Annotated in this window: 53 protein-coding genes and 1 tRNA gene (1 of these 54 only partly in view); 33 read left to right on the plus strand and 21 right to left on the minus strand. The window is 71.7% G+C overall.

Going from position 1 to position 55,983, the window contains the following annotated elements:
• The 5 genes from HBH26_RS15065 to HBH26_RS15085 form a co-directional block, all read left to right on the plus strand.
• The coding region (locus HBH26_RS15065; protein WP_168135469.1) for a cation:dicarboxylate symporter family transporter at positions 1-250 on the plus strand (250 nt) is incomplete at its 5' end.
• Between the two features lie 6 nt (positions 251-256).
• Complete coding sequence (locus tag HBH26_RS15070; RefSeq protein ID WP_168135470.1) at positions 257-1,741, plus strand: alginate export family protein; 1,485 nt, start codon at positions 257-259, stop codon at positions 1,739-1,741.
• Positions 1,742-1,752: 11 nt separating this feature from the next.
• The gene (locus tag HBH26_RS15075) at positions 1,753-3,369 is read left to right on the plus strand and encodes an NAD-dependent malic enzyme (RefSeq protein ID WP_168135471.1); all 1,617 of its coding nucleotides are present in this window, start codon (positions 1,753-1,755) and stop codon (positions 3,367-3,369) included.
• A gap of 12 nt (positions 3,370-3,381) precedes the next feature.
• Complete coding sequence (locus HBH26_RS15080) at positions 3,382-4,731, plus strand: FAD/NAD(P)-binding protein (RefSeq protein WP_168135472.1); 1,350 nt, start codon at positions 3,382-3,384, stop codon at positions 4,729-4,731.
• A gap of 23 nt (positions 4,732-4,754) precedes the next feature.
• Positions 4,755-5,984 (plus strand): MFS transporter, encoded by a 1,230-nt coding sequence (locus HBH26_RS15085; protein WP_338057415.1) that lies wholly within the window; start codon positions 4,755-4,757, stop codon positions 5,982-5,984.
• A gap of 4 nt (positions 5,985-5,988) precedes the next feature.
• Here HBH26_RS15085 and HBH26_RS15090 read toward each other — a convergent pair whose 3' ends face one another.
• Positions 5,989-8,268, minus strand: coding sequence for a glycoside hydrolase family 3 N-terminal domain-containing protein (locus HBH26_RS15090; RefSeq protein ID WP_168135473.1), 2,280 nt, complete (start codon positions 8,266-8,268; stop codon positions 5,989-5,991).
• A gap of 158 nt (positions 8,269-8,426) precedes the next feature.
• Here HBH26_RS15090 and HBH26_RS15095 point away from each other — a divergent pair, with 158 nt between their 5' ends.
• From HBH26_RS15095 to HBH26_RS15115, 5 genes are all read left to right on the plus strand, one after another.
• A complete protein-coding gene (locus HBH26_RS15095; RefSeq protein WP_168135474.1) occupies positions 8,427-9,437 on the plus strand; it encodes a LacI family DNA-binding transcriptional regulator in 1,011 nt (336 codons plus the stop codon).
• Positions 9,434-10,840, plus strand: coding sequence for a glucoamylase family protein (locus HBH26_RS15100; RefSeq protein ID WP_168135475.1), 1,407 nt, complete (start codon positions 9,434-9,436; stop codon positions 10,838-10,840). Before HBH26_RS15095 ends, HBH26_RS15100 begins: the two co-directional genes overlap by 4 nt.
• Positions 10,841-10,999: 159 nt before the next feature.
• Positions 11,000-14,014 (plus strand): TonB-dependent receptor, encoded by a 3,015-nt coding sequence (locus tag HBH26_RS15105; RefSeq protein ID WP_168135476.1) that lies wholly within the window; start codon positions 11,000-11,002, stop codon positions 14,012-14,014.
• Between the two features lie 64 nt (positions 14,015-14,078).
• A complete protein-coding gene (locus HBH26_RS15110) occupies positions 14,079-16,127 on the plus strand; it encodes a TonB-dependent receptor (protein WP_168135477.1) in 2,049 nt (682 codons plus the stop codon).
• A 100-nt stretch (positions 16,128-16,227) separates the two neighbouring features.
• Complete coding sequence (locus HBH26_RS15115) at positions 16,228-16,707, plus strand: DUF4142 domain-containing protein (protein ID WP_168135478.1); 480 nt, start codon at positions 16,228-16,230, stop codon at positions 16,705-16,707.
• A gap of 51 nt (positions 16,708-16,758) precedes the next feature.
• Here HBH26_RS15115 and HBH26_RS15120 read toward each other — a convergent pair whose 3' ends face one another.
• Together HBH26_RS15120 and HBH26_RS15125 are read right to left on the minus strand one after the other, a co-directional pair.
• The gene (locus HBH26_RS15120) at positions 16,759-17,622 is read right to left on the minus strand and encodes an IclR family transcriptional regulator (protein ID WP_168135479.1); all 864 of its coding nucleotides are present in this window, start codon (positions 17,620-17,622) and stop codon (positions 16,759-16,761) included.
• A gap of 132 nt (positions 17,623-17,754) precedes the next feature.
• Positions 17,755-17,831 (minus strand) — tRNA-Arg (locus HBH26_RS15125).
• Positions 17,832-17,890: 59 nt separating this feature from the next.
• Between HBH26_RS15125 and HBH26_RS15130 the strand changes: the two genes are divergently transcribed.
• On the plus strand, positions 17,891-18,631 hold the full coding sequence (locus HBH26_RS15130; protein ID WP_168135480.1) for a queuosine precursor transporter: 741 nt from the start codon (positions 17,891-17,893) through the stop codon (positions 18,629-18,631).
• A 145-nt stretch (positions 18,632-18,776) separates the two neighbouring features.
• Here HBH26_RS15130 and purQ read toward each other — a convergent pair whose 3' ends face one another.
• The 6 genes from purQ to HBH26_RS15160 all read right to left on the minus strand — a co-directional run bounded on the left by purQ (position 18,777) and on the right by HBH26_RS15160 (position 24,238).
• On the minus strand, positions 18,777-19,445 hold the full coding sequence (gene purQ, locus HBH26_RS15135) for a phosphoribosylformylglycinamidine synthase subunit PurQ (protein ID WP_168135481.1): 669 nt from the start codon (positions 19,443-19,445) through the stop codon (positions 18,777-18,779).
• Positions 19,445-19,675 (minus strand): phosphoribosylformylglycinamidine synthase subunit PurS, encoded by a 231-nt coding sequence (gene purS / locus HBH26_RS15140; protein ID WP_168135482.1) that lies wholly within the window; start codon positions 19,673-19,675, stop codon positions 19,445-19,447. Before purS ends, purQ begins: the two co-directional genes overlap by 1 nt.
• 52 nt (positions 19,676-19,727) lie before the next feature.
• Entirely contained in the window at positions 19,728-21,098 is a 1,371-nt protein-coding gene (locus HBH26_RS15145) for a surface lipoprotein assembly modifier (protein WP_168135483.1), read from the minus strand.
• Positions 21,095-22,324: a transferrin-binding protein-like solute binding protein gene (locus tag HBH26_RS15150; protein ID WP_168135484.1), complete on the minus strand. Its 1,230-nt coding sequence runs from the start codon at positions 22,322-22,324 to the stop codon at positions 21,095-21,097. Before HBH26_RS15150 ends, HBH26_RS15145 begins: the two co-directional genes overlap by 4 nt.
• Before the next feature lie 74 nt (positions 22,325-22,398).
• Positions 22,399-23,178, minus strand: coding sequence for a phosphoribosylaminoimidazolesuccinocarboxamide synthase (gene purC / locus HBH26_RS15155; RefSeq protein WP_168135485.1), 780 nt, complete (start codon positions 23,176-23,178; stop codon positions 22,399-22,401).
• Between the two features lie 127 nt (positions 23,179-23,305).
• Entirely contained in the window at positions 23,306-24,238 is a 933-nt protein-coding gene (locus HBH26_RS15160; RefSeq protein WP_209308606.1) for an alpha/beta hydrolase, read from the minus strand.
• Between the two features lie 108 nt (positions 24,239-24,346).
• Here HBH26_RS15160 and HBH26_RS15165 point away from each other — a divergent pair, with 108 nt between their 5' ends.
• Positions 24,347-26,176: a S8 family serine peptidase gene (locus HBH26_RS15165; RefSeq protein ID WP_168135486.1), complete on the plus strand. Its 1,830-nt coding sequence runs from the start codon at positions 24,347-24,349 to the stop codon at positions 26,174-26,176.
• Positions 26,177-26,316: 140 nt separating this feature from the next.
• Here the strand turns inward: HBH26_RS15165 and HBH26_RS15170 are convergent, their stop codons facing one another.
• Positions 26,317-26,478: a hypothetical protein gene (locus HBH26_RS15170; protein WP_168135487.1), complete on the minus strand. Its 162-nt coding sequence runs from the start codon at positions 26,476-26,478 to the stop codon at positions 26,317-26,319.
• Between the two features lie 101 nt (positions 26,479-26,579).
• On the opposite strand from HBH26_RS15170, the gene HBH26_RS15175 reads away from it, so the two are divergent.
• The 3 genes from HBH26_RS15175 to HBH26_RS15185 all read left to right on the plus strand — a co-directional run bounded on the left by HBH26_RS15175 (position 26,580) and on the right by HBH26_RS15185 (position 31,505).
• On the plus strand, positions 26,580-27,467 hold the full coding sequence (locus HBH26_RS15175; RefSeq protein ID WP_168135488.1) for a LysR substrate-binding domain-containing protein: 888 nt from the start codon (positions 26,580-26,582) through the stop codon (positions 27,465-27,467).
• 47 nt (positions 27,468-27,514) lie between these two features.
• A complete protein-coding gene (gene parC / locus HBH26_RS15180) occupies positions 27,515-29,767 on the plus strand; it encodes a DNA topoisomerase IV subunit A (RefSeq protein WP_168135489.1) in 2,253 nt (750 codons plus the stop codon).
• 178 nt (positions 29,768-29,945) lie between these two features.
• A complete protein-coding gene (locus tag HBH26_RS15185) occupies positions 29,946-31,505 on the plus strand; it encodes a putative bifunctional diguanylate cyclase/phosphodiesterase (protein WP_168135554.1) in 1,560 nt (519 codons plus the stop codon).
• Positions 31,506-31,516: 11 nt separating this feature from the next.
• On the opposite strand, the gene HBH26_RS15190 is transcribed toward HBH26_RS15185, so the two are convergent.
• From HBH26_RS15190 to HBH26_RS15200, 3 genes are read right to left on the minus strand one after another with little or no spacing between them, the layout of a single operon-like run.
• Positions 31,517-32,695, minus strand: a complete 1,179-nt coding sequence (locus tag HBH26_RS15190; protein WP_168135490.1) for a CCA tRNA nucleotidyltransferase — start codon at positions 32,693-32,695, stop codon at positions 31,517-31,519.
• Positions 32,689-33,276, minus strand: a complete 588-nt coding sequence (locus HBH26_RS15195) for a CoA pyrophosphatase (protein ID WP_168135491.1) — start codon at positions 33,274-33,276, stop codon at positions 32,689-32,691. Before HBH26_RS15195 ends, HBH26_RS15190 begins: the two co-directional genes overlap by 7 nt.
• On the minus strand, positions 33,273-33,845 hold the full coding sequence (locus HBH26_RS15200) for a DUF1285 domain-containing protein (protein WP_168135492.1): 573 nt from the start codon (positions 33,843-33,845) through the stop codon (positions 33,273-33,275). Before HBH26_RS15200 ends, HBH26_RS15195 begins: the two co-directional genes overlap by 4 nt.
• A 309-nt stretch (positions 33,846-34,154) precedes the next feature.
• Here HBH26_RS15200 and HBH26_RS15205 point away from each other — a divergent pair, with 309 nt between their 5' ends.
• Together HBH26_RS15205 and HBH26_RS15210 are read left to right on the plus strand one after the other, a co-directional pair.
• A complete protein-coding gene (locus HBH26_RS15205) occupies positions 34,155-34,898 on the plus strand; it encodes a hypothetical protein (protein WP_168135493.1) in 744 nt (247 codons plus the stop codon).
• Between the two features lie 152 nt (positions 34,899-35,050).
• The gene (locus tag HBH26_RS15210; protein ID WP_168135555.1) at positions 35,051-35,491 is read left to right on the plus strand and encodes a DUF983 domain-containing protein; all 441 of its coding nucleotides are present in this window, start codon (positions 35,051-35,053) and stop codon (positions 35,489-35,491) included.
• A 4-nt stretch (positions 35,492-35,495) separates the two neighbouring features.
• Here the strand turns inward: HBH26_RS15210 and HBH26_RS15215 are convergent, their stop codons facing one another.
• A complete protein-coding gene (locus HBH26_RS15215) occupies positions 35,496-35,999 on the minus strand; it encodes a GNAT family N-acetyltransferase (RefSeq protein WP_168135494.1) in 504 nt (167 codons plus the stop codon).
• A 116-nt stretch (positions 36,000-36,115) separates the two neighbouring features.
• Here HBH26_RS15215 and HBH26_RS15220 point away from each other — a divergent pair, with 116 nt between their 5' ends.
• Together HBH26_RS15220 and HBH26_RS15225 are read left to right on the plus strand one after the other, a co-directional pair.
• Positions 36,116-36,748, plus strand: coding sequence for a glutathione S-transferase family protein (locus HBH26_RS15220; RefSeq protein WP_168135495.1), 633 nt, complete (start codon positions 36,116-36,118; stop codon positions 36,746-36,748).
• 14 nt (positions 36,749-36,762) lie between these two features.
• On the plus strand, positions 36,763-37,137 hold the full coding sequence (locus HBH26_RS15225) for a dihydroneopterin aldolase (protein ID WP_168135496.1): 375 nt from the start codon (positions 36,763-36,765) through the stop codon (positions 37,135-37,137).
• Here the strand turns inward: HBH26_RS15225 and HBH26_RS15230 are convergent.
• Positions 37,112-37,990: a hypothetical protein gene (locus tag HBH26_RS15230; RefSeq protein ID WP_168135497.1), complete on the minus strand. Its 879-nt coding sequence runs from the start codon at positions 37,988-37,990 to the stop codon at positions 37,112-37,114. The genes HBH26_RS15225 and HBH26_RS15230 overlap by 26 nt on opposite strands.
• Positions 37,991-38,218: 228 nt before the next feature.
• On the opposite strand from HBH26_RS15230, the gene HBH26_RS15235 reads away from it, so the two are divergent.
• From HBH26_RS15235 to HBH26_RS15270, 8 genes are all read left to right on the plus strand, one after another.
• Complete coding sequence (locus HBH26_RS15235; protein ID WP_168135498.1) at positions 38,219-38,887, plus strand: energy transducer TonB; 669 nt, start codon at positions 38,219-38,221, stop codon at positions 38,885-38,887.
• Between the two features lie 45 nt (positions 38,888-38,932).
• Positions 38,933-39,739, plus strand: a complete 807-nt coding sequence (locus HBH26_RS15240; protein WP_168135499.1) for a MotA/TolQ/ExbB proton channel family protein — start codon at positions 38,933-38,935, stop codon at positions 39,737-39,739.
• Positions 39,740-39,866: 127 nt separating this feature from the next.
• Complete coding sequence (locus tag HBH26_RS15245; protein WP_168135500.1) at positions 39,867-40,352, plus strand: ExbD/TolR family protein; 486 nt, start codon at positions 39,867-39,869, stop codon at positions 40,350-40,352.
• Between the two features lie 37 nt (positions 40,353-40,389).
• Positions 40,390-40,818, plus strand: a complete 429-nt coding sequence (locus HBH26_RS15250) for an ExbD/TolR family protein (RefSeq protein ID WP_168135501.1) — start codon at positions 40,390-40,392, stop codon at positions 40,816-40,818.
• A 1,483-nt stretch (positions 40,819-42,301) separates the two neighbouring features.
• Positions 42,302-42,670 (plus strand): tetratricopeptide repeat protein, encoded by a 369-nt coding sequence (locus HBH26_RS15255; RefSeq protein ID WP_239024840.1) that lies wholly within the window; start codon positions 42,302-42,304, stop codon positions 42,668-42,670.
• 466 nt (positions 42,671-43,136) lie between these two features.
• Positions 43,137-43,469: a PilZ domain-containing protein gene (locus HBH26_RS15260; protein WP_168135502.1), complete on the plus strand. Its 333-nt coding sequence runs from the start codon at positions 43,137-43,139 to the stop codon at positions 43,467-43,469.
• Positions 43,470-43,565: 96 nt separating this feature from the next.
• Complete coding sequence (locus HBH26_RS15265) at positions 43,566-45,065, plus strand: ATPase domain-containing protein (RefSeq protein ID WP_239024841.1); 1,500 nt, start codon at positions 43,566-43,568, stop codon at positions 45,063-45,065.
• Positions 45,055-47,178, plus strand: coding sequence for an ATP-binding protein (locus HBH26_RS15270; RefSeq protein WP_168135503.1), 2,124 nt, complete (start codon positions 45,055-45,057; stop codon positions 47,176-47,178). Before HBH26_RS15265 ends, HBH26_RS15270 begins: the two co-directional genes overlap by 11 nt.
• Here the strand turns inward: HBH26_RS15270 and HBH26_RS15275 are convergent.
• Complete coding sequence (locus tag HBH26_RS15275) at positions 47,129-47,743, minus strand: hypothetical protein (protein ID WP_168135504.1); 615 nt, start codon at positions 47,741-47,743, stop codon at positions 47,129-47,131. The two genes, HBH26_RS15270 and HBH26_RS15275, sit on opposite strands and share 50 nt — an antisense overlap.
• A 133-nt stretch (positions 47,744-47,876) precedes the next feature.
• Between HBH26_RS15275 and HBH26_RS15280 the strand changes: the two genes are divergently transcribed.
• The 3 genes from HBH26_RS15280 (at position 47,877) to HBH26_RS15290 (ending at position 49,779) form a co-directional block, all read left to right on the plus strand.
• On the plus strand, positions 47,877-48,104 hold the full coding sequence (locus tag HBH26_RS15280) for a hypothetical protein (RefSeq protein WP_168135505.1): 228 nt from the start codon (positions 47,877-47,879) through the stop codon (positions 48,102-48,104).
• 44 nt (positions 48,105-48,148) lie between these two features.
• Positions 48,149-49,165 carry a LacI family DNA-binding transcriptional regulator gene (locus tag HBH26_RS15285; RefSeq protein WP_168135506.1) on the plus strand — a complete coding sequence of 339 codons (1,017 nt, stop codon included), beginning with the start codon at positions 48,149-48,151 and terminating at the stop codon, positions 49,163-49,165.
• A 77-nt stretch (positions 49,166-49,242) separates the two neighbouring features.
• Positions 49,243-49,779, plus strand: a complete 537-nt coding sequence (locus HBH26_RS15290) for a YybH family protein (RefSeq protein WP_420824993.1) — start codon at positions 49,243-49,245, stop codon at positions 49,777-49,779.
• On the opposite strand, the gene HBH26_RS15295 is transcribed toward HBH26_RS15290, so the two are convergent.
• Positions 49,724-50,830 (minus strand): alpha/beta fold hydrolase, encoded by a 1,107-nt coding sequence (locus HBH26_RS15295; protein ID WP_168135508.1) that lies wholly within the window; start codon positions 50,828-50,830, stop codon positions 49,724-49,726. The genes HBH26_RS15290 and HBH26_RS15295 overlap by 56 nt on opposite strands.
• Before the next feature lie 119 nt (positions 50,831-50,949).
• Between HBH26_RS15295 and HBH26_RS15300 the strand changes: the two genes are divergently transcribed.
• A complete protein-coding gene (locus HBH26_RS15300) occupies positions 50,950-51,747 on the plus strand; it encodes a glycosyltransferase family 2 protein (protein WP_239024842.1) in 798 nt (265 codons plus the stop codon).
• Here the strand turns inward: HBH26_RS15300 and HBH26_RS15305 are convergent.
• Positions 51,744-51,980: a DUF6894 family protein gene (locus HBH26_RS15305; protein ID WP_168135509.1), complete on the minus strand. Its 237-nt coding sequence runs from the start codon at positions 51,978-51,980 to the stop codon at positions 51,744-51,746. The genes HBH26_RS15300 and HBH26_RS15305 overlap by 4 nt on opposite strands.
• Between HBH26_RS15305 and HBH26_RS15310 the strand changes: the two genes are divergently transcribed.
• On the plus strand, positions 51,967-52,371 hold the full coding sequence (locus HBH26_RS15310; RefSeq protein ID WP_168135510.1) for a hypothetical protein: 405 nt from the start codon (positions 51,967-51,969) through the stop codon (positions 52,369-52,371). The two genes, HBH26_RS15305 and HBH26_RS15310, sit on opposite strands and share 14 nt — an antisense overlap.
• Positions 52,372-52,373: 2 nt before the next feature.
• Entirely contained in the window at positions 52,374-52,523 is a 150-nt protein-coding gene (locus HBH26_RS15315) for a hypothetical protein (RefSeq protein ID WP_168135468.1), read from the plus strand.
• Positions 52,524-52,573: 50 nt separating this feature from the next.
• On the opposite strand, the gene HBH26_RS15320 is transcribed toward HBH26_RS15315, so the two are convergent.
• The 3 genes from HBH26_RS15320 to HBH26_RS15330 all read right to left on the minus strand — a co-directional run.
• Positions 52,574-53,281, minus strand: a complete 708-nt coding sequence (locus HBH26_RS15320) for a FadR/GntR family transcriptional regulator (protein WP_168135511.1) — start codon at positions 53,279-53,281, stop codon at positions 52,574-52,576.
• A 326-nt stretch (positions 53,282-53,607) separates the two neighbouring features.
• A complete protein-coding gene (locus HBH26_RS15325; protein ID WP_209308607.1) occupies positions 53,608-53,937 on the minus strand; it encodes an I78 family peptidase inhibitor in 330 nt (109 codons plus the stop codon).
• 38 nt (positions 53,938-53,975) lie between these two features.
• Positions 53,976-55,983: the final stretch of a S8 family serine peptidase gene (locus tag HBH26_RS15330; protein WP_168135512.1), read on the minus strand. 2,969 nt of this gene lie beyond the right edge of the window; only the last 2,008 of its 4,977 coding nucleotides appear in the window; its start codon lies beyond the right edge, outside the window — the gene reads right to left on this strand; it ends in the stop codon at positions 53,976-53,978.

A 55,983-nucleotide genomic window follows, 5' to 3' on the forward strand; every position in this document is an offset into this window, starting at 1 on the left:
GTTCATCACGCTCGCCGCCACCTTGTCGATCGTGCCGAGCGTGCCGGTCGCCGGCATGGCGCTGATCCTGGGCGTCGACCGCTTCATGTCCGAGTGCCGCAGCCTGACCAACTTCATCGGCAACGCGCTGGCGACGGTGGTCGTCTCGCGCTGGGAAGGCCGGCTCGACAAGGCGCAGTTCGACGCCGCCCTCGCCGGACGCGCCCCGCGCGTCGACCCAATGCCCGCCGGCGCGGTGCCGGCGGAGTAGCGGCACGTGACCTTCGCCTCTCGCGTCCTGCTGGGCGCCACCGCGCTCCTCGCCCTTCCGGCGGCGGCGCAGACCGTCTCGCCGAGCGAGGCGGGCGGCACCCGCAACCCCGCCACGCCCACCGTCGCCTCCTATCCCGCCGCCGCCGCGGGGGACGGCGCCGCGGCGGGCGGATACAATCTGTCGCGCTGGGCGGAGGACTGGCGCGCGCTGTGCGACCCGGCGAAGCGCGACGACCCCGTCGACGCGCTGAAATGCGTGAAGCTGGACGCTGACGGCGACCTCTACGTCACCTTGTCCGGCGAAGCGCGGCTGCGCGTCAACCATACGACGAACCCCGGGCTGCGCGACCGCCGCGCGCAGCGGCAGGACATCCGCCGGCTGGTGGCGGGCGCGGACGTCCACCTGGGCGAGCATCTCCGCCTGTTCGGCGAGGTGGCGCACGGCGGCATCTCCGGGGTGGAGCTGGGCGAGCCCGCCGCCACGCTGCGCAACGACGTCGTGTTCCAGCAGGCCTTCGTCGAGGCGAAGGCGCGGGTCGGCCACGTCGATCTCGGCGCGCGCTACGGGCGGCAGGAGTTCACCGACGGACCCAACCTCCTCGTCTCGCAGCGCGACAACAACACCATCCGCTACACGCTGAACGGATGGCGCGCCTGGGCGCGCACGCCCGCGATGCGGATCGACGCCTTCGACCTGAAGCCGACGCAATATGGCGATCTGGGCACCGACGACGACGTGATCGATCCCGCCCGCCGCTTTTCCGGCGTGACGCTGGGCTTCGTCCTGCCCAAGACGTGGCTGGGCGGATCGAAGCTGTACGTCGACCCCTTCTTCTGGCGGCGGCGCAACAGCGTGGGCACCTGGGGCGGGCGGATCGGCCCGGCGACCCGCTATTATCTCGGCGCGCGGCTGTGGGGCGAGGCGGGGCCGCTGACGATCGACTGGTCGGCGAACCGGCAATGGGGCGAATTCATCGACCAGCGGGTCGACGCCTGGCAGGTGTTCCTGGCGCAGACGTGGCGGCTGGGCGGGGACGCTCAGGCGCCCCGCGTCGGCATCCACGCCGACTATGCGAGCGGTGGCGGCGGCTACGGCGACGGACGGCTGCGCAACGCCTATGCCCCGTTCGGCAACAACATCTACTACAGCTACGCGCTGTTCCTGACGCCGTCGAACCTGATCGCCGTCGCGCCCAACCTCACCGTCTCGCCGACGAAGGCGGTGCGCGTCACCGGCGAGTATCAGCTGGCGTGGCGAGACGCGACCGACGACGCGGTGTACCGCGCCAACGGTCAACCATTCGCCGGTACGCAGAACGTGCGGGCCGCGAAGATCGGCGATGTGGCGCGCCTGCAGCTCCAGTGGACGATCACGCCGCGGCTGTCATTCACCGGCCGCTACGAGCACCTGTTCGCCGGTCCGTCGCTGACCGGCGCGGGCTATGCGGACAGCGACTTTCTGGCCGGCTGGCTGAGCTTCCGTTTCTGAAGAAGGCACCGATGATCCATTCCGCCATCCACGCTGCCGCGCGCGCCTTGCTGGCCGATCCGCTGACGAACAAGGGCACCGCCTTCACCGCGGCGGAGCGCGACCGCTTCGGCCTGCACGGGCTGCTGCCGCCGCACGTCGGCACGCTGGAGGGGCAGATCGCGCGGCGGCGACGCGCGCTGGAGGCGCTGCCCGACGATTTCCACCGCTACGCCTTCCTGCGCGAGTTGCAGGACACCAACGAGGTGCTGTTCCACGCGCTGGTGCAGAGCGACCTGCCGCGGATGCTGCCGCTGGTCTATACACCAACGGTGGGCGAGGGGTGCCGGCGCTTCAGCGAGATCTGGCGTCGCCCCCGCGGGCTGTTCCTGTCCTGGCCCAACCGCGACCGCATCGCCGACATCCTCGCCGATCCCGCGCTCGACCGGGTGAAGGTGATCGTCGTTTCCGACGGGGAGCGGATCCTTGGCCTCGGCGACCAGGGCGCGGGCGGCATGGGCATCCCGATCGGCAAGCTGGCGCTCTACACCGCCTGTGCGGGCATCCACCCGTCGGAGGTGCTGCCGATCCTGCTCGACGTCGGGACGGACAATCCCGCGCTGCGCGACGATCCGCTCTACGTCGGCTGGCGCCACCCGCGCGTGCGCGGGGAGGATTACGACGCCTTTGTCGAGACGTTCGTGGCCGCCGTGGCGGCGCGCTGGCCGAACGTGCTGCTGCAATGGGAGGATTTCGCCGGCGCCAACGCCTGGCGGCTGCTCCACCGCTATCGCGACCGATTGCTCAGCTTCAACGACGACATCCAGGGCACGGCGGCCACCGCGGTCGGCGCGCTGTTGGCGGCGGTGGGGCGCACCGGGCGCGGGCTGGCGGAGCAGCGCGTCGTCATCGTCGGCGCGGGCGCCGCGGGGATGGGCATCGCCGCGCTGCTGGTCGACGCGATGGTGGCGGACGGCATGGACCGCGCGGCGGCGCGGCGCGCGATCGCCGCCTTCGACCGCGACGGTCTGGTCGTGCGCGGTCGCAACGTGCTGGGCGAGGCGCAGCAGGCGCTGGCACGCGATCCGGCCGAGGTGGAAGGCTGGGATACGCGCGACCTGGCCGATGTGGTCGCGCGGATGCGCCCGACGATCCTGATCGGCACCTCGGGCCAGCCCGGGGCCTTCGGCGAGGCGGCGGTGCGCGCGATGGCGGCGGCGTGCGATCGTCCTATCGTCTTCCCGCTGTCCAATCCCGTTTCCCACGCGGAGGCGCATCCCGCCGACCTGCTCGCCTGGACCGAGGGGCGCGCCATCGTCGGCACCGGCAGCCCGTTCGGCGTGGCGGGCGTGGCGCAGGTCAACAACGTCTACGTGTTCCCCGGCATCGGCCTGGGCGCGCTGGCGAGTGGGGCGCGGCGGGTGAGCGACGGCATGTTCCTCGCCGCCGCGCGCGCGCTGGCGGCCGCGGCGCCCGCGACCGGCGCGGACCTGCTGCCCCCGCTCAACCGGCTGCGCGACACTGCGCTGGCGGTGGCGCAAGCGGTCGCCGCGGCGGCGCACGCGGACGGATCGGCACCCGCCGACCCGGACGCGATCGATCCGGCCCCGTCACCGGCGATGTGGGTGCCCGCCTACGAGGAAGCCTGATATCGCGGCGGCATGATCGATCATGTCGCCATCGTCGGCGCGGGCTTTTCCGGCACGCTGCTGGCGATCAACCTGCTGCGCCTGGACGGCCCGCGCGCCACGCTGATCGAGCGGGCGCCCGTCGCCGGGCAGGGCGTGGCCTATGGCACGCCCCACGACGAGCACGTGCTGAACGTGCGCGCCGCGAACATGAGCGCGCTGCCCGACGATCCCGGCCACTTCGTCCGCTGGCTCGCCGAGCGCGGGGAGGCGGACGCCGGCGGCGCCTTCGTGCCGCGCAAGGTGTATGGCGCGTACCTGCGCGATATGCTGGACCGGGCGCGCGCCGACGCACCCGACCGGCTGGCGGTGATCCACGGCGAGGCGGTCGACCTGCGACTCGACGCGGGCGCGCGGCTGACGCTGGCGGACGGCGGGACGATCGCCGCCGACGTGGCGGTGCTGGCGGTGGGCAATCTGCCGCCGCACCTGCCCGCCCCGCTCGCCGCCGTCGCCGGCTTGCCGCGCTACCGCGCCGATCCGTGGGATGGGGCGATCGTCGCGGAGCCGGGTGCGGACGACGTGGTGGTGCTGGTCGGCACCGGGCTGACCATGGTCGACGTGGCGCTCCGGCTCGACGGCGCGGGCTTCCGCGGCCGGATGCTCGCGCTGTCCCGCCGCGGCTTGACGCCGCACCGGCACGCGGCGGGTGCGCCCGCCGCCCCGCCGCTGGCGGAGCGCCCCCGGGGCGAGGCGTCCGCGCTGGTGCGCGAGGTGCGGCGGCGCGGCGCGGCGATCGGCTGGCGCGCCGCGGTGGACGAGTTGCGCCCGTACACGCAGGCGATGTGGGCGTCGGCGGAGCCCGCGCAGCGCGCGCGCTTCCTTCGCCACCTGCGCCCGTGGTGGGACGTGCACCGCCACCGTCTCGCGCCGATCGTGGCGGACCGCCTGGCCGCGCTGGCGGCGTCGGGCCGGTTGCGCGTGGTCGCGGCGAAGCTCGCCGACGCGCACGCGCGGCCCGACGGCATCGACCTCGCCTATCGCCCCCGCGGCGCGGAGGCGGTGCAGCGCGTGACGGCGCAGGCGATCGTCAACTGCACCGGCCCGCTCGGCGACCTGTCGCGCACGCGCGAGCCGCTGCTGGCGGGGCTGGTCGCGCGCGGCACGATCCGGCCCGACGCGGAGCATCTCGGCATCGACGTCGACGCGCAGGCGCGCACGATCGCGCGCGACGGCGCGGCCGACAACCGGCTGTGCGCGATCGGCCCAATGACGCGCGGCGCGTTCTGGGAGATCGTGGCGGTGCCCGACATCCGGCGCCAGGCGTGGGACCTGGCGCGCCGCCTGTCCAACGCGCACTGGGTGGAAGGCGAGGGGCTCTGACCGACGTGGACGAAGGCGGGCGCGTGCCGTTCGCCCGGCTGGCGCTGTTCGCCGCCGGCGACTTCGGCTTCAACCTGTTCTGGCAGAGCACGATGCTCTACCTGCTGTTCTTCTATACCGAGGCGCTGGCGATCCCCGCGGCGACCGCCGGGACGATCTTCCTCGTCGCCTCCGCGTGGGACGGCATCGCCAGCTTCGCCGCGGGCGTGGCGGTGGACCGCGGGCGCTGGGCGGGGCGCTACGGCCGCGTCCTCGCCTGGGGTGCGGTGCCGCTCGGCATCAGTTTCGCGCTGGTCTACGTGCCCGTCCGCGGCGGCATGCTCGCGCTCGCCTGGGCTCTGGCAACGCAATTGCTGTTCCGCACCGCCTATGCCGCGATCAACGTGCCGTACACCGCCATGTCGGCGCGCGTATCGCTGGCGAGCGCGGACCGCGCGACCGTGGCGGGGCTGCGGATGCTGGCGGGGACGCTGGCGGCGGTGGCGGTGGCCGGGGGAACGGTGCCCGTGGGGCGGCTGTTCGCGGGCGAGGGCGCGGCCATCTACCGCGACGCCGCGCTGGTCTTCGCCGCGGCCGGCGCCGCGCTGATCGCGCTGGTCGGCGCCACCTTCCGCGACCGTGCGCCCGTCATGTCGGCGGCGCGCCCGCCCACCGGCCGCACGATCGCGGCGCTGGCGCGCAACCGCGGCTACGGGCGGCTGATGGCGGGCATGGCGGCGATGATCGTGGCGGTCACGCTGGTCGACCGGTCCGTGCTCTATTACTTCAAGTACGTGCTCGGCGACGAGGGCGCGGGGCGGCTGACGCTGGCGACCATGGCGGCGGTCAGCGGGCTGGCGGTGCCCGCGTGGATGCTGCTCGCCCGCCGCGTCGGGACGCGGCGGGTGTGGCTGGCAGCGGTGGCCGCCTGCTGCGCCGGGCTGCTGCTGTTCGTGCTGGTCGACGTGCCGCGGGTCCGCGCCACGCAGGGGTTCCTGATCGCGATGCATGCCGCGATCGTCGGGCTGCACTTCAGCTTCTGGGCGATGCTGCCCGACACGCTCGACGGGGAGGCGGCGCAGGGCGGGCAGGCGGTCGCCTTCGGCCTCGCCGCGCTGGTGCAGCGCGTGGCGATCGGTGCCGCGACCGCGCTGCTCGGCCTGGGGCTGGAGGGCGCCGCGCCCGATACGGCGGCGCTGCGCGCGACCATCGGCGTCATGCCGCTGGTCTTCTTCCTTCTGGCGGGCGCCGCGCTGGTGCGACGCCCGCGCTGATCGGTCAGGCGCCCGCCACCAGCTCGAACGAGCCGGTCACGCCCTCGGCCTGGGCGGACGGCGCGATCCACAGGTCGAACGTGCCCGGCTCCACCGTGGGCGTCAGGTCGACGCCGAGGAACATCAGGTCCGCGCGGCGCAAGGTGAAGCGCACCGTCTCGCGCGCACCCGGCGCCAGCGCGACCTTGCGGAACGCCTTCAGCTCGCGGACCGGCCGTGTGATGCTGGCGACGCGGTCGCGGACGTAGAGCTGCACCACCTCCTCCGCCGCGCGGCGGCCGGTGTTCGCCACCGTCGCCGACACCTCCAGCGTCCCGTCCCACGCCATCCGCGCGGGCAGGCGCAGGTCGCCATATTCGATCGTGCCGTAGGTGAGGCCGTGGCCGAACGGGAACAGTGCGGCGTTGGGCGCGGTGCGGTAGCGCGCCTTGTACGGCTCGGTCATGTTCGGCGCCGGGCGGCCGGTGGCCTTGTGGTCGTAATGATAGGGCGACTGCCCGCTCTCGAAGGGGAAGCTGCACGGCAGCCGACCGGAGGGCGAGTAGGCGCCGAACAGCACGTCGGCGATGGCGTGCCCGCTTTCCGAGCCGAGGAACCAGGTGACGAGGATGGCGGGCGCCTCGCGAACCGCGCCCGACAAGGCGAGACCGCGGCCGTTCTTCAGCACGACGACCATCGGCTTGCCGGCCTTCGCGACCGCCTCTGCCAATTCCATCTGCGGTGCGGGCACGACAATCTCCGTGCGCGACTGCGCCTCTCCGGACATCCCCTCCGATTCGCCGATCGCCAGAAGCACGACGTCCGCCGCCTGCGCCGCCGCCACCGCCGCCTCGATCCCGCCCGGCAGCGCCTCCTCCACCTTGCTGCCCGCCGTGACGGTGACGCTGCGCGCGCCCGCCGCGCGGATGCCCGTGGCCAGGTCGACCGCGTTGGCATTGTCGCCATAGACCACCCAGGGTCCGTTGATGTCGTGCTGGCCCTCGGCGAAGGGGCCGATCAGCGCGATCTTCCGCCCCTTGTCCAGCGGCAGCACGTCGCCCTCGTTCTTCAGCATCACGATCGACTTGCGCCCCGCCTCGCGCGACAGCGCCAGGCTGGCCCGCGTGCGCGATCGCGCCTTCTCGCGCTTCGGATCGATGCGGCGGAACGGGTCGTCGAACAGGCCCAGCATGTGCTTCACCGCCAGCACGCGGCGCACCGATCGGTCCACCCGCTCCTCCGGCACCGATCCGTCGCGGACCAGGCCGGGCAGGTGCTTGAAGTAATTGTCGCTCTGCATCGACATGTCGACGCCCGCCAGGAAGGCGATGCGCGTGGCGTCGCGCGAATCCTTCGCGAAGCCCGCGGCGATCATCTCCTCGTCGCCGGTGTAGTCGCCGACGACAAACCCCTCGAAGCCCCATTCCTCGCGCAGCACCTTCTGCAGCAGCCAGGGATTGCCGTGCGCGGGAATGCCCGCGATCTCGTTGAAGCTGGCCATGCCGGTCATCGCGCCGGCGTCGAACCCGGCCTTGTACGGCGGCAGGTAGGTCTCGCGCAGCGTGCGTTCGGACACGTCGACGGGATTGTAGTCCAATCCGCCTTCCGCCGCGCCATAGGCGGCGAAATGCTTCACGCAGGCCATCACCGCGTCGTCGGCGGTCAGGTCCTCGCCCTGGAACCCCTTGACGCGCGCCACCGCGAACAATTCGCCCAGCCGCCGGTCCTCGCCCGCGCCCTCCATCGTGCGGCCCCAGCGCTGGTCGCGCGCGACGTCCACCATCGGGAAGAAGGTCCAGTCGATCCCCGCGCCCGCGGCTTCGTAGGCGGCGACGCGCGCGGTGCGGCGGGCGAGTTCGGGCTCGAAGCTCGCCGCCTCGCCGACCGGCACGGGGAAGATGGTGCGGTGACCGTGGATCACGTCGGCGGCGAAGATCAGCGGGATCTTCAGCCGCGACTGCTTCATCACCGCGCGCTGCATCCGCCGCGCCATCTCCGCGCCGTTGCCGTTGAAGACACCGGTCAATGCGCCCGCCACCGCGGCGGCGAGCTGCGCGTCGAAATTGCCGGCTGCGCCCGCCGGGTTCAGCGAGGTGGCGACCCCGCCCGCCCAGGCGGCGGCCATCAGGTTCAGCTGCCCCGCCTTCTCCTCGATCGTCATGCGCGCGATCAGCGCTTCGACCGACGCGGGCAGGGGGCGCGCCGCCGCGGCGTCCAGCATCGCGCGCGCCGGGCTGGCCAGCCAGGCCGCGACCGCACCCGCGCCCATCAGCGTCGCCCGCCGCGTGACCTTCGTCGTCGTCATGATCGCAAAACCCTCTTCCCCGTCGCGCGACCGGCCGAAAAGCGGCTTGGTCGGCGGCGTGTAACCGGTTACGTAGACGTCGGCCGGGGCGTTCGGCAATGCAAATCGGGTCGCGGCTGCACGATGGTGCCGCGGAACATGGCGGAGGATCAAGGGCGATGCGAGCGACGACGATCCGCGACGTCGCGCGCCGGGCGGACGTGTCGGTGGCGTCGGTGTCGCGCGCGCTGAACGGCCATGCCAACGTCCACCCGGAGACGCGCGCGCGGGTGGCCGCGGCGGCGGCGGCGCTGGGCTACGTGCCGCACGCGGGCGCGCGCAGCCTGTCGCTGGCGCGCACGCACTCCATCGGCGTCGTCCTGCCCGATCTGTACGGCGAATTCTTCAGCGAGATCGTGCGCGGCATGGACCGGGAGACGACGGCGCGCGGCTACCACCTGCTATTGTCGAACATGCACGCCGATGCGGAACTGGCGGCGCTGGCGATGCGGTCGATGCGCGGACGCGTCGACGGGCTGATCGTGATGGCGCCGCAGCTGGACGCCGCGGGGCTCGCCGCCGCGCTGCCGCGGGACCTGCCCGCGGTGCTCATCAACGCGGCGGCGGGCACGGGGTGTCCGCTGCTGCGCATCGACAACGCGACCGGCATCGACGCCGTGGTCGCGCATCTCGCCGCCACCGGCCGCCGCGCGCCGGTGCACCTAGCCGGGCAGGAGGCGAACATCGACGGGCGCGAGCGGCGGGAGGCGTTCGCCGCCGCCATGGCGCGGCACCTGCCGGGCGCGCCGGTGCGCGTCGTCGAGGGCGATTTCAGCGAGGAGGCGGGCGCGCGCGCCGTCGCCGCGCTGCGTGCCGCGGGTGATCCGTTCGACGCCATCGTCGCGGCGAACGACATGATGGCGCTCGGCGCCCTCCTGGCGCTCCGCGACGCGGGCACCGACGTGCCGGGCGAGGTGGCGGTGACCGGCTTCGACGACGTGCCGCTCGCCCGCTACCTGTCGCTCACCACGGTCAGGATCGACCTGGTGGAGCTGGGTGGCCGCGCGGTGGTGCGGCTGATCGAGCGGCTGTCCGGTTCGGGAGAGGTGGACTCGGGCGAGGCCGAGCTGGTCGGCGCCGCCCTGATCGTGCGCGGCACCAGCGCGGTCGCAACGGAGACGAGGACATGACGATCGAGACCGGCCGACGCGGCCTGCTGAAGGGCATCGGCGCGGCCGCCGCGATCCTGCCCGCTGCACCTGCGCCCGTGTTCGCCGCGCTGCGGCTGCCCGCGATGTTCGACGATATCGAGCGGCGAACGTTCGACTATTTCTGGGAGACGACGAACGCCGCCAATGGTCTGGTGCCCGATCGCTGGCCAACGCCGTCCTTCTGCTCGATCGCGGCGGTCGGCTTCGCGCTGACAGCCTATCCCATCGCGGTGGAGCGCGGCTGGATCACGCGGGCGCAGGCGCGCGAGCGGACGCTGGTGACGCTGCGCACCTTCGCGCGCCTGCCGCAGGGCCCCGGCGCCAGCGGCACCGCGGGGCACAAGGGCTTCTTCTATCACTTCCTCGACATGCAGACCGGCCTGCGCTTCCGTCAGGTCGAGCTGTCCAGCGTCGACACGACGCTGCTGTTCCTCGGCGTCCTGTTCGCCGGCGCCTGGTTCGACCGGGCGGACGAGTTAGAGATCCGGCAGCTGGCCGATACCATTGTCGGCCGCGCCGACTGGCGCTGGTTCACCAACGACCGTGGTACCGTGTCGATGGGCTGGCATCCGGAGACGGGCTTCATCGCGCGCCCCTGGGAGGGCTACAACGAGGGGATGATGGTCTATATCGTCGGGCTCGGCTCCGGCGCGCGGCCGCTCGCGGATGGCGCGTGGGACGCCTGGGCGAAGACCTATCCCGCGTTCTGGCGCGGCGAGGGCGCGACCCGCCATCTCGCCTTCGCGCCGCTGTTCGGCCATCAGTACGCGCCGATGTGGATCGACTTTCGCGGCATCCGCGACGCCACCATGCGGCGTGAGGGGTTCGATTATTTCGAGAACAGCCGCCGCGCCACCTACGCCAACCGCGCCTATTGCATCGCCAATCCGATGGGCTGGGCGGATTACGGACGCGATATCTGGGGTCTGACCGCCTGCGACGGCCCCGCCGACGTGCAGCGGCCGTACCGCGGGCGCACCGCCACCTTCTTCGGCTATGCGGCGCGGGGGCCGCTCGGCCAGCCCGACGAGCGCGACGACGGCACGATCGCGCCCACCGCCGCGCTCGGCAGCCTCGCCTTCGCGCCGGAAATCGTCGTGCCCGCCGCGCGGGCGATGCGGCGCTGGCCGGGCCTGTACGGCCGCTACGGCTTTCGCGACAGCTTCAACCCCAGCTTCCGCTACGCCGACGCGGGATCGACCAGCGGCACCTTGGGGCCGCGCGGCTGGGTGGCGAGCGATTGGCTGGGGATCGACCAGGGCGCGATCCTGGGCGCGATCGCCAACACCCGGGACGAGGGCGTGTGGCGGGTGATGCGCCGCTCTCCCGCGATCCGGCGCGGGCTGCTGCGCGCAGGCTTCGCCGGAGGCTGGCTGAGGTAGGGCGTGCTGTCGCCGATCGGCAACACCCATCCGGCGAGCGCGACTTTCATGAACGAAAACAATTGACAGCGTGGCGACAGCGGCGCTTTGGAAACGGTTACGGCGACGTGTCGTCATTGGTGTAACCGGTTACAGAACGAAAATAGGGGAGGTTCTGTCATGTCCACTCGCATCGCGATGCGTCACGCATTGTCCCTCGGCATCTCGGCCCTTGCGGTCACCACGGCCTCCCTCGTCGCCCCCGGCGCGGCGGTGGCGCAGACCACCACCGGGCAGATCCGCGGCCAGGTGCGCGACGCCGCCGGCGCGGCGGTCGGCGGCGCGACGGTGACGGCGGTGAACCTGGGCACCAACCAGACGCTGCGCGCCGCCGCCGACGCGAACGGCAGCTACTCGATCACGGGCCTGCGCCCGGCCACCTACGACGTGACGATCACCGGGCCGGACGGCGCCACGTTCCGCCGCCGCGTGATCGTCGTCGTCGGCCAGTCGGCGACGCTCGATGCCCGCCTGGGCGCGGCGACGGAGCCGGCGGCCCCGGCGGCGGACGGTGCGGCGACGCCGCCAGAGGCGCCCGCCGCCGAGCCGGCCGCGGGCGACATCGTCGTCACCGGCAGCCGCCTGCGCGAGACGCGCACCAGCGAGGTCGCGACGAACGTCACGCAGGAGCAGATCCGCATCCTGCCGCAGACCGATCGCAACTTCCTCTCCTTCGCCGCGCTGGCGCCGGGCGTGCGCTACAACGACGACGAGCAGGACAAGGGCATCCGCTCCGGCGCGGCGACCGCCAGCCAGGTCAACGTGTTCGTCGACGGCATCAGCCTGAAGAACAAGCTGCGCGAGGGCGGCATCGCCGGCCAGCAGAACAGCCGCGGCAACGCCTTCGGCCAGCTCGCCGTGCAGGAGTTCCGCGTGCTGACGCAGAACTACAAGGCGGAGTACGAGCAGGCGGGTTCCGCCATCATCACCTCGGTGACGAAGTCGGGCACCAACGAGTTCCACGGCGAGGTCTTCGGCCAGTACACCGATCGCGCGCTGACGCAGAAGAGCTACATCGACAAGCGCGAGGGCAATCCCAAGCCCGCGTTCGAGCGCAAGCAGTACGGCGTGTCGCTGGGCGGCCCGATCATCAAGGACAAATTGTTCTTCTTCGCCGCCTACGAAGGCAACGACCAGGATCGCGCCTTTACCGTCAATTCGACCGGATCGGCCGACCAGATCGCCGAGTTCAACCGCCTGTCCGGCCGCAACATCTCCGATTTCGAGGGCACGTTCGTCAGCCCGTTCCGCGGCGACTTCTACTTCGGCAAGCTGACCTTCACGCCGGACGAGAACCAGGTGTTCGACGTGTCGTTCAGCCGGCGCGAGGAGACCGATATCCAGGGCTTCGGCGGCAACACCGCGTTCGAATATGCCGAGAACAAGCGCAACAAGGTCGACACGTACCTGTTCAAGTGGACCTATAGCGGCGAGGATTTCGTCAACGAGTTCAATGCCAACCACCTGAACTACAACTTCAATCCGGTCGCGATCAATCCCGACCTGCCCTCGTTCGACTATGCCGGCACGATCCTGTTCGGCGGCAAGGATTCGACCCGGCAGGAGTTGCAGGAGAATTGGGCGGTCCGCGACGACGTCACATGGACCGGCGTCGACAATCACGTCATCAAGGCCGGGCTGCGGATGGAGGTGACCGACATCACCATCAACAACCGCGCCTACGTCCAGCCGCGCTACTTCTTCCGCCGCGAGCCGAACAACAACCTCAACTTCGCGTTCCCCGCGGAGGCGCTGCTGGAGCTGGGCAACGGCCGCATCTACGGCTCGAACACGCAGCTGGGCATGTACATCCAGGACGACTGGGACGTCACCGACCGGCTCCAGCTGAACCTGGGCGTGCGGTGGGACTACGAATCCAACGGCTTCAACAACAATTACGTGACGCCTGCGGCGGCGGCGGGGGCGCTGCGCGCGCTTCCGACCACCTTCTACTTCGATCCGGAAGACTATATCTCCGACGGCACCGATCGTAAGCCGTTCAAGGGCGCGATCGCGCCGCGCTTCGGCTTCAGCTGGGATATCAACGACGACCAGTCGACGGTGATCTTCGGCGGGGCGGGCCGGTACTACGATCGCAACAACTTCAACAACACGGTCGACGAGCTCAGCCGGTCGATCAACCCGATCGGGCGCTTCCGCTTCTCCGCCGACGGTTCCCCGCGCGACGGGCAGCCGACGGTGGCGTGGAACCCGTCCTACCTGACGCGCGACGGCTTGCGCGCGCTGGTGAACGCCAACCCGTCGGTCGCGCTGCCCGAGCTGTTCGCGGTGAAGAACAACGCGCGCCCGCCGGTGAACGATCAGTTCAGCTTCGGTGTGCGCCAGCGCGTCGGTGTGTTCGAGGCATCGGTGACGGGGTCGTATCAGCGCGGGCGGAACGGCTACACGAACATCTTCGCCACCCGGCAGAACAATGGCCTGGGCAATTGCTGCAACACCGCGCCGGTGATCCCGTTCGGCTATTCCAACGTCATCGTCGGCCTGGACGGGCTCGACACGCGCTACAAGGCGCTGTTCGTCACGCTGGACAAGAATTACACCAAGTCGAGCGGCTGGGGCCTCAACATCGCCTACACGCTGGGCAAGGCCGAGCAGAACGGGGGCGACCTGTTCAGCCTGGATGCGCTGACGCCGGACGCCTACGGCTGGCGCAACAGCCCGGGTGACGAGCGTCACCGGCTGGTCGTGTCGGGCATCGTGGACCTGCCCGCCGGCTTCCAGTTCTCCACCATCTCGACGCTCGGGTCCGGCCAGGCGTACCAGGTCGTGGACAGCACCGCGGGCGCGTCCGCCGGCGCCAGCCTGTTCACCGCGCGGTACCCGGAGAAGAACTGCATCAAGGGCGTCGCCGCCTTCTGCGAGGTGAACCTGACGCTGGCGAACCGCATCAAGCCGTTCGGCGCGGACAGCGCGCACGAGATCGAGCTGGCGATCGACGTGCTGAACGCCTTCAACAATAAGAACTTCGAAGGCTTCGACGGCGGCTTCAACAACACCATCAATCCGGCCACCGGGCAGGTGATCGACCCGCTGCTGCCGGCCGACGCCCAGAACGCGACGGGGTTGCTGACGTTGCCGCGGCGCATCCAGTTCCGCGTCGGCTATCGCTTCTGATGCCAGGCGCGCGAGCGGGGCGGGGGTCTTTCCCTCGCCCCGCCCGCGGCTTAGGGCGCCGGGCGTGATCCGCCCGCTGCTCCCCCTTCCGCTCCTGCTCGCCCCCGTCTCCGCGCTCGCGCAGCAGTCGGGTGACATCGTCGTCGTCGGCCGGGGGCTGGCGCAGCGACCCGGCGACCGCGCGTTCGACGTGGTGACGATCGACCGCGCGCGCATCGACGAGAGCGCGAGCGACCGGCTGGAGGCGGTGCTGGCCGACGTGGCCGGGTTGCAGCAATTCCGTCGCTCCGACTCGCGCTCGGCCAATCCGACCAGCCAGGGCATCTCGCTGCGCGGCATCGGCGGCAATGCGTCGAGCCGCGCGCTGCTGATCCTGGACGGGGTGCCGCAAGCCGACCCGTTCGGCGGCTGGGTGCCGTTTCCCGCTTATGCCACCGACCGGCTCGGGCTGGTGCGCGTGACGCGCGGCGGCGGCAGCGGCTATTTCGGCCCCGGCGCGCTCGCGGGCACGGTGGAGCTGGAGAGCGCGGCGCCGGGCACGACGCCCGCGCTGGGCGCCTCCGTCGCCTACGGCAGCCGAGACTCGCTCGACGCACAGGCGTCGGCCGCGCTGGTGCGCGGCGCCGGCGCGGCGACGCTGTCCGCCGCCTACGCCCGCGGCGACGGCTTCGTGCCCGTGGTGGCGGAGAACCGCGGACCGGCGGATCGCGCCGCACCCTATGAGCAGGCATCGCTGGCGCTGCGCACCGTGCTGGCGGTGGACGCGACGACCGAGGTGCAGGCGAGCCTCTCCGGCTTCACCGACACGCGCGAGCGCGGCACCGCCTTCACGCGCAATCGCAGCGAGGGCGCCGACGCCAGTGTCCGCGTGGTGGGGCGCGGGCGCTGGGGCTTCGCCGCGCTCGCCTATCTTCAGACGCGCGGCTTCGCCTCGCAATTCGCGAGCGTGAACGCGGCGCGGACGCTGGCGACGCAGACGCTCGACCAGTACAACACGCCCGCGACCGGCACCGGCGCGCGGCTGGAACTGGTGCCGCCGATCGGTCGGGACATCGACCTGCGCATCGGCGTCGATGCGCGCACGACCGAAGGGCGCACGCAGGAGCGCTACACCTATGTCGCCGGGCAGCCGACGCGGCGGCGCGTGGCGGGGGGCGAGACGCGGACACTGGGCGCCTTCGCCGACGCCTCGCTGGAACGCGGCACGCTGACGCTGACGCTCGGCGGGCGGGTCGACCACTGGCGCATCGCCGGCGGGTTCCTGCGCGAGGCACCGATCGCGCCCGGGCCGGCGCTGACGGACGAACGCTTTGCGACGCGCAACGGGACGGAGGGGACTGGGCGCGCGGGGGTGGCCTGGTCGCCCGCGGCACCGGTGACGCTGCGCGCCGCGGCCTATCGCGGGTGGCGGTTGCCGACGCTGAACGAGCTGTACCGCCCCTTTCGCATCGGCGCGGACGCGACCGCCGCGAACGCCGCGCTCGATCCCGAACGGCTGAGCGGCGTCGACGGCGGCGTCACGATCGCGCCGGCCCCTGGCGTCAGCGTCGCCGCGACGCTGTTCGCCAACCGCCTGGACGGCGCGATCGCCAACGTGGGCGCAGGCCAGGGGCCCGGGACTTTCCCCGGCGTCGGCTTCGTCGCCGCCGGGGGCATTTATCGCGTCCGCCGCAACCTGGACGCGATCCGCTCGCGGGGGTGGGAAGTGGACGCGCGCTGGCAGCGTGGCGCGGTGAGCGCCCAGGCATCGTGGAGCCACGCCGACCCGCGCGTGGCGGCGAGCGGGGTCGCGGCGGCGCTGGACGGACTGCGCCCGGCGCAGACGCCGCGCGACCTCGTCTCGGCCACGCTGGGCTGGCGCCGCGCCGATCGCGTGGTCTCCGCGACGGTGCGCCACGCCGCGCGCCAGTTCGAGGACGATGCGAACAGCCGCACGCTGGCTTCGGCGACGACCGCGGACGTCTACCTCGCCGCGCCCGTCGGTCGTGCCGTCCTGCTGGAGTTGCGCGGCGAGAACGTGACCGGGACGCGCGTGGAGGCGGGGATCGCCGGCGCGGGCGTCGTCGAACGCGCGACACCGCGCACCTTGTGGTTCGGCCTGCGCCTGCGCTGACGGACGAAAAGAACGTTAACCCGCGTCAATCGCGTGGTTTTCTGCTGGAACCCGCGCGCGGCACGCCCGGTTACGCAGCCACGACAACCGGGAGAGTGCGATGAAGACGTTCCTTGTGATGGCCGCAGGGCTGATCGCCACCACGCCTGCCGCGGCACAGACCGCCAGCCCTGCCGCCTACGTGGCACAGGCCGGCGCGAGCGACCAGTACGAGATCCAGTCGAGCCGCCTTGTGATGGCATCGACCCGCGATCCTAAGATCCGCTCCTTCGCGCAGATGATGATCCAGCATCACACGAAGAGCACCGCGGACGTGAAGGCCGCCGCGACGCGCGCGAAGCTGCGTCCCGCCCCGCCCAAGCTGATGCCGATGCAGGCCGACATGGTCGCGCAGCTGCGCGCACAGACCGGCACCGGCCGCGACACGTTGTACGTCACGCAGCAGAAGACCGCGCACCAGCAGGCACTCGCGCTCCACCAATCTTATGCGCAGGACGGCTCGTCCGCCCCGTTGAAGGCGGCGGCGGCGAAGATCGTGCCGGTGGTGGAGCAGCATATCGCGACGCTGGAGACGATGTGAGCCACCGGTCCTGACACGATCGCGGGGCCGCCGCGCCCCGCGGTCGTCGCGTCATTCCGCCGCGATCACGGTGCTGCGGCGCCGGCGCGGCGGCGTGGCGACGGACAGCCTCGGCACCAGCGGCGCCTCTTCGCGGTCGTCCCAGCCGAGCACCATGGAAATGTGCGTCGCCGTCGCCTGCAACTGCGCGAGCGCGGTATCCAGCGACACGTGCTGGGCGTTGTCGATCGTGCTGAGGAAGGGGATGGTCAGCGCGGCGACCACCTGGCCGTCGAAGCCGAAGATGGGGCAGGACAGGTACGAGATGCCCGGCATGCGCTCGCTCGGGCGCCTGTCGTATCGCTGCGCCCGCACCGCTGCCAGTCGCCGCGCGAGCGCGGCATCGGGCGCGCCGCCGAGCAGCTCCGCGCGTCGCTCCTCCAGCATGAACGCCAGCAGGACGGCTCCCGAGCAGCTGTCGTGCAGCGCGATATCGCTGCCCAGCCGCATCGCGTAGCCGGTGCAGCCGGGGCTCTCCTGCCGCGCGACGATCAGGCCGCGGCGCGCGTTGACGACGACCAGGTGGCAGGACTGATTCGTCGCCGCCGCCAGCGCGTGCATCAGCGGCGCGGCGACGTGCGTCAGCTCGCGCGCCGGCGTGGCGCGGTGCGCGAGTTCCAGCAGCCTGTACGTCACCCGATAGCGGTCGCTGGCGGCGTCCTTGTGCAGCCAGCCGCGCCGGTCGAGCACCACGATGACGCGGAACAGCTCGCTCACCGAACGGCCGAGCCGCTGCGCCATCTCGGTGATGGTCAGCCCGAACGGCTCCCTGCCGAGCAGCTCGATGATGTCGATGCCCTTCTCCAGCGCAGGCGCGCTGTAATGGGGCGAGGCGGGGGCGGCGGGCGTTGCACGCGGGGCGGAGCGGGCGGGCATGGCGAGATTGATAACGTTCCCTTCGCGGCTTGTCATGCCCGCTGGTCGGCGACGTCGCCGTCAGGCTGCCCGGCGCCGTGCGCACGATGGTCCACCCACGGGATCGCTGCGCGGATGGGCGACGTCGCGGATTGGCGCGCCCGGCTGGATTCGAACCAGCGGCCACAAGCTTAGAAGGCTCGTGCTCTATCCAACTGAGCTACGGGCGCGCGCCGGTGCGGCGTAGCGCGGATTGCGGCCGGGCGAAACCGCCCGCATAGTCCGCGCCATGACGGACGGGCGCGAGAGGGAGGTGGAGGCGGGGGCGGTCGCAGGGCGGCCGCTGCGTTACTACGACGTCGTGATGGCGGCGTTCGTCGCAGTCCTGCTGCTGTCCAACGTGCTGGGTGCCGGCAAGGTGGCGGTGGTCGACCTGCCTGGGATCGGGCCGTGGCCGTTCGGTGCGGGTATCCTGTTCTTCCCGGTCAGCTACGTGATCGGCGACGTGCTGACCGAGGTCTACGGCTATACCCGGGCGCGCCGCGTGATCTGGGTCGGCACGGCGGCCACCGTCTTCATGGCGGCGATGGCCTTCGTCGTCGTCGCGCTGCCGCCCGCGCCGGACTGGACCAACCAGGCGGCGTACGAGACGGTCTTCGGCCAGGTGCCGCGGATCGTCTTCGCCAGCCTGTGCGCGTTCTGGGCGGGCGAGTTCGTCAACGCCTACGTCCTCGCGCGCATGAAGGTGGCGAGCGGCGGTCGGCACCTGTGGATGCGCACGATCGGGTCGACCGTGGCGGGACAGGCAGTGGACAGCCTGATCTTCTACCCGCTCGCGTTCCTGGGCGCGGCGGGCTGGACGCCGCAGCTCGTCGTCACCGTCCTGTTCACGCAATGGGCGCTGAAGGTGGCGTGGGAAGTGCTGCTGACCCCGGTCACCTACCTGGTCGTCGGCGGGCTGAAGCGTGCCGAAGGGCTGGACGTCTACGACCGCGCGACCGACTTCACGCCGTTCCGCGCCAAGGTGTGAGGCGATCGGCCGCGGGCGAACGTTGAGGATGTTGAGGTGCCGGCGCGTTTTCGCGACCGGATGCGGGCGGGACTTCGGGAAGGGGCACGAACCGGGCACCGCCGCTGTCTATCGCTCGCCCGCGGCGTAGGACAGACAGCAGGGGTCAGGCCGCGACGGCCTCCACGAGCCCTTCGAACAGCCGCCGGCCGTCGTCGCCGCCGTGCGCGCCTTCGACCCTGCGCTCGGGATGGGGCATCAGGCCGAGGACGTTGCCGCGCGCGTTCAGGATGCCGGCGATGTCGCGCGCGCTGCCGTTCACCTTCTCGGCGTAGCGAAAGGCGACGCGGCCCTCGCCCTCCAGCCGGTCGAGCGTTTCCGCGTCGGCGACGTAATTGCCGTCGTGATGCGCGACGGGGAACAGCACGCGCTCGCCCGCGCGATAGCGGCGGGTGAAGGCGGACCGCGTGTCGTCCACCGTCAGCGCGACGTCGCGGCACACGAAGTCGAGGCCGGCGTTGCGCATCAGCGCGCCGGGCAGCAGCCCCGCCTCGGTCAGCACCTGGAAGCCGTTGCAGACGCCGAGCACCGGCAGGCCCCTGCCCGCCTCCTCCACGATCGCGCGCATGATCGGCGAGCGCGCGGCGATCGCGCCGGAGCGCAGATAGTCGCCGTAGGAAAAGCCGCCCGGCACCGCGACCAGCCCGGTACCGTCGGGCAGCGCGGTGTCGCGATGCCACACCATCGCTGGCGCGGCGCCCGTCACCGTCTCCAGCGCGACGGCGATGTCGCGGTCGCAATTGGAGCCGGGAAAGACGATAACCGCGGTCTTCATCAGCCGCGCTCGACCCGGTAGTTCTCGATCACCGTGTTCGCCAGCAGCTGCCGGCACATCGCGTCGACCTGATCGTCGGTGACGCCCTCGGCGACCTCCAGCTCGATCAGCTTGCCGACGCGGGCGCCCTCGACGCCCGCGAAGCCGAGGCCGGAGAGGGCGTGTTCGATCGCCTTGCCCTGCGGGTCGAGCACGCCGGGCTTGAGCGTCACGTGGATGCGCAGCTTCATGCGCGCGCCTATGCCGCGCGGCGCGGCCGGGAGCAACCGGGGAAAGCCGCGGTCAGAAATAGCGGGCGAGGGTGAAGCGATAGCGCATGCGAGTCGCCGCGTAATAGTCGAGCGTCGAGTCGATGCGGCTGACCGAGGCGTTGATGGAGGGGGAGAGGCCGGCGATCCGCCACGCCCGCACCCCCAGCGTCGCGCGGGCAGTGAAGCGCCAATCGCGCCGCGCCGCCGCAGAGAAGAAGTAGAGCGGTGCGTCATACACCGCGCGAGAAGCGGTTCCGCTAACGGCGACGTTGAGGCCGAGCGGAAGCTCGCCGCCGATGCCGGCGATCACGCCCCCCTCCGTGCTGGAGAAGGCGGCGCTGGTCAGTGCGTCGCGGCGAGCGAAGATCCCGCCGGAGGCGACGATCGCCTTCGCGACCGCGTGTTCATAGGTGGCGTAACCGCCCCACTGCCAACCGGTGTAGCCGGGGTCGAACGCTTGGAAGGTGCGGCGCGCATCGAACTGGACGCCGAGACGCCCGACCCGCGACAGCATCGTCTCCACGCCGCCCTTGATCCCTGCTTGCCGCATCGCGACGCGTCCGCCGAACATCCGCTGCGCGCCCACTGCCTGCGCGCGGACACGCAGACGCTCGCCGACCGGCAGTTCGGGCCCGACCGCGGCCTCGATGGCCAGGTCGTCGAAGTCGCGACCGTCATAGTCGGTGCCGACCGCGTCGAGATCGACCAGCATCATCGACTCGCCGAAGGCGGGTAGCCGCAGTCCGGCATCAACGGAGCCGAAGCGCCCCACGCCTGATCGTGGGCGCGCCGAATCGTCGAGCGCAAGCGGCACGGCCTGACCGCCCAAATAAACGTTGATGTTGTCCGCCGAAGTGGCGTTGTTGATGTTGCTGTCGGGCATGATGCCCGCGTCGACGTTGAGCGACCAGTCGCGCTGCGAGCGGATGACGTCGCGCGTGGCGCGGATGGTGCGCGCGATTTCCGGCGGCAGGTCCGCGTCCTGCTCGGCGAGGCGGAACTGACGATCGGCGCCCTGGCGCTTGCCTTGCAGCAGCATGACGCGCGCCAACTCCAGCCGGACGCGCGTCTGATTGGGATCATCGGTCAGGATCGCACGATAAAAGGCCGCGGCGGTCTTCAGATCGTTCGTCTTCTGCGCCACGTACCCCGACAGGAAGCGATATTCGAGCCGCACGCCCGGCGCCTGCGACAGGGCCGCCAGCAGCGGGCGCGCCTCGGCATAGCGTGCCTGCAGCACCAACTCCTGCACCTCGCCCAGCAGTTGCTGTGGTGAGAGGCGGGCGCGGCACACCGACGCCTGGCACCGGTCGATCAGGGTATCGGCCCGGGCCGCGCCTGCCGCCGAGGCGGCAGCGGCCACCATGACCGGGGCGAGCAGCGCCGCGAGCGGCCGAGTCATTTCTTACCCGTGAACGCGCCGAGAATGTCGATCCGCTGGTCGGGCGTCCCGCCGACGATGCGGAAGCCGGCGCCGATCTCCTCCCCGGCAGGACCGAAGAAGGCGCCGTCGATGCTGGATCCGCCGATCGTCAGCGCGCGGTCGACGGTGCTGCCCGGCGCGCGGAACGTGACATCGGTGAACCGGCCCACGAAGCCGCCGACGTTGGAGAGGTCGACCGTCGCCGTTCCCTTGGCGGAGAACTGGCTGCCCGCCGCCATGGAGAAGGCGCCTGTGGTGAAAGCATCGAAGGCGGGGCCGTCGACCACGCCGTTCAGCGTCGTCGTGACAGTCTGCGCGCCGAAATCCACCACAGTCTGGTTCGTGCCGGTGATCCACTGGAAGTAGGTCGGCGAACCGGCATTCGCGTCGAGCTGATCGTTGTAGACCATCGTCGCCAGCATATCGCCGTTGTAGGTGCCCGTGCCGCCCCGCGGGATCGCGCTCGCCGTCGTCTGTTCGCCCCAAGCGAAGACGGCGCGATCCAGGCGATAGCCGTTGCGCAGGTACTGCCGGGTCACCGTCTTGCCGCTGGCGTCGACCAGCGGCTGGCCCGCGGCGTCGTAGAGCGTCTCTGTGACCCGCTCGGTCGTGAAGTCGTTGCGCACGAAGCCGCCATAGGTGACGTAGCGGGTCGTGGTGCCCGGCTTCTGGTAGAAGAAGGTGTTGAGGGTCCGCTTGTAGCCGGGCGTGCCGACCGGATAGGCGCCGGCGGGGAAGACCGCGTCGCCGGTCTGCGACCCGGCTTCGAGATACTGGATCTGCTTCTCCGCGGCGGTCGGCGGGACGCCCACCTGCGGTTCGTTGTTGCCACCGAAGGCGGTGCGGTGGTTGGGATCCTGGAAGCGGACCGAATTGGCGACCGTCGCCGGCGCGCGGTTGATCGACACGTCGAAGATGGCGTCGCGCGGGTCGTAGTTGATGGTGATTCCGCTATTGCGGACGGTGCTGGCGTCCGCGGCGTAGAGTTGTGCCGTCTGCGTGTCGCGATCCGAGCGGGTCTGATACTCGTAATGCTGCACGCCGCCGACCGCGGCGTACGATTTGGCCACCGTCGGCTTGACGAAGCTATGCACGTCGCCCTGTCCCGTCGGGGGTGCGACGCTGCCTGCCGTTTCCGGTCCGGCGCCGCCGCCGCACGCCGCCAGCGCGAACGCCGCCGTGCCGAGGAGAAAGATCGTCCGCATCGCTGCCGTGCCCCGTGGTTCCTTGTCGGCACGCGGGGTACGGCGGGAATGGTTAAGGCGGCGTCAACCGCGCGCTATTTTCCGCGCCGCTTGCGGTGGCTCTCCATGTCCAGCACCGAGGTGCCGCCTTCCTCCGGCAGCAGGCCCAGGCGCCGGGCGACTTCCTGATAGGCTTCCACCTCGCCGCCCAGGTCGCGGCGGAAGCGGTCCTTGTCGAGCTTCTCGTTCGACTCCATGTCCCAGAGCCGGCAGCAGTCCGGGCTGATCTCGTCCGCCAGGATGATGCGGCCGTAGTCGTTGTCCCAGATGCGGCCGAATTCCAGCTTGAAGTCGACCAGGCGGATGCCGATGCCGGCGAACAGGCCGGTCAGGAAATCGTTCACGCGGATGGCGAGGTCGGCGATGTCGTGCATCTCGTCCTGGCTGGCCCAGCCGAAGGCGGCGATATGCTCGTCGGTGATCATCGGATCGCCCAGTTCGTCCGACTTGTAGGCGTATTCGATGATGGTGCGCGGCAGCTGCGTGCCTTCCTCGATGCCGAGCCGCTTGCTGAGCGATCCGGCGGCGACGTTGCGGACCATCACCTCGACCGGCACGATCTCCACCTGGCGGATCAGCTGCTCGCGCATGTTCAGCCGGCGGATGAAGTGCGTGGGCACGCCGATGGTGTTCAGCAGCGTGTAGATATGTTCGCTGATGCGGTTGTTGAGCACGCCCTTGCCGTTGATCGTGCCCTTCTTCTGCGCGTTGAAGGCGGTGGCGTCGTCCTTGAAATACTGGATCAGCGTGCCCGGCTCCGGACCCTCGTACAGGATCTTCGCCTTGCCTTCGTAGATCTGCCGCCTGCGCGCCATGCGTTATGACCCTTCACGAAACGAAGCGCCCCGACGGCGCGGATGGCCGCGCGGCCGGGGCCGGTTACGCGGCCGGCTATAGGCCAAGGGGCAGGGGGGTGCAATCAGGCGGTAGGATCGGCGCGCGTCAGTCCCGCTGCGCGGCCGCGTCGCGCGCGTGATCGGGCACGCCCAGCGCCGCCAGCGCGAGCCGCTTCGCCTCCTTCCACGCCGCCGTTCCCGGCGTCACCAGCTCGACGTGGCCGGTCGCGGGCACGAGGTGGAGCGTCGTGCGGTCGCCGGCCTTCGTCGCGCGGGCGGCGTAATCGGTGGCGAGGCGCAGCGGGATGATGCGGTCCTCCCGACCGTTGACGAGGTCCTGCGGCACGCCGAGCGGCAGGAGGCGGGGAACGGAGGTGTCGGCGAAGCGCCCGCCCGTCAGCTTACCCACCACGTCGGTGCCGCAACCGTTGTCGGGACTGGCGGCGGTCGCCTCCAGGTCGGGCAGGCCGCCGAGCGAGACGACGTGCGCGATCGGCAGCGGATCGCGGGTGCGCAGCGGGCTGTCCGCGGGCAGGCGGGGCCGCGCGGCGAGCCACAGCGCCAGGTGCCCGCCCGCGCTGTGCCCCACGGCAACGACGCGGTGCGTGTCCAGATCGAAGCGCCCGCCCTCGCGCCGCAGCAGGTCGGCGGCCGCGGCGGCATCGGCGAAGGTGCCGGGATAGCCGCCCCCCGCGCGATCGACGCCGCGATAGTCGATGTTCCACACCGCCACCCCGGCGGCGCGCAGGTCGCCCGCGATCCAGTCCATCAGCGAGCGGTCCGCAATCGACGTCTGCCAGCAGCCGCCGTGGACCATCAGCACGACGGGATGCGGCCCGCGGCGGTCGCGCGGCAGCCACACGTCCACCTTCTGCATCTGGTCGGGGCCGAAGGCGACGGTGGCGTCCGCCTTGGGGCGAGCACGCTTCGTCAGGTCGTCCCAGGTGAGCAGGGGAGAGGCGGCGGTGCGGGACATGGCGGGCGACCATGCGGCGAGCAGGGCCGCGGCGGCAAGGGCGAGGGGCAGGCGGGCGAACATGGCGGCAGCATGGCATGCCGGGGGCCTCGGGCGAAGCGTAAGAAATGCCGCTTGCCCCCGCCCGGTCGCTGGGGGAGCATGGCGATCCGATCTGGGGGGAGCGGGACCATGGGATGGACGAGGGTGGCGCTAATGTGGTCGCTGGCGCTGGTGGGTGCGGACGCGGCGGCACAGCCCAAGGTGATCCGGTCCGACGCCGACCTGCCGACCGAGCGCTATCCCTACGACGCGTTGCCCAGCGCCACGTACCTGGGTGATGCCTTCCGCGACACGATCATCCCGCGCGCGCGCCGCGATGCGGAGCGGGTGCTGGCGGAGAGCCGGATCGAGGACCCCGCCATCGCCACCCGGCTGCGCGTGAACCTGGCCGCGATCGCACTGATGGACGGGCGGCGGGCGGATGCGCGCCGGCTCATCCGCGAGGCGCGCGCGGTCGCGCCCAAGCCGCAGACGCAGGCGATCGGCTGGTTCCTGCAGGACGCGGTCTCGTCGGGCGACTGCACCGCCGCCGCCCGGACGGTGAAGGAGACGCTGGCCGCGGCAGATCCCATGGTCGTGCGCGACGACGTGGTCGCCTACAACGGTCTGCTGCAGGCCGTCAGCCCCGGTTATCACGCCGCCTCGCTGGCGATCGGGCAGGATGGGGAGGCGGCGGCGCAGAAATCGCTGTCGATGTCCGCGGCGCTGACGATCGCGCGGATCCGGATGGAGGCGACATTGCTGCCGCGCTGCCGCGAGGCGCTGTCGGCGCCGATCCGCGCCTGGCTGGACGATGCGCGCACGAAGCCCGCCGACATCTGGCCGGCGCGCGCGGTGCCCCCCGCGGCCACGGCGGGTGCGAAGCCGGTGACGGTGGCGGTGTGGGAGGCGGGGTACGACGTCTCGATCTTCCCCGGCCAGCTGGCGCACGATCCGGCCGAGCCGTTCGACGGCAGGGACAATGATCGCAACGGCGTGGTCGATGACATCTTCGGCCCGACCTACGACCCGTATCTGCGTCCCACCGCACGGGTCAACGAGCCGGTGAGTGCCGCGCTGGCGCCGCGATTGGCATTGCAGCTGACGCTGATGAAGGGCGAGCGCGACTTGGGCTTCGGCGACGACACGCCCGAGGCGCGGCTGTTCGCCCAGCGATCGCGCGAGGCGACGCCGGCGGAGCAGGTCGAGGACGCGCTGACCTATGTCGAGGTGTTCGGCCTCAACCACGGCACCTGGGTGGCCAGCCTGATCGCCGACGGTGCGCCCTTCGTGCGGCTGTACGATTTCCAGCTGGCGCCGTTTGGCGACGATCCCCAGCCGATCGCGCTGGACGAGGAGGGGCTGGCGCGATGGGAAGCGGCGATGCCGGCCGCCACGACGCGGCTGCGCGGCGCGGGCGTGCGCGTCGTCAACATGAGCTGGAAGTCCGATGCGGTGGAGATCGCGGAGAAGCTGCTGGCACGCGGGCTGGAGACCGACACGGCCAGAGCGCGGGCGCGGGGGCAGGCAATGCATCGCCGCGTCGCCGCGCTGCTCCAGCGCACGATCCGCGCCTGTCCCGACATCCTGTTCATCGCGGGCGCGGGCAATAGCGACCAGAGCGACGAGATCCTGGCGGCGGTGCCGCAAAGCCTTAAGGAGCCGAACCTGCTGGTCGTCGGGGCAACCGGTATCACCGGCAAGCCGACCAGCTTCACCACCTTCGGTCGCAACGTTCGGCTCTACGCGCTGGGCGAGGGCAACCGCGTGCGCGGCATCGGGGGCATGCGGATGCGCGCGTCGGGTACCTCCTTCGCCTCGCCCGAGACGGCGCGGGTCGCGGCGCAGATGCTGGCGGTGGCGCCGCGGCTGACGCCCGCGCAGCTGATCGAGGGACTGACGACCACCGCAACGCGCGAGGGCGAGCTGGCGGTGATCCATCCGGCGAACGCGGTCTCCTGGGCGCAGGCGAAGCGATAGGCGCGCGGCTGCGCGAGAAGCGAGTCATCTCTCCGTCATGCCCGGGCCTGTCCCGGCATCCATGGTGCCATGACCCGACAAGCGGGTAGGAACGCGGCGCGATGGAGCCCGGGACAGGCCCGGCGTGAGGAGGGGTGGGCCTACGCCACCCGGCGGGTCCCACGCGATTTCCATGGCGCATCGAACTGGCGGCGGTGCAGCGCGGCGAGGCTGACGGCGACCGTGTGCCATGCGTCGCGGACCGCGGCGGACCAGTCGCCGTGGCGGCGGGCGAAGGTGGCGCTCTCGAAGTCGGTGTTCATCACTGCCTCCTCTTCCTGTGCTGCACGCAAGATCGCACCGCCGCGTCCGCGCCGCCAACAAAGCGTTGCGGTAAGGTCACAAGCGTGGCTTATCGATCGCCATGCGCTCGATCCCGCCGCTCGCCGCCGTCCGCGTGTTCGAGGCCGCCGCCCGGCACGAGAACTTCACCGTCGCCGCCGCCGAGCTGGGGATGACGCAGGCGGCGGTCAGCTATCAGGTGCGCTTGCTGGAGGAGCGGCTGGGCCTGCCGCTGTTCCGGCGCGAGAGGCGGCGCGTGGTGCTGACCGACGCGGGGCGGCGCGCGGGCACCCAGCTGGCTGCCGCCTTCGACGCGATCGACGCCGCCTTCGCCGGAATCCGCGCGGAGGACGAGGCGGTGCTGACGGTGTCGACGTCGAACACCTTCGCCAACACCTGGCTGGTGTGGCGGCTCGGCGGCTTCCACCTGGCGCACCCGGCGATGGCGGTACGGCTGCTGACCAGCGACGCGCTGGCGGACTTCGCGGCGCAGGAAGTGGACGTGGCGATCCGGTCGGGTCGCGGCGGCTGGCCCGGGCTGGCGGCGACCAGGCTGCTCGACATCGACTTCACGCCGATGTGCTCGCCGGCGTTTCTCGCGGCGCAGGGCGGCGCGATCGCGCCGGCCGACCTGCCGCGCCTGCCGCTCATCAACGCGGACGATCCGTGGTGGGCGCACTGGCTGGCGGGCGAGGGGGTGGCGGCGCCCGACCACGCCTCGCGGCCGGGCGTGCGGCTCGATTCGCAGGCGCACGAGGGGCACGCGGCGATGGCGGGGCAGGGCGTCGCGCTGCTGACCCCGTTCTTCTGGCGGCACGATCTGGCGGAGGGACGGCTGGTGCGCCTGTCGGCGCGGACCGCGACCCGCGGCTACGCCTATTGGCTGGTCTATCCCGAGACCCGCGCGAAGGTGGCGAAGGTGCGGCGCTTCCGCGACTGGCTGCTCGCCGAGATGCGCAAGGACGCGTAGCGGCGGAACGCTTGGCGAACATGCCCGCGCGCTGCTAGGCCGCGGGAATGGCGACCGACGCACCCATCCTGCCGCCCGACAATCCCCCGGTCGGCGTGTTCGACGCGCCGTTCGACAGCGCGCTTTCGGAGCGCTACCTCGTCTACGCGCTGTCGACGATCACCGCGCGCTCGCTGCCCGACGTTCGCGACGGGCTGAAGCCGGTGCATCGCCGCCTGCTGTGGGCGATGCGGCTGCTGCGGCTCGATCCCGCCGCGGGCTACAAGAAATGCGCGCGCGTCGTCGGCGACGTGATCGGCAAATACCATCCGCACGGCGACCAGTCCGTCTACGACGCGATGGTCCGCCTCGCGCAGGACTTCGCGCTGCGCTACCCGCTGGTCGACGGGCAGGGCAATTTCGGCAACATCGACGGCGATAATGCCGCCGCCTATCGCTACACCGAGGCGCGGCTGACGCAGGTCGCGATCGACCTGATGGACGGGCTGGACGAGGATGCCGCGCCGTTCCGCCCGACGTACAACGGCGAGGAGCAGGAGCCCGAGCTGTTCCCGGGCGCCTTTCCCAACCTGCTCGCCAACGGTGCCGCCGGGATCGCGGTCGGCATGGCGACCAGCATCCCGCCGCACAATGCCGCCGAGCTGCTGGACGCCGCCATCGCGCTGGTGGACGACCCCGCCGCCGATCCGCTCGCCTTCGTGCAGGGGCCGGACTTCCCCACCGGCGGGCTGGTGGTCGATCCGCCCGCCGCGATCAGAGAGGCCTACGCCACCGGGCGCGGCGGCTTCCGCGTGCGCGCGCGCTACGAGGTGGAGCGGGAGAAGGGCGGCGGCTGGCAGATCGTCGTGCGCGAGATTCCCTATGGCGTGCAGAAGGGCAAGCTGATCGAGCAGATCGCCGAGCTCATCAATGCCAAGCGGCTGCCGATCCTGGCCGACGTGCGCGACGAGAGCGACGCGGAGATCCGGCTGGTGCTGGAGCCGCGCAGCCGGACGGTGGACGCGCAGGTGCTGATGGACGGGCTGTTCCGCCTGTCCGACCTGGAAACGCGCGTGCCGCTGAACCTGAACGTGCTGGACAAGGACCGGACGCCGCGCGTGATGAGCCTGGCGGAGGCGCTGACGGCCTGGGTGGAGCACCAGCTGGTGGTGCTGCGTCGCCGCACCGAGCACCGGCTGGGCCGGATCGCCGACCGGCTGGAGCTGGTGCGCGGCTACATCGTCGCCTTCCTGAACCTCGACCGCGTGATCGAGATCATCCGCACCGAGGACGAGCCCAAGGCGGTGATGATGGCCGAGTTCGGGCTGACCGACCGGCAGGCCGAGGCGATCCTGAACATGCGGCTGCGTTCGCTGCGCAGGCTGGAGGAGATGGAGCTGACGCGCGAGCAGGCGGCGCTGGAGAAGGAGCAGGCGTCGCTCACCGCCCTGCTCGGCAGCGAGAAGAAGCAGCGCGAGCGGCTGAAGAAGGATTTCGCGAAGATCCGCGACCGCTACGGCGCGGAAACGCCGCTGGGCCGGCGGCGCACGACGATCGAGGAGGCGGCGCCCACGCGCGACATCCCGCTGGAGGCGATGATCGAGCGCGAGCCGATCACCGTCATCCTGTCCGAGCGCGGCTGGATCCGCGCGATGAAGGGCCATGTCGATCTCTCCGCGGCGGAGACGCTGAAGTTCAAGGAGGGCGACGGCCCCGCCTTCGCCTTCCACGCGCAGACCACGGACAAACTGCTGCTGGCAGCGGGCAACGGCCGCTTCTTCACGCTGGCCGCCGACAAGCTGCCGGGCGGGCGCGGCTTCGGCGAGCCGGTGCGCGCGACGATCGACCTGGACGGCAGCGTGCCGATCGTGGCGCTGCTGCCCGCGCGCACCGCGACCCGGCTGCTGGTGGCGGCGAGCGACGGGCGCGGCTTCGCGGTGCCGACCGCGGACGTCATCGCGGAGACGCGCAAGGGCAAGACGGTGATGACCCCGCGCGCGGGATCGCGGCTGGCGGTGGTCCGCCCGATCGCGCCCGGAGACGATTACGTCGCCGTCATCGGCGACAACCGCAAGTTCCTCGTCTTCCCGCTGGTCGACCTGGCGGAGCTGTCGCGCGGGCAGGGGGTGCAGTTGCAGCGCTACCGCGACGGCGGCCTGGCCGATGCGCGCACCTTCGTGATGGCCGACGGGCTGAGCTGGGCGATGGGCGGGGGCAGCAGGCGGGTGCGGACGGAGAGCGACCTGTCCGCGTGGCGCGCCGCGCGCGGGGCGGCCGGACGGATGCCGCCAACCGGATTTCCGCGCGACAATCGTTTTTAGCGGCGCAAATTGTAAGGAATTGACCGGCGTAAGCGGGCTGTTAACGCCTTCGGCTTAGAGCGGAGGCGTGAAATCGCCCGCCTTCCTCTCCGACGAAGCCTCGCCGCTTCCGCGCGTCGTCGCGCCGGGGCTGACCGCGAGCGAGGGCGCGCTGGAGCTGATCCCCATCCCGGCGGTGATGGCGCGGCTGTCCGGCGAGCGGCTGGTGCACGAGGTGTGCAACCGCCCGTTCGCGCGCGCCGGGCTGGCCGGAGAGGCCGGGCTGGACGAGGCGATCGCCGCGTTCCTGCGATCGGGCGCGGCCCGGCGGGAGGCCGACTGGCAGGCGGGCGGCGCGGTGGAGCGGCGCCACTATCGCGTCACCTTCGCGCGGCTCGCCTACCGGGTGGAGCCGGTCGCGCTGGTCTCGTTCGTCGACCAGACCGCGGAAGTGCGCACGGAGGACACGCTGCGGCGCGAGATGGCGACCGACAGCCTGACCGGCCTGCCCAATCGCGGCGGGTTCGCCGACGCGCTGGAGGCGATGATCGCCGAGGGCGCGCATCGCTGGGCGGTGCTGATGATCGACCTGGAGCGGTTCAGCCGCTTCAACGCGTGCCTGGGCAGCATGACCGGGGACGAGCTGCTCATCACCGTCGCCCGCCGCATCAAGGGCGCGCTGCGCGGGCGCGACGTGCTGGCGCGCACCGGCGGCGACGAGTTCGGGATCCTGCTGGCGATCGACCAGGAGGACGAGGAGGCGGACCAGGTCGCGCGCCGCATCCACCACGCGCTGTCGACGCCGTTCCGCCTCAGCGACTACGAGATCCGCATCGGCTGCGCGATCGGCATCGCCTTCGGCGGCAACGATACCCGCGTCGCCGAGGACGTGATCCGCCACGCCCAGGTGGCGATGAAGAAGTCGAAGGGGAGCAAGGCGGCGGAGGCGTACAGCACGCAGGCGCTGGATTCCGCGCGAGAGGAGTTCGCGATGGAAACGTCGCTGCGCCGCGCGATCGAGAACGACCAGCTGCACCTCGTCTTCCAGCCGATCTGCGACCTGGCGACGGGCCGGGTCGAATCGTTCGAGGCGCTGGCGCGCTGGACCGACGAGGGCGGCAGCGCCTATTCGCCCGTCCGCTTCATTCCCGTCGCCGAGGAATCGGGCCTGATCGTGCCGCTGGGCCGCTGGGCGATCGACACCGCGGCGCGGACGCTGGCGGGATGGGACCAGCGCCGCGGCCGCGACTGCGGCGTGTCCGTCGCGGTCAACCTGTCGCCGATCCAGCTGCAGCGCGACAACATCGCCGAGGTGGTCGGCCGCGCGCTCGACCAGGCGGGGCTCGCCGGGCGACGGCTGAAGCTGGAGCTGACGGAGAGCGCGATCATCGCCGATCCGGAGCGGATGGCACGGGTGCTGATGTCGCTGAAGGCGCTGGGCCCGACGATCGCGATGGACGATTTCGGCACCGGCTATTCCAACCTCGCCTCGCTCCAGAAATTGCCGATCGACCTGTTGAAGATCGACCGCAGCTTCGTGACCGGCATGCTGCACGACCGCGACAAGGTGGCGATCGTGCGTGCGATCCTCTCCCTGGCGCAGGCATTGGGCATGGCGACGGTGGCCGAGGGGATCGAGACGGTCGAGGTGGGGCAGACGCTGGCGGCGCTGGGCTGCACCTACGGCCAGGGCTGGGCCTATGCCCGGCCGCTGGAGGCGGAGGCGGCCTACGCCTTCCTGCTGGAGCGCAACGGCTAGGCCCTGGGCGCTCACCGGCCCGTCAGCGCGTTGGCCACCTCCTCGTCCGCCAGCTCCTCGACGCGCGCCGCCGCGGGGAAGCCCTCCGCGATCCAGCGCGTCTCCACCGCCTTCAGCGCGCGCGCCACGTCCGGCCCCTTCGCCAGCCCGCGCGCCACCAGCGCGCCGCCGGACAGCGGGAGCGCCGGCGGCGTCCAGCCGGCGAGCGGCGCCACGTCCGCGTCCGCCAGCAGCAGGCGGTCGCGCGCGATCTCCGCGCCGACGCGATAGGCGAGCGCGCGCGGCCCCTCGTCGCCCGCGCCCGCGGTAGCGGCGAGAAGGCGGCGGCGGTCCGCGTTCGACAGCTTCAGCCGCGCGCCGACCGCTTCCGCGGCGGCGGCAGGCACCAGCGCGGCAAGCCGGCGGACCGCGTCCGGCGCGATCCCGGCCGCCGCCTCGCGCTCCGCCAGCGTGGCGAGCCGCGCGACGCCCGCCCCGTCGATCTCGGGCAGCACCGGTCGGAAGATGCCGCGCGCCGCCATCAGCGCCACCACGGGCACCGCGGCAGGCGCGACCAGCAGCTTCAGCAATTCCGCCGCGATCCGTTCGCGGCTGAGCGCCATCAGGTCGTTGGCGCGCGCGGCGCACGCCTCCAGCCCGTCGCCGTCGATCGCGTCGCCGAAGCGCGCGTGAAAGCGGAAGAAGCGCAGGATGCGCAGATGGTCCTCGGCGATCCGCTGATAGGGATCGCCGATGAAGCGGACGCGCCCGGCGGCGAGATCAGCGAGCCCGCCGAACCAGTCGAACACCTCCCCCGTCGCCGGATCGGCGTAGAGCGCGTTCATCGTGAAATCGCGCCGTGCCGCATCCTCGCGCCAGTCGGACGTGGGCGCGATCACCGCGTGGCGGCCGTCGGTGGACACGTCGCGACGCAGCGTCGTCACCTCCACCACCGTCCCGGCGGAGACGGCGGTGACGGTGCCGTGCGCGATGCCGGTGGGGATGGTGCGGATGCCCGCGTCGGTGCAGCGGCGGATCACCTCCTCCGGCGCGAGCAAAGTGGCGAGGTCGAGGTCGGAGACGTCGCGGCCGAGCAGCGTGTCGCGCACCGCGCCGCCGACCCAGCGCGCGTTGCCCGCGCCCAGCGCGGCGACGAGGCGGTCGAGCCCCGCGCGGTGCCGCCACGCCGCGTCGGGCAGGTGCGTCACCATCCGCTCGCGAGCCGCCGCGAGAGGTTGACGATGATCCCCGCGGTCGCGCCCCAGATCCGGCGATCCTCGTACAGCATCTCGACGAAGCGGCGCTCCTGCCCCTGCCACATGCCGCGGCCCTCGCGATGGTTGGCGGCGTCGAGCAGGAAGTCGAGCGGCACCTCGAACACCGCGGCCACCTCCGCCTCGCTGGCGACCAGCGGCAGGTCGGGCGGGACGACGCCGAGGACCGGCGTGATCGAGTAGCCCGTGCCGGTGCGGTACAGGTCGCCGGTGCCGATCACCGCCACGGCGGCGGGGGGAAGCGCGATCTCCTCCTCCGCCTCGCGCAGGGCGGCGGCGACGGCATCCTCGCCGGGATCGACGCGGCCGCCGGGAAAGGCGACCTGCCCCGCGTGGCGGCGCAGCGTCTCCGTCCGCTGCGTCAGGATGACGCCGGGGCGCGGGCGGTCGGTGACGGGGATCAGCACCGCGGCGGCGGTGAGCGCGTCGTGAGGGGGCAAATCGTCGCGGTCGCCGCGCAGCGGCGCGGTGTCGTGCGGCGCGGTCATCGCGGCGGCGAGCCGCTCGGCCAGCGTCATGCGGCGAGCGGGAAGAAGGCGCCGGCGCTCCACACGCCGGGAGTGTCGCCGCTGCCCGACAGGGCGATCTCGGCGAGGTCGTAGTAGAGCGCGCGCGTCACCAGCGCCTCCAGCCCGGCGCCGATCGTGCCGCGGACGTGCAGATAGGGCCGCGGGCCGTCCGCGGTCTCCTCGAAGCGCAGCGGATGCTCGGCCGAAGCGGTGACGAGATCGCCGGTGTTGAGGCGGAAGGCGAGCGTCGCCGCCTCGCCCTCGCCGTCGCGCTTCATCTCGACCGCGAGGAAGGGTGCGTCCTCCACCGCGATGTCCAGCTTCTCCACGGGGGTGACGAGGACGTAGCCGCCGTCGCCCTCGCGCCGCAGGATGCGGCTGAACGCCTTCACCATGGCGGCGCGGCCGATCGGCGAGCCCTGATGGAACCAGGTGCCGTCGCGCGCGATCCGCATCTCGCTGTCGCCGCAATGCGTCGGGTTCCAGCGCTCGACCGGGGGCAGGCGGTCCGAATCGGCGAGGCGCGCGATGTCGGCGATCGTCAGGGTGTCGAAATCGGGCGGGGGTGCCATCGGCATGGAAGCGCAGGTAGGCGCGGCGAGAGGCGCGGTAAAGGGTGGGGCGGTCGCGCGAATGTTGAGGGTGTTGAGGCGCCGGCGCGGAACCTGCGCGGACGCGCCGGCGAGGCGGCATGGACGCGACGCCGAGGCGACAGCCACGCGGCAGCGGCGCGACGGGCGCGCGGCAGGCGCGCGCCGGGCACGCTCCCTGGACGCGACGCCGGCGCGACGGCCGACGGCGGGGTCGAACGAAGAGGCGAAAGCGCAAGGCATCGGCCGGACATGCCAGAGGCCCGCGCCGTAGGACAGCGAGGCGAGTGGCGGACGATGTTGAAGGCACGGACGCCGGGTGCCATGCTGGCGGCCATGCCGCTCCGAACACGCCCGCCCGCCCGCTTTCGACGTCTCGCGGCGATCGTGCTGGGAGGGCGCTGGGGCGTGCGTGTCCTGCCCGTGCTGGCGCTCGCCGCGCTGGTCGTGCTGAAGGTGCCCGCCGCGCTCGCCTTTCCCTATCGCGTCGACGTGGGGGCGACGACGGTCTACGCGGAGCGCCCGGTCGGCGCGGCGATCGTGCCGGTGCTCGCGCGGGCGGACCGGCTGCTGGCCGCAAGCCCGATCGACGAACCCGGCCTGCGGCGGCAGATCGTGCTGACGGACGGGGGATGGCGCTGGCGGCTGCTGGCGCTGAACCTGCACGGCGCGGTGGCGCTGCGGCGGCCGTTCTCCGACGTGCTGCTGTTCAACCGCAGCGACGTGGCGCGCGACCGGGTGTCGAACGGCGCCGCGATCAGCGGCACGCGCACGCTGTCGGGCACGATCGCGCACGAGACGGTCCACCTGCTGGTCGCGCGCCGGATCGGCGAGTGGCGCGCGGCGCGGCTGCCGGTATGGAAGCGCGAGGGCTATGCCGATGCCGTCGCGGGCGAGACCAGCATCGATCCCGCGGACGAGGCGCGCATCCGCGCGCGCGATCCGCACGCGCCGGTGCTCGCCTATTACGACGGGCGCCGCCAGGTGGCGGCGGCGTTGCGGCGGAACGGCGGGTCGGTGGACGCGCTGCTGGCGGACTGATGGGGCTGGCGGACTGATGGGGCTGGCGGACTGATGGGGCTGGCGGACTGATGGGGCTGGCGGACTGAGCGGGGCGAAAAGCGCCGGCGCGATCACCTGGGTGGGTCAATTTGCCCCATCCCCATCGCGTGGCGCATCCCTATGTCGGTGCGATGGAAAAGGACGTGACCGACGCCGCCGAGGGTCAGGCCAAGCTGCGCTGGATCCTGCGCTGCGGCTGGAAGGGGCTATGCCCGCGCTGCGGCGAGGGGCGGATGTTCCGGTCGTGGCTGAAGATCGTCGACCGGTGCGAGCGTTGCGGACTCGACTATCGCTTCGCCGCGCCGGACGACGGGCCGGCATTCTTCTCGCTGTGCATCATCGCGCTGCCGCTGATCGCGCTGGTGGTGTGGATCCAGGTGGCGTTCGATCCTCCCGCCTGGGTCCACCTGCTGACGTCGGTGCCGTTCATGGCGGCGGGCACGCTGCTGCCGCTGCGGCCGATCAAGGGTTGGCTGGTCGCCTCGCAATACGTCAACCGCGCGCAGGAGGCGGGGACGCGGCAATTGTGGTCGCGGCTGCACGGGACGGAGCGCGGCGACTTCGACCAATAGCCGGTCAGGCCGGGCGCGGCCCGATCGCGCCCGGGCCGCTAGGCACCCCCGGCCCGCGGGCGAGCAGGCGGTGGCGCTCGACCGGACCGGGCAGGCGCCAGCCCGCGGTCGCGTCGGCGGTGAAGCCGAAGAAGCGGCCGTAATAGTCGGCGTCGCCGATCAGCATCAGCACGTCGCCGCGCGCGTCCGCCGCGGCGAGGCTGGCGGCCATCAGCCGACGGCCGATCCCCGCCTGCTGCCGTTCCGGCGCGACCGCCACCGGGCCGACCAGCACCAGCGGCACGTCGCGCCCGTCGTCCCCGGCGAAGCGGACCGGCCAGCACTGGATCGAGCCGACCGGTTCGCCCGACCCGTCCTCCACCGCGGCGAAGCTGAGCGCCTCGATCGCGGCGGTGCCCGTGCGCAGGCGATAGGCGGTGCGGGCGTGGCGATCGGTACCGAAGGCACGGTCGAGCAGCCGCTCCACCGCCGCGGGTGCCACCGTTCCGATCCCGACCAGTCGCACCATCGCCGCTCCCGACCGTCCCTTTGCCCCATTGGGGCATGGACGCCCGCGGCGGCGCGCTTTAGCGGGAGGGGACGCGAACGCAACCGAAATGGCCTGCGAAGAAGGCCGGGGGGCCGATGAAACTCTATGACGCCGCCTGGGCGCCCAGCCCGCGCCGGGTGCGCATGTACCTGGCGGAAAAGGCGATCCAGGTCGAGCGCGTGACGATCGACCTGCGTGGCGACGAGCATCTGTCGCCCGCCTATCTTGCGATCAACCCGCGCGGCACGGTGCCGGCGCTGGTGCTGGACGACGGCGAGGTGATCGCCGAATCGGCCGCGATCTGCCGTTTCTTCGAGGCGCTGCATCCCGATCCGCCGCTGTTCGGCGCGCGCGCCGCGGAGATCGCGCGGGTGGAGGACTGGACCCGGCGGATCGAGGCGGAGGGCTATGCCGCCGCGGTCTACGCGCTGCGCAACCGCGCGCCCGCCTTCATGAACCGGGGCCTGCCCGGCGCCTGGCCCGCCATTCCGCAGATCCCCGCGCTGACGCAGCGGGCGCAGGCGATGTTCGCGCGCTTCGTCGCGGGGCTGGACGCGCGCCTGGGCGAGGCGGAGTGGATCGCGGGCGAGCGCTACAGCTTCGCCGACATCACCGCGCTGGCGACGATCGACTTCGCGCGCGCGGCGAAGCTGGCGGTGCCGGCGGAGGCGACGGGGCTGGCGCGGTGGCACGCCGCGGCGAGCGCGCGGCCGAGCGCAGCGGCCTGAGGAGAGGAACGCGGATGGACGCCGACACGCTCGAACTGGAGGTGCACGACCTGGAGGTGCCGGTGCTGACCGGCATCTATTCGGAGGAGACGCACCTGCCGCAGCCGCTGCGCATCGCGCTGACCGTGCTGCTGGAGGCGCCGCGCCGATTCGCGCCGGACACGCCGCTGTCGGCCAGCAAGAACTACCTGGACCTGAAGCACGCCGCCACCGCGGCGCTGGCCGGGGCGGGGCATTTTACGCTGATCGAGGCGGTGGCCGATCACATCGCCGAGACGCTGTTCCTGCAGGACCGCCGCGTGCGCCGGGTGAAGGTGAAGATCGTCAAGCTCGCCATCGCCGAGGCGGGCGAATCGATCGGCATCACCCTGGTCCGGCATCGCCGCTGACACCGGGCGCCGCGGCGGGCGAGCCCCGGCAGGGGCCCAGCTGCGCGACGACGAAGGCGTAGTCCGCGCGCGCCTGTTCCGCCTGCGCCGGCTCCAGCGCGGCGGTGGCGCGATCGGGCAGCGCGGCGGGCAGCGCACAGGCGAGGCGGTACCACAACAGGGTGTCGCGCGCGGGGGCGCGGGCGTTCTCGTCGAAGATCTCCTCCAGCGTGACGGACCAGCGCGGCTCCTCGCCGGGGCGGCGCAGCACGCTGATCGCGGCGGGGCGTCCCTCGCGCGTCTCGAGGAAGATCTGCGTCTCGCCCTCGCCGGGCAGCGAGCCGGGGACGTGGAAGGCGCTGCGCACGCCGGTGACGACCGGGGGCGCGTCGGGCGCATTCACCTCCGCCGCGACGCGCCGGGCGAGATCCTCGGCGGCGGGGGACCAGGCGAGCTGCGCGCCCGGCGTCACCAGCTGGACCTGCCCCGGCCGCCCCGCGACCGGGCGCGCGAAGGCGAGGACGCGCGCCTTCTTCAGCTTCGGCGCACGGCCGCGGAAATCGAGCGGCACGTCGACCAGCCAGCCGATCCGGGCCGCGATCGCCTCCGTCCCGCGGATCAGCCGCGCGACGTCCGCCTCGACGTAGAAGCGCGCCTGCCCGGGGGGAACGCCGGCCGCCTCCGCGCCCTTGATGCGCGCTTCGGAACGGATGGTAGCGTCGATCACCAGCGGACTGGCGACGACCAGGTCGGCCACGTCGGCATAGGCGATCGCGGCGCCTGCGGCGGCTGCCGCGACCGGCTGCTGCTGCGCCGCGGACGGGCCGCAGGGAAGGAGGAGGAGCGCGGGAATCGAGAGGAAAACGCGGGTCATGCGCCGCTCGCTACGCCAGCGCCCCTGAACGATACAGAAATAATTCTGTCGCGCGCCGATTGTACGTTTGTTGCGCCCGACAAAGCGTTTGCGTCCACAAGGAGCGCGCGATAGGACTCGGTCTCTGTCGCGTTCACCCATACGGACGTTACGGAAAGGTTTACCGTTCGGCCGGGACTCGCTCCCGGTAATCCGCCGGGCCGCAGGATGAGGGAGTTTCGTTGCTGAATGGCCTATTCTGACCAGAAGATGAGCGGGGGCAAGATCGGGGCGATGGTGATCGTCGCGCTGATCCACGTTGCCCTCGGCTACGCCTTCGTCACGGGTCTCGCGACCAATTTCGTGAAGAAGGCCGCTGAAAAGCTGAACACGTTCGACGTCGAGGAGCCGCCGCCCCCGCCGCCGGACGAGCCGCCGCCCCCGCCGCCGGACGTGCCGATGACGCCGCCGCCGGTGGTCTCGCCGCCGCCGATCGTGCAGTCGCCGACGCCGCCGGTGCAGATCGCCACGGTGCCGACGCCGCCGCCGGTGTTCGTGCCGACCCCGGTGGTCGCGCCGCCCGCTCCGCCCGCGCCTGCGCCCCCGGCCCCCTCCGTGGTCAGCAAGGCCGCCGGCGCCAAGGGTGACGAGGCGAGCTGGATCACGACGGACGACTATCCGCCGAGCTCCATCCGCGCCGAGGAGGAAGGCACGACGGCGATCACCTGGACGATCAACACGCAGGGTCGCGCGGAGAATTGCCGCGTGACGCAGTCGAGCGGATCGTCCGCCCTGGACCAGGCCGCGTGCCGCGCGCTGACGCGCCGGGCGCGCTACACTCCGGCGCTGGACCAGGCAGGGAACCCGATGGCGACCACCAAGTCGCGTCGCGTGACCTGGCGCCTGCCGCAGAACTGACCGTCTTCTCGTCACAGCTACCTTTTCAAAGGGACTCGAACCGCAATGATCATCAATCTCCTGGCCGCCGCCGGCGCCGCGGCCCCCAAGGGCGAAAACCCGTACGGCCTCATCCCCGCGCTGCGCGAGGGCGGTCTCATCTCGCAGACCGTGTTCGCCATCCTCGTGCTGATGTCGGTGGTGTCGTTCTACATCCTCTTCTCCAAGCTCTTCGAGCAGCAGAAGATCATCAACCAGGCCAAGCGCGTGCGGCAGGGGTTCTGGAACTCCACCTCGCTGCGCGAGGGCTCGGCGAAGCTGGAGAAGAACTCCGCCTACAAGCAGCTCGTCGACGACGGCCTGCAGGCGCAGGACCAGCACGCCAAGCTGCAGGATCCGGTGGAGGCGCACGACTGGCTGCACGGTTCGCTCGCCCGCTCGGAAGCGGCGATCAACTCGAAGCTGGGCGGCGGTCTCGCCTTCCTCGCCACGGTGGGCGCGACCGCGCCGTTCATCGGCCTGTTCGGCACCGTGATCGGCATCTACCGCGCGCTCATCAAGATCGGTGCGGCGGGCCAGGCGTCGATCGACGCGGTCGCCGGCCCGGTCGGTGAGGCGCTCATCATGACCGCGCTCGGCCTCGTCGTCGCGGTGCCGGCGGTGCTCGCCTACAACTGGCTGCAGCGCCGCAACAAGGCGATCGCCGAGGACCTCAGCGCCTTCTCCAACGACGTGCTGGGCTATCTCGCCTCGGGCGGCGCGGTGAAGCCCGCGTCGGTCACCGGCGGAGCGGCCGCGCCGAAGGCGCCGGTGAAGCCGGCGGCGGCGACGACGACCGCGGGCCAGGCCGGCGGCGTGCAGACGCGCCCGTAAGACGAAGGGGATCGGCGGGGCCGCCGCGGTGGCGACCCCGCAACCTCCCGCAGGCGGGACCGGCCTGATGGCGACGACGCCACCGGCCCCCGCCCTGCGGTAAGCGACGAATAGGAAAGCCCGAACGATGGCAATGAGCGTTGGCGGTTCCGGAGGCGACGAGAAGCCGTTGTCGGACATCAACACGACGCCCCTCGTGGACGTCATGCTGGTGCTCCTCATCATCTTCCTGATCGCGGTTCCGGTCGTGATTCAGACGGTGCAGGTGAAGCTGCCGAACGTGGTGTTCGATCCCACCACGACGAAGCCGGAGAACGTGGCGCTGTCGGTCCGCAAGGACGCGGGCGGCAACTGCGAAGTCTACTGGGGCATGACGAAGGTGAACCAGCAGGAGCTGCTGGACCGCGCCGTCGCCAAGCTGAAGGCGGAGATCGCGCGCCAGGGCGGCGTCGGCAATCCCGACCTGGAGCTGCCGGAGGCGCACGTCCGCGGCGACGTGGACACCCCGTGGCGCTGCATCGGCGGCGCGATCTACAACATGCAGATGGCGGGCTTCGCCAAGGTCGGCTTCATCTCCGAGCCGCCGGCGGGTTCCGCCGTGCAGCGGATGTGACGACGACGGTCTCGCGGCAAGCCAGGAGTATCACGACATGGCAATGAGTGGCGGCAGCGAAGATGGCGAGCCGATGATGGAGATGAACACGACGCCGTTGATCGACGTCATGCTCGTGCTCCTCATCATGTTCATCATCACCATTCCGATCCAGACCCACGCGGTGAAGGTCGACCTGCCGGTGAACGACCCGAATGCGGTCAAGCCGCCGGTGGACCCGATCAAGAACAAGATCGCGATCGACGCGACGGGCGCCACCACGTGGAACGGCGCCCCGGTGAACGAGCAGCTGCTGCGGCAGTATCTCGACCAGTCGGCGGCGATGACGCCGGAGCCGGAGCTGCAGTTCCAGCCCGACCCGCAGGCGCGTTACGAAGTGGTGGACGCCACGCTGGCGATCATCAAGCGCTCGAACGTGACCAAGCTGGGCTTCGTCGGCAACGAGCAATATTACAAGGACTTCTGAAGACCCCGGCGCCTCTCGGCGCGCGGATCGACAGGGAAGGGGGCGGTGCCGCGAGGCGCCGCCCCTTTCGCGTTCGGACGGGGTGGCGCTGCGGCATCGGTGCCCGGCGGTCGCCGTGTCTCGCAACGAAGGCAGCGGGGGCGGGATGTCGCAAGATCGGGAGCGCCGGCCCGAGACCAGCGAGGGCGCGATGCCGCGACGATGGCCGGCCCGGCCCGGGCAGATTCAGGCCGGTGAGACTTGGCCCGGCCGGACCTCGCCGCCGTCGGCGCCGGTGATGCAGCCGGATACGGCATGAGCGCGGTCCGGCCGGCCCGACGCTTCCGGCGAGACACGCGGCTCTCGGCGGAGGCGGTGGGGCGAACGGGGCGGCATCTGCGGCGCTCGGCTCGGTTGAACGGGAATGCGGTGGACCCGCTCGCGACCTCGCCGGGCGCGCGGCGCAAGCCAAGCCGGCGGGAACCGGCGGCCGCCGGTTACGCGAGGAGTGACGGCGGCGACGGTCACGGATCGCCCCGCGGCTTCGGTGACGGTGCGCCGACGGGTGCGCGACTGCGGCCGTCGGCTGGTCATCCATCGACAGTTTCTGCCGGCCACAGGATTCCCTTCGCGAGGCGGCGGACGATGGCGGCGGCGCGAACGCCATGCCGCTCGACCCACCGTGGCGATGGTCGAGGGCGGGTGGACCGATCCGGCCGGCGAGCACGGCTCCGCGGAACGCCGAGCATCTGCCGCTGCGGCAGCCGCCGCCGGCGATCCCGTCTCGCTCGGCCCCTCCTGCGCCTGCGATCGTCGGGCAGCGTCCTCTCCCATCGAGGCTACCGTGGAGCGGGGGTGCCCATCGGCGCACGGCGTGGCGTGCTATCGGGGGCAGTGGCGCTGCGTCGGTGCTGATGGGCTCGCAGGTTACGCAACCGCGATCATCGGGCAGGAGGCGTGAAGCGGGCCGGTCGAGACGGCGGCCGCGCCGCGTCGGGGCCGAAGACGCCGCGAGTCGCTTGCTCGTTCGCCGGCGTCACCCGGCCGTGGTGCCGTTGGTCTTGGCTCCTTGATGTGCGGTCATCGAAGGGTGATCCAGCCGAGGTGATGCGCCTGCCGGCCGGCGATCCACCGGGGAAGCGGGGCGCGTGCGGGGGCGGGTTGCCGATCCGACGCGCCGGTCTGTCCACCTGTCGACGACGACGCCGGACGGATCCGGGCGCGCGCCGTCGCGATTCCGGCGCTCGTCATCTGCTGGGTCTCGGCGCGGGACTGCTGACGCTTGCGAGATGCACCGGGCGGGGAATGCTCCCGTTGCGGCAGCTACAGCTAATCGTATAGTTGCTTCTACGCACCATATGCGGCATCGAAGCAACAATTGGTGCGTAGATCGGGTGCTGTTATCAGGATAAATGTCATTTCCATGACGGTCGACCTCATTAATCGCTTGCACGAGCCACGGCCGAGTGAAACACTCATGTCATATAATCGTCATGGCGATGTCATGAAGCAGGAGGCGGCGATGCGGGTGACGGGTTGGATCATGGGCGGCGTGGCCGTCGCGGCGATGGCGGTTCCGGCGACGGCGCAGGTGCGCACCGGCTTCACCGCCATCTCGACCGGCAGCCTTGCGGAGGCGGAGCGGGTGCTGACGCGCGAGCGTGCGATGTTCCCGCAGCGGCCCGAGCTGATGCTGAACCTGGCCGCGGTCTACGCACGCACCGATCGTGCGGCGCAGGCGCGGGCGCTCTACGCCGACGTGCTGGATCGCGAGCCGGTGGCGATGGAACTGGCCAACGGCAGCGTCGAGACATCGCACCAGCTGGCGCGCCGCGGCCTGTCGCAGATCGACCTGAGCGTCGCCGCGCGCTGACGGGGGCTCCGGTCGGGCTCCGGCCGGGCCGTCCACAGGCTTGTCCGCTCCATCGTGGCGGCCGCGCCGTTCGCGCCCGCAGGTGGCCGTGCCGTTGCGACCGGCAGGCGCGCGTTAGACCGGACCTGCGGGAGCATATGAGGCGCGCCGCCGGCCACGCGTCGTGCCGTCCGCGGATCGCCGCCGTTGCGCGCTGGACGGGACCGGGTGCGTCCGCGACGACGCTCGGCCGGTCGTGGCGCTGCTGCGCACGGACGCGGTACTCACCGTCGGCCCACCTTGCGCGGTGTGCCACGCCATTCGCCACTCGCTATCGTGGCGCAGCCGTTTCGCCGGCGGGTTCGTCAGCGGCGAGCCGCGCCGCCGCGCCGCCGCGCCGCCGCGCCGCCGCGCCGCCGCGCCGCCGCGCGAAAGGTTGGCGGGTATGACTAAGTCTCTGTGAACCCTTTCGCGTTATGACGGGGGCATGACCGTCGCACTCCCCCCCGCTTTCCCCGCCCCGCTCCCTGCACCCTCGCCCGCCGGCCGCGCGCTCACGCCGCGCGCCGAGCGGCACCTGGTGGCGTTCGACGTCGATATCGAGGGGCCGACCACCCCGGCCTATCGCACGCCGGTGCGCAACGTCTCCGCCTCGGGCATGCTGCTGAAGGACGCGGGGGCACTGCAGGTGGGCGACGTGTTGTCCGCGCGGCTGCCGCGGCTGGGACCGATCGTGTGCCGCGTGGTGCGGCTGCGCGGCGGCGAGGCGGGCGTGAAGTTCGATCGCACCATCAGCGTGGCCGACCTGCTGATGGCGTGACGCGAAGGGGAGGGGATGGGGGGCGCGCTTGCGCTCTCGTCGATTTGCTTCGAATTCCGCTTCCGCTATGCGCGGACGGGGCGAGAGGCAGGCCGAATGACGATGGATGCGCAGCAGATCTCCACCGGCAACGACGGGCTGGACGCGATCCTTCGCGGCGGCCTGCCGGCGAACCGGCTCTACCTGCTGGAGGGGCAGCCCGGCGCGGGCAAGACGACGCTGATGCTGCAATTCCTGCGCGAAGCCGTGGTCCAGGGGCAGCGCGCGCTCTACGTTACCCTGTCGGAGACGCGCGAGGAGCTGGCGACGGTCGCCGCCTCCCACGGGTGGGACCTCGACGAATTCGACGTCTTCGAGCTGAGCGCGGTGGACGCGGTGCTGGGCGGGGATCGCGACCAGTCGATCCTCTATCCCTGGGAGCTGGAGCTCGGCGAGACGATCAGGCTGGTCGAGGCGGAGGTGGAGCGGGTGCAGCCGTCCCGCGTCGTGTTCGACAGCCTGTCGGAGATGCGGCTGCTGGCGCAGGATCCGCTGCGCTATCGCCGCCAGGTGCTGGCGCTGAAGCAGTTCTTCGCCGGACGCGACACCACCGTCTTCCTGGTCGACGACCTGACGACCGGCGGAACCGGCGCGGACGCGCACCTGCACAGCCTTTGCCACGGCGTGATCGCGCTGGAGCGGCTGACGCTGGATTTCGGCGCGGCGCGGCGGCGGGTTCAGGTGCAGAAGCTGCGCGGGGTGGATTTCGTCGCGGGCTTCCACGACTTCACCATCCAGCGCGGCGGGCTGGACATCTACCCGCGGCTGATCGCGGCGAACCATCATCGCAGCTTCGTCGGCGAGCCGGTGCCGAGCGGCGTCGGCGAGCTGGACACGCTGCTGGGCGGGGGCCCGCTGCGCGGCACGTGCACGCTGGTCACCGGTCCCGCGGGCACGGGCAAGACGACGATCGCGCTGCAATATCTGCACGCGGCCTGCCGGCGCGGGGAGCGGGGCGTCATCTATCAGTTCGACGAGCGCGTCGGCACGTTGATGGCGCGTGCGGAGGCGTTCTCGATGGACCTGGCGCCGCACGTCGACAGCGGGTGCCTGGCGATCGAGCAGATCGACCCGGCGGAGCTGTCCCCCGGGGAGTTCGCGCAGCGCGTGCGGCGGCAGGTGGAGGAACGCGGCGTCCGCATGATCGCGATCGACAGCATCAACGGCTATCTGTCGGCGATGCCGCAGGAGCAGCAGCTGGTGCTGCAGCTGCACGAACTGCTTTCGTACCTGAACCAGCAGGGGGTCGTCACCTTCCTCGTCAACGCGCAGCAGGGGCTGGTCGGGACGATGCATGCGTCGCTGAACATCTCCTACGTCGCCGATGCGGTGCTGATGCTGCGCTTCTTCGAGGCGGAGGGGCGGATCCGCAAGGCGATCTCCGTGCTGAAGAACCGCGCGGGTCCGCACGAAGATAAGATTCGCGAGTTCCGGGTCGACGCCGCGGGCGTGCGCGTGGGCGCGCCGCTGGCGGCGTTCAAGGGCGTGCTGACGGGCACGCCGGAATATGTCGGCGAGCGATCCCCGCTGATGGAAGACCGGGACCTTGGGGCATAGGCGCGCCGCCGAGGGCCACCGCGTCCTGGTCGTCGCGCCTTACGGTCGCGATGCGGAGAGCGCGGTCGCGCTGCTGCGGCGCGAGGGATATGACGCGCAGGCCCTGCCCACGCTGGACGCCGCGGCGGGCGCGGTGGACGAGCATGTCGGCGTCCTGCTGCTGACCGAGGAGGCGCTGCGCGGCGGATTGCACCGGCTGCACGAGGCGATGGGGGCGCAGCCCGACTGGTCCGACCCGCCGTTCATCCTGCTGACCGGCGCGCATCGCGGCAATCGCGCGACCGTGGACGCGATCCGCGCGCGGATGGGCGAGCTGACCGGCAACGCCATCGTGCTGGAACGCCCGCTGGGCGCCGCCTCGCTGCTGAGCGCGGTGACGTCGGCGATGCGGGCGCGGCAGAAGCAGTTCCAGATGCGCGACCAGATCGCCGCGCTGGCGCACGCGCGCGACGAACTGGCGGCGAGCGAGGGGCGGCTGCGGCTGGCGACCGATGCCGCCGGGATCGGCTTCTGGGATGTCGATCCGGTCGCCGGCACGCTGTTCTGGCCGCCGCTGGTGAAGGCGATGTTCGGCATCTGCGCCGACCGCCCGGTATCGATGCAGGATTACTACGAGGGCGTCCACGCCGACGACCGCACGCACACATTCGATGCCTATCGCGCCGCCTGCGACCCCGCCGTGCGCGCGATCTACGACGTCGAATATCGCACGGTCGGCAAGGAGGACGGCGTGCTGCGCTGGGTCGCGGCCAAAGGTCGCGGCATCTTCGACGCGGACGGGCGCTGCGTGCGCGTGATCGGCACCGCCATCGACGTGACCCGCCGCAAGGCGGTGGAGTGGGAGCTGCGCTCGCTGAACGAGACGCTGGAGCAGCGCGTGGAGGAGCGCACCGCGCAGCTGATGCAGGCGGAGGCGTCGCTGCGGCAATCGCACAAGATGGAGGCGGTCGGCCAGCTGACCGGCGGCATCGCGCACGATTTCAACAATATGCTGACCGGCGTGATCGGCGCGATGGACATCATGAAGCGCCGCCTGGCCACCGGACGCACCGACGACCTGCCGCGCTTCATGGATGCCGCGGCGGCCTCCGCGCAGCGCGCGGCGGGGCTGACGGCGCGGCTGCTCGCCTTCTCGCGCCGGCAGTCGCTCGATCCGCGGCCGATCGACGTCGACGCGCTGATCGCCTCGCTGGAGGAGCTGCTGCGCCGCACGATCAACGAGAACATCGCGCTGCGGATCGTGCCGGGCGTCGACCTGCCGATGGCGGTGGCGGACGCGAACCAGCTGGAAAGCGCCATCCTGAACCTGTCGATCAACGCGCGCGACGCCATGCCCGATGGCGGCGAGCTGACGATCGAGAGCCGCGCGGTCGAACTGGACGCCGGCTATGCCGCGACGCATCCCGAGGTCGAGCCGGGCCGCTACGTCGTGATCGCGATCACCGACACCGGGGTGGGCATGCCGGCCGAGGTGATCGAGAAGGTGTTCGATCCCTTCTTCACCACCAAGCCGATCGGGCAGGGGACGGGACTGGGCCTGTCCATGGTCTACGGCTTCGCGCGCCAGTCCGGCGGACAGGTGCGGGTGCACAGCCAGCCCGGCGTGGGAACCACCGTATCGCTCTACCTGCGAGCGGGCGAGCGGGTGGAGACGGGAGACGATGCGGGCGAGGCCGCGGTTACGCCGGACGGCGAGGGGCAGACGGTGCTGCTGGTAGAGGACGATCCCTCCGTCCGCCTTCTGGTGCGCGACGTGCTGGAGGAATTGTCCTACCACGCGATCGAGGCGGAGGAGGCGGAAGGCGCGATCGCGGCGCTCGCCTCCGACCGCGCGATCGACCTGATGATCTCCGACGTCGGCCTGCCGGGCATGAACGGCCGGCAGCTCGCCGACGTGGCGCGAGCGCACCGGCCGGACCTGCCGATCCTGTTCGTCACCGGCTATGCGGAGAATGCGGCCGTCCGCGCGGGCTTCCTGGGCACCAACATGGCGATGATCACCAAGCCCTTCGCGATCGAGGACCTGTCGGCGAAGATCGGCGAGATGCTGCGGCGGCAGGGCGCTATCGCCGCCGCTCCAGCAGAAGGAGCCGCCCCTCGTACCACGGGATGACGGCGCGGTCGCCGAGCGGCAGGACGAGGCCGAAGCGCTCGCCGGCGGGATCGGTCGGCACGCCCCACTGCCCGCGGTCGCAACCGAGCGCGCGCGCCGCGGCGGCGTCGCCGGGGATGCGCCACGCGGCCAGCGCCGCGGCGAGGGTGCGGCGCGCAGCGGCGCTCCCCGCGGGGGTGAAGCGCGGCGTGAGATAGGGGCCGGTGCAGACGTCGCCGATGTCGAACTGGCCGGTGTCGGGACCGTCCCACCGGATCGCGCCGGGTCCATCGCCGGGCGGGGCGACCGTCAGCGTCGCGCCGATCATCGCGCGATCGTCCACCAGCGGGTCCGCCGCGCCGGGAACGTAGACCCGGGCGATGCGCCAGCGGCCGGCGAGAGGGCAGGGGCTCTGCGGTGCGTCGGGCTCGCAATCGACACCGCTGGCGGCACCGCTGGCGGCAGGTGACGCCGGCGCCGTGCCGGTCTCGCGCGCGGCGGGCGCCGCGGTCTTCGGCTGGTCGGCGGCGCCGCAGGAGCACAGCAGCAGTAGCGGGGCCAATCGCGCCATGGGCATGATCGTCACTCTCCCTCGCTGCGCCGCGTCGGGCGGGTGTAGCGCAACCGCCGCGACCGACCAAGCGCGGGGGCCTATCGCGCCCGGGCGCGGCGGCGGCGCCGTGATCGATAGAGGACGCCTGGATCGATCCCAGCTCACCATGTTCCAAGGTCCGGAAAGGGGGGGCGATGAGGCCGGTTCCCGCGCGTGTCATGGCGGCGCTCGCCGCGGTCCTGCGCTCGCCGCGCCGTCGAAGCGGCTGGTCCGGTTCAGGCGGTCGGGGCATCACGTCACCAGCGAGAAGCCGGGCAAGCTGCTGGAGACGCTGGTCTCCGTCGCGCATCCGATCGCCGTGCGCGCCGGGGACGCCGCGCCGGACGGGCCGTGACGCTGCGCCCTTGTGGTCCGGCAACGGCGACGTATGACACCGCCATGACGACGCCCGCCGAGCGCCCGGTCCGCACGCTAAAGGACATCGCCCGCCTGGCCGGCGTGAACGCGGGCACGGTGTCGCGCGCGCTGGCGAACAGCCCCCTGGTCAACGAGGAGACGCGCCGCCGCATCGCGGGGATCGCGGCCGAGCACGGCTTTCGCCCCAACCTGATGGCGCGGCGACTGCGCACGCAGCGAACCGGCGTGATCGGCATCGCCGTGCCGCTGGGGCACGAGCGGCGGCAGCGGCTGTCCGACCCCTTCTTCATGGCGCTGCTCGGCCAGCTGGCGGACGGCATCACCGAACGGGGCTACGACGTGATGCTGTCCCGCATCGTGCCGCACGGGGACGACTGGCTGGACGACCTGGTGCTGTCGGGCACGTTCGACGGCCTGCTGCTGATCGGCCAGTCGGACCAGGCGGCGGTGATCGAGAGCGTCGCGGCGCGCTATCGCCCGCTGGTGGTGTGGGGCAGCGCGCTGCCGGGCCAGGTGCATTGCGCCGTGGGCGTCGACAATTTCGCCGGAGGGCGGATGGCGGGCGAGCGGCTGATCGCGCGCGGGTGCCGCCGGCTGGCGTTCATGGGCGAGGTGCGGACGCTGGAGCTGATCGAGCGCCACCGTGGCCTGTGCGCGGCGGCGGCGGCGGCGGGACTGGCGCCGCCGCTGCAGCTCGACACGCACCTGGCGCTGGACATCATGGCGGCGGAGATCGAGGCCAATCTCGACCGGGTGGCGGGCGCGGTGGACGGCATCGCCGCCGCGTCGGACGTGATCGCGGCGACGGTGATCGAGGCGCTGGAGCGGCGCGGCATCGGCGTGCCGCGCGACGTGGCCGTTACCGGCTTCGACGACCTGCCGCTCGCCGCTCGCAGCCCGGTGCGGCTGACGACGGTGCGGCAGGACCTGACCGCTGGCGCCGCGGCGATGCTGTCCGCGCTGTTCGCCCGCATCGGCGGTGCGGACGCGGGCTCGACGCAGATGGCGCCCGTGCTGGTGACACGCGACAGCGCGTAATAGCGGGGGGCGAAATAGCGGGGGGCGTGATATCGGGGGGCGTGATAGCGTGAGGGCGTGAGAGGGAGGGAATGCGCGTGAGACGGTGGGGATGCCTGACGCTGGCCGCGACGCTCGTGCTCGCCTCACCCGCTCCTGCCGACCCCGCTCCTGCCGGCACCGCCCGGGATCGCGCCGCGATCCTGGCGGTGGTGGCGCGGATGGAGCGAGCCTGGAACCGCGGCGACTTCCGCGGCTACATGGCGGGCTTCCGCAATCCCGGAGTCGTCTTCGTCTCGGGCGGCAGGTTCCAGGACGGCTGGCAGGGCACGCTCGACCATTACGTACGCGATTACGGCGCGTCACCGCGGACGCGCGGCACGCTGCGCTTCTACGACATGACGGTCGAGATGCTGGCCGACGACGCGGCGATGCTGGTGGGGCGCTACCATCTCGAACGCCCCGTGCGCGCGGCCGAGGGCGTCAACACGCGGCTGTTCCGGAAGATCGACGGCCGCTGGGTCATCACCCTCAATCACGTCTCCGCCCACGACGTGCCGAGCCGGCCGGCCGCTCCCGTCAGCGCGCCGCCTGCGTCCGCGCCAGCAGTTCGGCCAGGTCCGCCTTCCAATTGACCGCCCAGGTGTGGGTGCCGTGCCCGCGGGTGTCCGCGGACTCCTCGATCAGGCGGAAGCGGGCGTCCCGCATCTGCCGGACCGCGCGCGCGGGATAGTCCAGGTTGCGCGGGTTGATGAAGTCGTCCGCCGAGTTGATCCACACCAGCGGCGCGGTAATCGCGGCGAGCCTGGCCGAGGGGTCGTACGTTCGCGACGCGTCCACCTGATAGATCAGGTCGTTCGCGTCGAGCCGCGCCAGCGCCGCGGCGACGCGGTCCCGCGCGAAGGCGGCCGCGGCATCCCTGTCGGCGTACGTCGCCTGCAGGTTCAGCGGCGCCGCGCCGGCGATGAACAGCGCGGTCTGCGCGGTGCGCAGGCCTTGCAGCGGCTGCTGCCGGTACTCGCCGCCGGCCCAGGCGGGATCAGCCTTGATGCCGTCGATCACGAGTTGCCGCCACATGCGGTTCAGCCCGGCGATCGGCACCGGCTCGCACGCGAGCGGCATCAGCGCGCGCGCGAAATCGGGATGATCCTCGCCCCACATCAGGCTGTGCATGCAGCCCATCGACGTGCCCATGATCAACCGCATCCGGCGGATGCCGAGGCCGTCGTGCAGCAGGCGGTACTGCGCCGCCACCATGTCCGCGTAATCGTAACGCGGGAAGCGCATCCGCAGCCCGTCCGACGGCTTGGACGAGCCGCCGTGCCCGATGCCGTCGGGCAGGATGATCCAGTAGCGACGGATGTCGAGCGGCTGGCCCGGGCCGTAGAGCTCGTCCGCGAACTGGGGCGCGAGGAACTGCCTGCCGCTGCCCCCCGTCCCGTGGAGTACCATCACGGCATTGTCGATCTCGCCGCGCGCGTCGCGGTGCGGCTGGCCGAGCGTGCTGTAGTGGATCCGCAATTCGGGCAACCGCTCGCCGGAGGCGAAGGGGAAGTCCGGGATGACGAAATCCGCCTCGCGCACCGGCCATCGCGTCGCCGGAGCGGCCGGGGGGCTGGCAACGGCGAGCGGAGGAGCGGCGGGCGTCGCGGCTTGAAGCGCGGCGAGGAGCAGGAGGAGCGACATCGCGCCACTCTGCCCGGCCGGATCGGCGGTGCCAAGCGCGCGTGGCCCCCCGTGCAACGAGACGAGGCCGTGCAGCGCTGGAGCTTTGTTCCTCTTGTCCGGCGCCGATCGCGCGCTAGATGCAGGTTATGCCCACACGCGACACCGCACGGGCCTGCGACGCAGGCCTGCCGACCTATGACGTCGTCATTCCCTGCTTCAATCGGGCGGAATCCGTTTCGCGTGCGGTGGAGAGCGTGCTGTCGCAGCGTCCCGCACCCGCGCGGGTGATCCTGGTCGACGACGGATCGAGCGACGATACCGCGGTCGTCGCGCGGGCACTGGAACGCCGGCACGGCAGCGTCGTCTCCCTCCTGCTGCCGCGCAACGCCGGGGCCTCCGCCGCGCGGAACGCCGGGCTCGGGCTCGTGCGGTCCGAGTGGGTGGCCTTCCTCGACAGCGACGATGCCTGGCTGCCCGGTGCGGCGCCCGCCCTGCTGGCGGCGACGGCAGGCTGCGACGTCGTCGTCGGGCACTTCCGGCGCGCCTGGGCCGGCGGGGAGGAAGGGATCGCCGAATGCGGCTGGAGCGGCACCGACATCCTTTCCGCGCTGGCGCTGACGGGCGCGGTCGGGCCGAGCTGGTCCATCATCCGCCGCTCCAGTGCGGTCGCGAGCGGCGGGTTCGACCCGAGCTTCCATAATTGCAACGACTGGGACTTCTATGTCCGCGTGGCGGCGGCAGGCGCCCGCTTCCGCCGGATCGACGATGCCGTCGCGCTATACCACGTGGCCGCGTCGGACCGGCTGAGCCTCGACGAGGCGACCGGGGCCGCCAACGCCGCCCGCGTCCGCGCGCATCCCTCGCTGCGGGATCTCCCGCCGAAGCGGGCGTCCTTCGCGGTGCCGGCGCCGGCCGAGTGCCTGTCGCTCGACTAGTCCCGCAAGGCGCCGGGTCCTTCCACGGCATCGATCCGCAGATCCCAGCAAAGATTGCCGGCGTCGTCCGTCACGACCACGTGCAGCCCCTCGTCGTATACGCCCCCGCGAAGGTCGCGGAGGATGTCGCCGACGAACACCACGGCCATCTGGCGGGCCGCCGCGACGTTCGGGAGGTCGCAGGTGTCCAGTTCCGACCCATGCGGACCGTCGCGGGTCATGAAGTGGAACAACGGCATTCCTGCCCAACCTGCGTTGTCGCAAATGGCTCCGCCAGCGCGAAAGATGGACGCCCGCGACCCGCAGGGAAGCCTGTTCGATCGGACCGGCGCGTGCGGGGCGCGCCGGGGCACCGGGCACGCCCGGCGCCGTCGTTCAGGCGAAATCGCCGAGCTGCTCGGCATCCTCGTCCGGCAAGCCGGAAGCGTCGTCGTCCATCGGCGGCTGCTCCGGATGCGCGACATCGTCGGCCTGGGTGGGTTCGACGCCGTCGAATTCGTCACCGCTCGGGGGTCGGGTCGCCATCATCGTCTCTCCTTTGCGGGCTTCAACGCGCGACCGGCGGCAAAGTCGCCGGGAACGGCCGCGACGCCGGGGCGGTTGATCGCCGGGACGACGGAGTGACAATGATGGCGGAGAAGAAGGGAAAGGGCAGCGCGACCGCGCAGAAGGCCAATGCGAAGGCGGCGAAGGAAGGCGAGAGCAACCCCCGCAAATCCTCCGCCGCGCAGGCCGAACTGGGGAAGAAGGGCGGCCGGAAAGCGGCGAAGAGCTGATCGGCCGAGGCTCCGGAAAGGCGCGCCACGCCCCGCGCGACCGGCAGGGATCAGGCGATCAGCGAGGCCTCGGTATCCTCCAGCGCCTGGCGGATCAGTGCCGCCGCCGCGTCCCGCGCCGCGCCGCCTCTCCCCTCGGCGATGGCCTCGAACAGCACGCGGTGCTGCGGCATGGGATCGCGCGGGTGCCGCTGGCGCTGGTATTTGAAGTAGGTGGTCCAGCGGACGGCCGCCGCGATCGTGGCGGAGAGGCTGACGATCAACTGGTTGTGCGTCGCCTCCAGCAGGACGGCGTGGAATTGCTGGTCGGCGGCCTGCCCGTCCTCGGTCTTCAATCCGCGCTCGACCATCGTCTCCAGCGCATGGCCCATCCGCGACAGCTGCGAGGGCGTGCGCTGCCGCGCCGCCACTTCCGCCGCGCCGGGCTCGACGATCAGCCGCAATTCGAAGAGGTCGCGCACGAAATCCAGGGGAGGGGCGCCCTCGAACACCCAGCGGAGCAATTCGGGATCGAGGAGGTTCCACTCCGCGCGTGCCCGCACCCGCGTCCCGGCCTTGCGCCGGCTCTCGATCAGCCCCTTCGCCGACAGCGTGCGCAGCGCCTCGCGCACCACGCTCCGCGCCACGCCGGTCGAATCGGCGAGCTCCAGCTCGCCCGGCAGGGTGACGCCGGGCGCATAGTCCCCCCTCACGATCGCCGTTCCGATCTGCCGCGCGAGGACCGCGTTCGCCGGCTGGCGACGTTCCCTGTCGGTCAAGCGCGCGATCCCGGCATCGATCGACGCTAGGCGGCGTGGGGCGGCGTGACAATAGCGGGGACCGGGGCAGGGGCCGGCCGCGCTGACGGCCGACACCGGCACCCGCATCGCCGACGAGGCGCGCGGGGATCGCGACCTGCCGCCGAGGGCGAACTTGCGGCGGATCGTCGCCGGGGAGACCCCGGTCGCCCGACCGACGGCGCGCTCTCCCGACGGAAGGTGGTGCAGTCGGTCAGACGAAACTGGAATTTCGGATCATTGCGCTATTCCAGTGCCTCGCCGCCGGCCAGATCGATGTTCCCGCGTCCGCGTCGAAGGCGGTGCGATCAGCCGCAGCGATGGCGCAGGATGCGCCCGTGCGGATCGAGCTCCAGGTTCAACCGGCCGGGGCGATGATCCATCGTTGCCATGTCGCCGGGGGCGAGGAGGCGGATCGTCGCCGGGCCGACCGCCGCCAGCCGGTCCCGGTCGCGCGCGGACAGGACCGTGCCGATCGCCAGAGACGGCGGGGCGCCGCCATCACGGGCGGACACCGCCTGCGCCACTGCCGCCAGGCAGGGTGTCGGCGCGGCGGCCGCGGCCGCAGGCTCGCCGAACGGCGCCGCAGCCTGCAACACCGACGCCGTCACCACCATCGCCTCCGCCGGCCAGGCCATTGGCCGCTCCCTTTCCGCGCGCGATCCCGGCTCGCCCTTCAGGCGTAGACCTGAACGCCGGTCGACATCGCATCGCCCAGCGCATTGTACAGGTAGAAGGCGGTCTGATCCGTCGGTTCCCCCGCGACCGCGATCGTCGCGTCGGCGGGCGCGGCCGCCCGGTCGGCGGACAGGCCGAGACCCGGACCCCACGCCAGCTCGACGACGTGGCCGTCGGCGTAATCCTCCCCCTCGTCCGAGACGAAGTCGTACCACCAGTAGCCGTTCGCCCTGCCTCGCGCCTGCAGCACGGCGCCCCCGGCACCGGTCAGCTCCACCGTGTCGCCACGGGCGCTGTTGTCGAGCAGGACGAGCGCATTGGCCGCGACCGTGATCTGCCCGTTCACGTCGGCGCCGCGCAGCTGCTTGGTGGTGGCGATCCGGTCGCCCAGCCCCCAGTCGATCACGGTGTCGCGGCCGCTCTTGCCCTGCGTGTCGAACGCGAACACGTCGTGCCCGTCCCCACCCGACAGTTCGTCGTTCCCCGCGCCGCCGTTCAGCCAGTCGTCGCCGCGCATGCCGTACAGACGATTGTCCGACGCGTTGCCGATCAGCCGGTCGTCGCCATCACCCGTCACCGCATGTTCGATCGCGGTGCCGGCGGCGATGGTGAAGGCATCGACCCCGCCGAAGCGCGTCGTCGCGCCCGCCGCCAGCGACACCGCCACGTCCGCGCTGACCGCGGCGGCGTTGATCCAGTCGGCACCGCCGGTATCGCGCAGCATCCGGCGATCCTCCTCCCCCGCGATCGCCGCCATGGTGAAGAATTCGTCGGTATAGGTATAGATGTCGCGATCGCTCGCCCGGGCGCCATGGAAGTCGAGCTTGACCGTCTCGATCGTCAGGATCGTCGCGAAGGAGGATTCGGCCTTCAGCGTCCAGGTACCGTTGAGTTCGGCACCGGAGAAGTTGCGGAAGCCGAAGGTGTAGGACTGCGTTTCCAGCGACGAACCGCTGCCGGGAACCACCGGCAGCAGGTCGAAGAATGCCTCCGTCCCGTCCGGCGCCTCGAGCGCGATCTTGACCGGCGAATTGATCGAGAACGGAAAGGGCGTGGTGCCGAACTGGAGAATGGCCTTGTAGCTGATCGTCATGTCGACCTGCTCCACGTCCATCTGCGCGCCGGAGACCGTGAAGTCGTAGCTGGCCGGCGTTCCCGTGAACCGCGTGTAGGAATCCTCTCGAACCACATTCTGCTGAGGGACCGGCGCGAGGTTCGCGGTGAACGTGTCGGACGCGAAGCTGACTTCGTTGGCCGACGTCTGCGCCGCGCCGAACAGCGACCAGACCTCCGCCATGCGCACCGCAGCCCGCGCATCGATCGCGCCATAGCCGTAATCGGGTGAATAATGGCGCCCGCCGCCGTTCCAGTCGGTCCCGCTGCCCACGATCGAGAACCAGCCCTCGTTCATGCGCGCCTGCGCGGTGGCGCCGGTGGCATCGGTATAGGTGAGCAATCGCGTGCGATCCTCGAACGCGACCGGCATGGTGGCGGACGAGGCGACGATGGTCTGCACGTCGCGCCAGCCCAGCGCCCCGTTCGCCTCCAGCATCAGCGCCACGACGCCGCTGACGATAGGCGTCGCCGCGGACGTGCCGCCGAACTGGTCGGTATAGTCGGTGTCGCCGCCGGGCGCGGCCTCGAGATTGTATCCCTCGCGCCAGGTGAGGTCGGTGGTGGCCACACCGGTGCCCCCGATGATCGCGAGATCGTTCGAGGGAGCGGAGATCAGCAGCGCCGGCCCGCGGGAGGAATAGTTGGATGCCAGCCCGTCGACCTGCCGATAGGCGCCGACCGCGATGACGTGCCGGTCGGTATGGCTGCCGTCGCCCTGGAAGTCGATCGAACTGTTGCCTGCCGCCGCCACGTTGATCGTGCCCAGCCCGCCCCGGCCGTTCACCGCGGAATAGGCGAACGCCCGTGCCACGTCATACGCCTCCGTGCCCGCGACGGTGCGGGAGTCTGACGACAGATAGCCCGGCAGCGTCCGGCCCCAGCTATGATTG

Origin of the sequence: Sphingomonas corticis (assembly GCF_012035195.1) — a bacterium.
Lineage (GTDB): Bacteria > Pseudomonadota > Alphaproteobacteria > Sphingomonadales > Sphingomonadaceae > Sphingomonas > Sphingomonas corticis.

Excerpts from the sequence above, each read along its gene's own strand:
- HBH26_RS15075 (WP_168135471.1), top strand. The coding sequence starts at position 1,753 with ATGATCCATTCCGCCATCCACGCTGCCGCGCGCGCCTTGCTGGCCGAT.
- HBH26_RS15080 (WP_168135472.1), top strand. The coding sequence starts at position 3,382 with ATGATCGATCATGTCGCCATCGTCGGCGCGGGCTTTTCCGGCACGCTG.
- HBH26_RS15090 (WP_168135473.1), bottom strand. The coding sequence starts at position 8,268 with ATGACGACGACGAAGGTCACGCGGCGGGCGACGCTGATGGGCGCGGGT.
- HBH26_RS15095 (WP_168135474.1), top strand. The coding sequence starts at position 8,427 with ATGCGAGCGACGACGATCCGCGACGTCGCGCGCCGGGCGGACGTGTCG.
- HBH26_RS15100 (WP_168135475.1), top strand. The coding sequence starts at position 9,434 with ATGACGATCGAGACCGGCCGACGCGGCCTGCTGAAGGGCATCGGCGCG.
- HBH26_RS15105 (WP_168135476.1), top strand. The coding sequence starts at position 11,000 with ATGTCCACTCGCATCGCGATGCGTCACGCATTGTCCCTCGGCATCTCG.
- HBH26_RS15115 (WP_168135478.1), top strand. The coding sequence starts at position 16,228 with ATGAAGACGTTCCTTGTGATGGCCGCAGGGCTGATCGCCACCACGCCT.
- HBH26_RS15120 (WP_168135479.1), bottom strand. The coding sequence starts at position 17,622 with ATGCCCGCCCGCTCCGCCCCGCGTGCAACGCCCGCCGCCCCCGCCTCG.
- HBH26_RS15130 (WP_168135480.1), top strand. The coding sequence starts at position 17,891 with ATGACGGACGGGCGCGAGAGGGAGGTGGAGGCGGGGGCGGTCGCAGGG.
- purQ (WP_168135481.1), bottom strand. The coding sequence starts at position 19,445 with ATGAAGACCGCGGTTATCGTCTTTCCCGGCTCCAATTGCGACCGCGAC.
- purS (WP_168135482.1), bottom strand. The coding sequence starts at position 19,675 with ATGAAGCTGCGCATCCACGTGACGCTCAAGCCCGGCGTGCTCGACCCG.
- HBH26_RS15145 (WP_168135483.1), bottom strand. The coding sequence starts at position 21,098 with ATGACTCGGCCGCTCGCGGCGCTGCTCGCCCCGGTCATGGTGGCCGCT.
- HBH26_RS15150 (WP_168135484.1), bottom strand. The coding sequence starts at position 22,324 with ATGCGGACGATCTTTCTCCTCGGCACGGCGGCGTTCGCGCTGGCGGCG.
- purC (WP_168135485.1), bottom strand. The coding sequence starts at position 23,178 with ATGGCGCGCAGGCGGCAGATCTACGAAGGCAAGGCGAAGATCCTGTAC.
- HBH26_RS15160 (WP_209308606.1), bottom strand. The coding sequence starts at position 24,238 with ATGTTCGCCCGCCTGCCCCTCGCCCTTGCCGCCGCGGCCCTGCTCGCC.
- HBH26_RS15165 (WP_168135486.1), top strand. The coding sequence starts at position 24,347 with ATGGGATGGACGAGGGTGGCGCTAATGTGGTCGCTGGCGCTGGTGGGT.
- HBH26_RS15170 (WP_168135487.1), bottom strand. The coding sequence starts at position 26,478 with ATGAACACCGACTTCGAGAGCGCCACCTTCGCCCGCCGCCACGGCGAC.
- HBH26_RS15175 (WP_168135488.1), top strand. The coding sequence starts at position 26,580 with ATGCGCTCGATCCCGCCGCTCGCCGCCGTCCGCGTGTTCGAGGCCGCC.
- parC (WP_168135489.1), top strand. The coding sequence starts at position 27,515 with ATGGCGACCGACGCACCCATCCTGCCGCCCGACAATCCCCCGGTCGGC.
- HBH26_RS15185 (WP_168135554.1), top strand. The coding sequence starts at position 29,946 with ATGGCGCGGCTGTCCGGCGAGCGGCTGGTGCACGAGGTGTGCAACCGC.
- HBH26_RS15190 (WP_168135490.1), bottom strand. The coding sequence starts at position 32,695 with ATGGTGACGCACCTGCCCGACGCGGCGTGGCGGCACCGCGCGGGGCTC.
- HBH26_RS15195 (WP_168135491.1), bottom strand. The coding sequence starts at position 33,276 with ATGACGCTGGCCGAGCGGCTCGCCGCCGCGATGACCGCGCCGCACGAC.
- HBH26_RS15200 (WP_168135492.1), bottom strand. The coding sequence starts at position 33,845 with ATGCCGATGGCACCCCCGCCCGATTTCGACACCCTGACGATCGCCGAC.
- HBH26_RS15205 (WP_168135493.1), top strand. The coding sequence starts at position 34,155 with ATGTTGAAGGCACGGACGCCGGGTGCCATGCTGGCGGCCATGCCGCTC.
- HBH26_RS15210 (WP_168135555.1), top strand. The coding sequence starts at position 35,051 with ATGGAAAAGGACGTGACCGACGCCGCCGAGGGTCAGGCCAAGCTGCGC.
- HBH26_RS15215 (WP_168135494.1), bottom strand. The coding sequence starts at position 35,999 with ATGGTGCGACTGGTCGGGATCGGAACGGTGGCACCCGCGGCGGTGGAG.
- HBH26_RS15220 (WP_168135495.1), top strand. The coding sequence starts at position 36,116 with ATGAAACTCTATGACGCCGCCTGGGCGCCCAGCCCGCGCCGGGTGCGC.
- HBH26_RS15225 (WP_168135496.1), top strand. The coding sequence starts at position 36,763 with ATGGACGCCGACACGCTCGAACTGGAGGTGCACGACCTGGAGGTGCCG.
- HBH26_RS15230 (WP_168135497.1), bottom strand. The coding sequence starts at position 37,990 with ATGACCCGCGTTTTCCTCTCGATTCCCGCGCTCCTCCTCCTTCCCTGC.
- HBH26_RS15235 (WP_168135498.1), top strand. The coding sequence starts at position 38,219 with ATGGCCTATTCTGACCAGAAGATGAGCGGGGGCAAGATCGGGGCGATG.
- HBH26_RS15240 (WP_168135499.1), top strand. The coding sequence starts at position 38,933 with ATGATCATCAATCTCCTGGCCGCCGCCGGCGCCGCGGCCCCCAAGGGC.
- HBH26_RS15245 (WP_168135500.1), top strand. The coding sequence starts at position 39,867 with ATGGCAATGAGCGTTGGCGGTTCCGGAGGCGACGAGAAGCCGTTGTCG.
- HBH26_RS15250 (WP_168135501.1), top strand. The coding sequence starts at position 40,390 with ATGGCAATGAGTGGCGGCAGCGAAGATGGCGAGCCGATGATGGAGATG.
- HBH26_RS15255 (WP_239024840.1), top strand. The coding sequence starts at position 42,302 with ATGAAGCAGGAGGCGGCGATGCGGGTGACGGGTTGGATCATGGGCGGC.
- HBH26_RS15260 (WP_168135502.1), top strand. The coding sequence starts at position 43,137 with ATGACCGTCGCACTCCCCCCCGCTTTCCCCGCCCCGCTCCCTGCACCC.
- HBH26_RS15265 (WP_239024841.1), top strand. The coding sequence starts at position 43,566 with ATGACGATGGATGCGCAGCAGATCTCCACCGGCAACGACGGGCTGGAC.
- HBH26_RS15280 (WP_168135505.1), top strand. The coding sequence starts at position 47,877 with ATGTTCCAAGGTCCGGAAAGGGGGGGCGATGAGGCCGGTTCCCGCGCG.
- HBH26_RS15285 (WP_168135506.1), top strand. The coding sequence starts at position 48,149 with ATGACGACGCCCGCCGAGCGCCCGGTCCGCACGCTAAAGGACATCGCC.
- HBH26_RS15295 (WP_168135508.1), bottom strand. The coding sequence starts at position 50,830 with ATGTCGCTCCTCCTGCTCCTCGCCGCGCTTCAAGCCGCGACGCCCGCC.
- HBH26_RS15300 (WP_239024842.1), top strand. The coding sequence starts at position 50,950 with ATGCAGGTTATGCCCACACGCGACACCGCACGGGCCTGCGACGCAGGC.
- HBH26_RS15310 (WP_168135510.1), top strand. The coding sequence starts at position 51,967 with ATGAAGTGGAACAACGGCATTCCTGCCCAACCTGCGTTGTCGCAAATG.
- HBH26_RS15315 (WP_168135468.1), top strand. The coding sequence starts at position 52,374 with ATGATGGCGGAGAAGAAGGGAAAGGGCAGCGCGACCGCGCAGAAGGCC.
- HBH26_RS15325 (WP_209308607.1), bottom strand. The coding sequence starts at position 53,937 with ATGGCCTGGCCGGCGGAGGCGATGGTGGTGACGGCGTCGGTGTTGCAG.